50 protein-coding genes (2 of these 50 only partly in view) are annotated in these 57671 nt (G+C 69.7%); 21 read left to right on the top strand and 29 right to left on the bottom strand.

Annotation, left to right across the window (positions count from 1 at the left end):
• Both ACFWXQ_RS07960 and ACFWXQ_RS07955 read left to right on the top strand, forming a co-directional pair.
• On the top strand, window positions 1–852 hold the 3' portion of the coding sequence (locus tag ACFWXQ_RS07960; RefSeq protein WP_383955749.1) for an acetyl-CoA acetyltransferase. It extends 357 nt beyond the left edge of the window; 852 of the gene's 1209 nt are visible here — the last part of the coding sequence; its start codon lies off the left edge, out of view; it ends in the stop codon at window positions 850–852.
• A gap of 16 nt (window positions 853–868) precedes the next feature.
• Window positions 869–1663, top strand: a complete 795-nt coding sequence (locus ACFWXQ_RS07955) for an SDR family NAD(P)-dependent oxidoreductase (RefSeq protein WP_383955752.1) — start codon at window positions 869–871, stop codon at window positions 1661–1663.
• A 67-nt stretch (window positions 1664–1730) separates the two neighbouring features.
• Here the strand turns inward: ACFWXQ_RS07955 and ACFWXQ_RS07950 are convergent, their stop codons facing one another.
• Window positions 1731–4502 carry an ATP-binding cassette domain-containing protein gene (locus ACFWXQ_RS07950; RefSeq protein WP_383954588.1) on the bottom strand — a complete coding sequence of 924 codons (2772 nt, stop codon included), beginning with the start codon at window positions 4500–4502 and terminating at the stop codon, window positions 1731–1733.
• Between the two features lie 188 nt (window positions 4503–4690).
• Between ACFWXQ_RS07950 and ACFWXQ_RS07945 the strand changes: the two genes are divergently transcribed.
• Genes ACFWXQ_RS07945 through ACFWXQ_RS07930 form a run of 4 tightly spaced genes read left to right on the top strand, consistent with a single transcriptional unit; the run spans window position 4691 to window position 9439 of the window.
• Window positions 4691–5929, top strand: a complete 1239-nt coding sequence (locus ACFWXQ_RS07945; protein WP_383954586.1) for an ABC transporter substrate-binding protein — start codon at window positions 4691–4693, stop codon at window positions 5927–5929.
• A 45-nt stretch (window positions 5930–5974) separates the two neighbouring features.
• A complete protein-coding gene (locus tag ACFWXQ_RS07940) occupies window positions 5975–6688 on the top strand; it encodes an ABC transporter ATP-binding protein (protein ID WP_383954584.1) in 714 nt (237 codons plus the stop codon).
• Window positions 6689–6698: 10 nt separating this feature from the next.
• On the top strand, window positions 6699–8039 hold the full coding sequence (locus ACFWXQ_RS07935; protein WP_383954582.1) for a hypothetical protein: 1341 nt from the start codon (window positions 6699–6701) through the stop codon (window positions 8037–8039).
• The gene (locus ACFWXQ_RS07930) at window positions 8039–9439 is read left to right on the top strand and encodes an acyl-CoA reductase (protein ID WP_383954580.1); all 1401 of its coding nucleotides are present in this window, start codon (window positions 8039–8041) and stop codon (window positions 9437–9439) included. Before ACFWXQ_RS07935 ends, ACFWXQ_RS07930 begins: the two co-directional genes overlap by 1 nt.
• 94 nt (window positions 9440–9533) lie before the next feature.
• On the opposite strand, the gene ACFWXQ_RS07925 is transcribed toward ACFWXQ_RS07930, so the two are convergent.
• From ACFWXQ_RS07925 to ACFWXQ_RS07915, 3 genes are all read right to left on the bottom strand, one after another.
• On the bottom strand, window positions 9534–10058 hold the full coding sequence (locus tag ACFWXQ_RS07925; RefSeq protein WP_383954578.1) for a hypothetical protein: 525 nt from the start codon (window positions 10056–10058) through the stop codon (window positions 9534–9536).
• A gap of 238 nt (window positions 10059–10296) precedes the next feature.
• Complete coding sequence (locus ACFWXQ_RS07920; protein ID WP_383954576.1) at window positions 10297–11319, bottom strand: ArsR/SmtB family transcription factor; 1023 nt, start codon at window positions 11317–11319, stop codon at window positions 10297–10299.
• A gap of 92 nt (window positions 11320–11411) precedes the next feature.
• The gene (locus tag ACFWXQ_RS07915; RefSeq protein ID WP_386267782.1) at window positions 11412–12446 is read right to left on the bottom strand and encodes an alpha/beta hydrolase; all 1035 of its coding nucleotides are present in this window, start codon (window positions 12444–12446) and stop codon (window positions 11412–11414) included.
• Between the two features lie 179 nt (window positions 12447–12625).
• Between ACFWXQ_RS07915 and ACFWXQ_RS07910 the strand changes: the two genes are divergently transcribed.
• From ACFWXQ_RS07910 to ACFWXQ_RS07890, 5 genes are all read left to right on the top strand, one after another.
• Window positions 12626–13519, top strand: coding sequence for a helix-turn-helix transcriptional regulator (locus ACFWXQ_RS07910; RefSeq protein ID WP_386267781.1), 894 nt, complete (start codon window positions 12626–12628; stop codon window positions 13517–13519).
• A 224-nt stretch (window positions 13520–13743) separates the two neighbouring features.
• Window positions 13744–14016: a hypothetical protein gene (locus tag ACFWXQ_RS07905; protein ID WP_383938131.1), complete on the top strand. Its 273-nt coding sequence runs from the start codon at window positions 13744–13746 to the stop codon at window positions 14014–14016.
• 294 nt (window positions 14017–14310) lie between these two features.
• Window positions 14311–14679 carry a peptidoglycan-binding protein gene (locus ACFWXQ_RS07900; protein WP_383938133.1) on the top strand — a complete coding sequence of 123 codons (369 nt, stop codon included), beginning with the start codon at window positions 14311–14313 and terminating at the stop codon, window positions 14677–14679.
• 222 nt (window positions 14680–14901) lie between these two features.
• On the top strand, window positions 14902–17577 hold the full coding sequence (locus ACFWXQ_RS07895; protein ID WP_383938135.1) for a LuxR C-terminal-related transcriptional regulator: 2676 nt from the start codon (window positions 14902–14904) through the stop codon (window positions 17575–17577).
• A 148-nt stretch (window positions 17578–17725) separates the two neighbouring features.
• A complete protein-coding gene (locus tag ACFWXQ_RS07890) occupies window positions 17726–18637 on the top strand; it encodes a calcium-binding protein (RefSeq protein ID WP_383938137.1) in 912 nt (303 codons plus the stop codon).
• Between the two features lie 264 nt (window positions 18638–18901).
• Here the strand turns inward: ACFWXQ_RS07890 and ACFWXQ_RS07885 are convergent, their stop codons facing one another.
• Together ACFWXQ_RS07885 and ACFWXQ_RS07880 are read right to left on the bottom strand one after the other, a co-directional pair.
• The gene (locus ACFWXQ_RS07885) at window positions 18902–19960 is read right to left on the bottom strand and encodes a GAF domain-containing protein (protein WP_383938140.1); all 1059 of its coding nucleotides are present in this window, start codon (window positions 19958–19960) and stop codon (window positions 18902–18904) included.
• Between the two features lie 11 nt (window positions 19961–19971).
• A complete protein-coding gene (locus tag ACFWXQ_RS07880; RefSeq protein ID WP_383938143.1) occupies window positions 19972–20547 on the bottom strand; it encodes a hypothetical protein in 576 nt (191 codons plus the stop codon).
• 272 nt (window positions 20548–20819) lie between these two features.
• Between ACFWXQ_RS07880 and ACFWXQ_RS07875 the strand changes: the two genes are divergently transcribed.
• The 4 genes from ACFWXQ_RS07875 (at window position 20820) to ACFWXQ_RS07860 (ending at window position 24737) form a co-directional block, all read left to right on the top strand.
• Window positions 20820–21281: a hypothetical protein gene (locus tag ACFWXQ_RS07875; protein WP_383938146.1), complete on the top strand. Its 462-nt coding sequence runs from the start codon at window positions 20820–20822 to the stop codon at window positions 21279–21281.
• Between the two features lie 56 nt (window positions 21282–21337).
• Window positions 21338–23329, top strand: coding sequence for a sensor histidine kinase (locus tag ACFWXQ_RS07870; protein ID WP_383938149.1), 1992 nt, complete (start codon window positions 21338–21340; stop codon window positions 23327–23329).
• Window positions 23330–23591: 262 nt separating this feature from the next.
• Window positions 23592–23816, top strand: a complete 225-nt coding sequence (locus ACFWXQ_RS07865; RefSeq protein WP_383938152.1) for a hypothetical protein — start codon at window positions 23592–23594, stop codon at window positions 23814–23816.
• A gap of 252 nt (window positions 23817–24068) precedes the next feature.
• Window positions 24069–24737: a response regulator gene (locus ACFWXQ_RS07860; protein ID WP_383938154.1), complete on the top strand. Its 669-nt coding sequence runs from the start codon at window positions 24069–24071 to the stop codon at window positions 24735–24737.
• A 61-nt stretch (window positions 24738–24798) separates the two neighbouring features.
• Here the strand turns inward: ACFWXQ_RS07860 and ACFWXQ_RS07855 are convergent, their stop codons facing one another.
• Window positions 24799–25101, bottom strand: coding sequence for a hypothetical protein (locus ACFWXQ_RS07855; protein ID WP_383938157.1), 303 nt, complete (start codon window positions 25099–25101; stop codon window positions 24799–24801).
• Window positions 25102–25178: 77 nt separating this feature from the next.
• Here ACFWXQ_RS07855 and ACFWXQ_RS07850 point away from each other — a divergent pair, with 77 nt between their 5' ends.
• Both ACFWXQ_RS07850 and ACFWXQ_RS07845 read left to right on the top strand, forming a co-directional pair.
• Window positions 25179–25718 (top strand): TetR/AcrR family transcriptional regulator, encoded by a 540-nt coding sequence (locus ACFWXQ_RS07850; RefSeq protein ID WP_383938160.1) that lies wholly within the window; start codon window positions 25179–25181, stop codon window positions 25716–25718.
• Window positions 25719–25869: 151 nt separating this feature from the next.
• Window positions 25870–27207: an FAD-dependent oxidoreductase gene (locus ACFWXQ_RS07845; protein WP_383938163.1), complete on the top strand. Its 1338-nt coding sequence runs from the start codon at window positions 25870–25872 to the stop codon at window positions 27205–27207.
• A 78-nt stretch (window positions 27208–27285) separates the two neighbouring features.
• Here the strand turns inward: ACFWXQ_RS07845 and ACFWXQ_RS07840 are convergent, their stop codons facing one another.
• Complete coding sequence (locus tag ACFWXQ_RS07840) at window positions 27286–28734, bottom strand: aldehyde dehydrogenase (RefSeq protein WP_383938166.1); 1449 nt, start codon at window positions 28732–28734, stop codon at window positions 27286–27288.
• A 492-nt stretch (window positions 28735–29226) separates the two neighbouring features.
• Here ACFWXQ_RS07840 and ACFWXQ_RS07835 point away from each other — a divergent pair, with 492 nt between their 5' ends.
• Window positions 29227–29766, top strand: coding sequence for a TetR/AcrR family transcriptional regulator (locus tag ACFWXQ_RS07835; RefSeq protein WP_383938169.1), 540 nt, complete (start codon window positions 29227–29229; stop codon window positions 29764–29766).
• Between the two features lie 154 nt (window positions 29767–29920).
• On the opposite strand, the gene ACFWXQ_RS07830 is transcribed toward ACFWXQ_RS07835, so the two are convergent.
• From ACFWXQ_RS07830 to ACFWXQ_RS07815, 4 genes are all read right to left on the bottom strand, one after another.
• Window positions 29921–30829: a GlxA family transcriptional regulator gene (locus ACFWXQ_RS07830; protein ID WP_383938172.1), complete on the bottom strand. Its 909-nt coding sequence runs from the start codon at window positions 30827–30829 to the stop codon at window positions 29921–29923.
• Between the two features lie 10 nt (window positions 30830–30839).
• Entirely contained in the window at window positions 30840–31439 is a 600-nt protein-coding gene (locus tag ACFWXQ_RS07825; RefSeq protein WP_383938175.1) for an isochorismatase family protein, read from the bottom strand.
• Window positions 31440–31605: 166 nt separating this feature from the next.
• The gene (locus ACFWXQ_RS07820; RefSeq protein ID WP_383938178.1) at window positions 31606–31836 is read right to left on the bottom strand and encodes a hypothetical protein; all 231 of its coding nucleotides are present in this window, start codon (window positions 31834–31836) and stop codon (window positions 31606–31608) included.
• A gap of 177 nt (window positions 31837–32013) precedes the next feature.
• Window positions 32014–33345, bottom strand: coding sequence for a cytochrome P450 (locus tag ACFWXQ_RS07815; RefSeq protein WP_383938181.1), 1332 nt, complete (start codon window positions 33343–33345; stop codon window positions 32014–32016).
• Window positions 33346–33543: 198 nt separating this feature from the next.
• Here ACFWXQ_RS07815 and ACFWXQ_RS07810 point away from each other — a divergent pair, with 198 nt between their 5' ends.
• A complete protein-coding gene (locus tag ACFWXQ_RS07810; RefSeq protein ID WP_383938184.1) occupies window positions 33544–34011 on the top strand; it encodes an SRPBCC family protein in 468 nt (155 codons plus the stop codon).
• A gap of 88 nt (window positions 34012–34099) precedes the next feature.
• Here ACFWXQ_RS07810 and ACFWXQ_RS07805 read toward each other — a convergent pair whose 3' ends face one another.
• From ACFWXQ_RS07805 to ACFWXQ_RS07735, 15 genes are all read right to left on the bottom strand, one after another.
• Window positions 34100–34570, bottom strand: a complete 471-nt coding sequence (locus ACFWXQ_RS07805) for a hypothetical protein (RefSeq protein ID WP_383938187.1) — start codon at window positions 34568–34570, stop codon at window positions 34100–34102.
• A 111-nt stretch (window positions 34571–34681) separates the two neighbouring features.
• Complete coding sequence (locus ACFWXQ_RS07800) at window positions 34682–35584, bottom strand: TIGR03619 family F420-dependent LLM class oxidoreductase (RefSeq protein ID WP_383938190.1); 903 nt, start codon at window positions 35582–35584, stop codon at window positions 34682–34684.
• A 662-nt stretch (window positions 35585–36246) separates the two neighbouring features.
• Window positions 36247–37215, bottom strand: coding sequence for an ROK family protein (locus tag ACFWXQ_RS07795; protein ID WP_383938193.1), 969 nt, complete (start codon window positions 37213–37215; stop codon window positions 36247–36249).
• Complete coding sequence (locus tag ACFWXQ_RS07790) at window positions 37212–38909, bottom strand: class I mannose-6-phosphate isomerase (RefSeq protein WP_383938196.1); 1698 nt, start codon at window positions 38907–38909, stop codon at window positions 37212–37214. Before ACFWXQ_RS07790 ends, ACFWXQ_RS07795 begins: the two co-directional genes overlap by 4 nt.
• A 29-nt stretch (window positions 38910–38938) precedes the next feature.
• Window positions 38939–39853, bottom strand: coding sequence for a carbohydrate ABC transporter permease (locus tag ACFWXQ_RS07785; RefSeq protein WP_383938199.1), 915 nt, complete (start codon window positions 39851–39853; stop codon window positions 38939–38941).
• Window positions 39850–40782 (bottom strand): carbohydrate ABC transporter permease, encoded by a 933-nt coding sequence (locus tag ACFWXQ_RS07780; protein WP_383938202.1) that lies wholly within the window; start codon window positions 40780–40782, stop codon window positions 39850–39852. The genes ACFWXQ_RS07785 and ACFWXQ_RS07780 overlap by 4 nt, the downstream gene beginning before the upstream one ends.
• Window positions 40779–42164 (bottom strand): ABC transporter substrate-binding protein, encoded by a 1386-nt coding sequence (locus ACFWXQ_RS07775; RefSeq protein WP_383938205.1) that lies wholly within the window; start codon window positions 42162–42164, stop codon window positions 40779–40781. Before ACFWXQ_RS07775 ends, ACFWXQ_RS07780 begins: the two co-directional genes overlap by 4 nt.
• Before the next feature lie 27 nt (window positions 42165–42191).
• Entirely contained in the window at window positions 42192–43289 is a 1098-nt protein-coding gene (locus ACFWXQ_RS07770; protein WP_383938208.1) for an enolase C-terminal domain-like protein, read from the bottom strand.
• A 50-nt stretch (window positions 43290–43339) separates the two neighbouring features.
• Complete coding sequence (locus ACFWXQ_RS07765) at window positions 43340–46552, bottom strand: discoidin domain-containing protein (RefSeq protein ID WP_383938264.1); 3213 nt, start codon at window positions 46550–46552, stop codon at window positions 43340–43342.
• 280 nt (window positions 46553–46832) lie between these two features.
• Window positions 46833–47627 (bottom strand): FadR/GntR family transcriptional regulator, encoded by a 795-nt coding sequence (locus ACFWXQ_RS07760; protein ID WP_384089404.1) that lies wholly within the window; start codon window positions 47625–47627, stop codon window positions 46833–46835.
• Window positions 47628–47872: 245 nt separating this feature from the next.
• Window positions 47873–49228, bottom strand: coding sequence for a D-arabinono-1,4-lactone oxidase (locus ACFWXQ_RS07755; RefSeq protein WP_383938214.1), 1356 nt, complete (start codon window positions 49226–49228; stop codon window positions 47873–47875).
• A gap of 45 nt (window positions 49229–49273) precedes the next feature.
• On the bottom strand, window positions 49274–50563 hold the full coding sequence (locus ACFWXQ_RS07750) for an MFS transporter (protein ID WP_383938217.1): 1290 nt from the start codon (window positions 50561–50563) through the stop codon (window positions 49274–49276).
• Window positions 50564–50619: 56 nt separating this feature from the next.
• Entirely contained in the window at window positions 50620–51873 is a 1254-nt protein-coding gene (locus ACFWXQ_RS07745; RefSeq protein ID WP_383938220.1) for an amino acid deaminase/aldolase, read from the bottom strand.
• 81 nt (window positions 51874–51954) lie between these two features.
• Window positions 51955–52758 (bottom strand): SDR family NAD(P)-dependent oxidoreductase, encoded by an 804-nt coding sequence (locus ACFWXQ_RS07740; RefSeq protein ID WP_383938224.1) that lies wholly within the window; start codon window positions 52756–52758, stop codon window positions 51955–51957.
• A gap of 164 nt (window positions 52759–52922) precedes the next feature.
• Entirely contained in the window at window positions 52923–53906 is a 984-nt protein-coding gene (locus tag ACFWXQ_RS07735) for an SMP-30/gluconolactonase/LRE family protein (RefSeq protein WP_383938227.1), read from the bottom strand.
• A 130-nt stretch (window positions 53907–54036) separates the two neighbouring features.
• Between ACFWXQ_RS07735 and ACFWXQ_RS07730 the strand changes: the two genes are divergently transcribed.
• Both ACFWXQ_RS07730 and ACFWXQ_RS07725 read left to right on the top strand, forming a co-directional pair.
• Entirely contained in the window at window positions 54037–55566 is a 1530-nt protein-coding gene (locus ACFWXQ_RS07730) for an aldehyde dehydrogenase family protein (protein ID WP_386267771.1), read from the top strand.
• 70 nt (window positions 55567–55636) lie between these two features.
• A complete protein-coding gene (locus ACFWXQ_RS07725; RefSeq protein WP_383938267.1) occupies window positions 55637–56455 on the top strand; it encodes a class II aldolase/adducin family protein in 819 nt (272 codons plus the stop codon).
• Between the two features lie 28 nt (window positions 56456–56483).
• Here ACFWXQ_RS07725 and ACFWXQ_RS07720 read toward each other — a convergent pair whose 3' ends face one another.
• A complete protein-coding gene (locus tag ACFWXQ_RS07720) occupies window positions 56484–57113 on the bottom strand; it encodes a TetR/AcrR family transcriptional regulator (RefSeq protein ID WP_383938233.1) in 630 nt (209 codons plus the stop codon).
• 189 nt (window positions 57114–57302) lie between these two features.
• Window positions 57303–57671: the 3' end of a GTP-binding protein gene (locus ACFWXQ_RS07715; RefSeq protein ID WP_383938236.1), read on the bottom strand. Its footprint extends 804 nt past the window's final position; the window shows 369 of its 1173 coding nt (coding positions 805–1173); the start codon falls outside the window, past its right edge — the gene reads right to left on this strand; the stop codon is at window positions 57303–57305.

Here is a 57671-nt window from a genome sequence, read left to right as displayed (position 1 = left end):
ATGTCCGGGCTCTCGGGCACCACCATGCCGGGCGCGGGCGACGACAGCCGCGGAGAGATCACCGCCCCCGCGAACTTCTCCCTCCTCGCCCCCGCCTACGCCGCCAAGTACGGCCTGTCGGAAGAGGAGTTGAAGGACGTCATCACCCGCATCGCCTGGAAGAACCACGTCAACGGCGCCCGCAACTCCCGCGCCCAGTACCGCAAGGAGGTGCCGCTGGAGCGCATCAGGTCGGCGCCGATCGTCGCGGGCATGCTCGGGGTGTTCGACTGCTCGGGGGTGTCCGACGGCTCGGCCGCCGCGATCGTCGTACGGGCCGAGGACGCCTACAAGTACACCGACAAGCCCGTCTTCGTGAAGGCGCTGTCCTTCGTCGCCGGTCCGGCGGACGGGCTGCTCGATCCGGAGTACGACTTCACCACCTTCCCCGAGGTCGTCGCGTCCGCCCAGGAGGCGTACCGGCAGGCCGGAGTCACCGATCCACGCGCCGAGATCGCGCTCGCCGAGGTCCACGACTGCTTCACGCCCACCGAACTGGTGCTGATGGAGGACCTGGGCTTCGCCGAGCGCGGCCAGGCATGGAAGGACGTCACCAGCGGGGCGTTCGACCTGGACGGCTCACTGCCGGTCAACCCGGACGGGGGACTCAAGGCCTTCGGCCACCCCATCGGCGCGTCGGGCCTGCGCATGATGTTCGAGGCCTGGCTCCAGCTGCGGGGCGAGACCCCGCCGGAGCGGGCGGTCCGCACGTTGGCGGAGGGGCGTTCGCTCGCCCTCACGCACAACCTGGGCGGCGGACCGGGCGAATGCGTCTCCTTCGTGTCGGTGGTCGGAAACCAACTCACCGATTGAGAAAGGCGGTTCGGTCATGGGACGACTGGACGACAAGATCGCGATTGTCACGGGAGCCGCGTCCGGCATCGGCGCCGCCACCGCCCGTCGCGTGGCGGCCGAGGGCGCGCACACGCTCGTGGCCGACCTGAACCTCGACGGCGCCAAGGCGGTCACGGAGGAGATCCGTGCCGCCGGAGGTTCCGCGACCGCGGTCCCGGTCGACCTCGGCGACATCGAGAGCGTACGGGCCATGGTGGACGCGGCGATTCGGACGTACGGCGGACTCGACGTCCTGCACAACAACGCGGCGGCCACCCACCTGGCCGCACGCAAGGACCTCGCCGTCGTGGAGGCCGACCCCGCGGTCTGGGACGAGACGATGCGCATCAACCTCCGCGGGACCATGGTCGCCATCCAGACCGCGGTCCCGCACATGGTCGCGCGCGGCGGCGGCTCGATCATCAACACCTCGTCCGGAGCCGGGCTCGCGGGCGACCTGCGCAATCCCGCGTACGGTGCCTCGAAGGCTGCGCTCATCAACCTCACGCAGTACGTCGCCACCCAGTACGGCAAGCAGGGGGTGCGCTGCAACGCCATCGCGCCGGGGTTCATCGTCACGCCGGCCAGTTCCGGCTCGGCGCACGGTGCGATCCGTGAGGCGATGCTCCGTCATCACCTCACGCCGCGTCTTGGCGAGCCGGAGGATGTCGCTTCCGCGGTCGTTTTCCTTGCCTCCGAGGAGTCCGCCTTCATCACCGGGCACACCCTGCGCGTGGACGGCGGGCTGCTGGCCCACCAGCCGTACGTTGCGGACCTGCGGGACGCGTAGCTCCGCTTGGGGTGCGGTTCGTTGTCTGCGGGCCGGTGGGGGCTTGTCGCGCAGTTCCCCGCGCCCCTCAAGGGGCGACCTCCTCCGGTGATAGGTCGCCCAAGTACGCCGCCCGGACCGCCGGGTCGCCGCGGACCTCCTCCGGTGTGCCGACGCAGATTCGGCGGCCGAAGTCGAGGACGACGACCTCGTCGCAGACGCTCATGACCATGTCGACGTCGTGCTCCACGAGCAGCACGCCCATGCCCCAGTCCTCGGCGAGCCGCCGGACCAGATGGGCCAGCTCCCGGGACTCGTCGTCCGACAGTCCTGCGGCCGGTTCGTCGAGCAGCAGGACGGACGGCGAGGTCGCCACCGCGCGGGCGATGGCCAGCAGCCGCCGCTCGCCGTACGACAGATCGCCCACCGGCCGGTCCAGGGCGGCCTCCAGCCCGAACTCCCTTATGGCGACGAGTACATGGGCGGGCAGCGGGCGGCTGCCGGGGCGCACCAGGTCCTTGAGGTACGCCCACGGTCCGGGGCGGTCGCAAGCGGCGTAGAGGTTGTCCACGACGCTCATGTCCTCGAACAGTTCCAGCGACTGGAAGGACCGGCTCAGCCCGGATCCGGCCCGTCGGTGCACCGGCAGGCGGGTCACGTCCTGGTCTCCGAGGCGGACGCTTCCGGACGCCGCCCGGGTGAAGCCGGTGACGGCGTCGATGGCGGAGGTCTTGCCCGCTCCGTTGGGGCCGATGAGACCCACGACCCGGCCCGGCTCGATGTCGAAGGACAGGCCGTCCACGGCGACGACCCCGCCGTACCGGACGGTCAGGTCTCGCACACGCAGGGGCAGTCCGGGCGTGCGGTGCGAGGCCTGCGAGGGGGCTGCGGGGCGTGCGTCCGGTGCGGCCGACTCGTCGTCCTGTGTCGTTCCCTCTGCTGCTCCCGCTCCCGCGTCCTGTGCGGCGCCGGCGTGCTTAGGGCCTCGCTTCGAGAGCAGTCGGCGTTCGGCTGCCGCCGTCTGCTTGCCGACCTCCCGGCCGATGCCGTCCTGGTTGCCCACCAGGGTCAGCACCAGGATGATCCCGCCGATCAGTGGCATCCACTCGCTGAGCCCGGGCAGGACCAGGTCTCCGAAGCGGGCGCCGACCGTGCCCGCGGCGAAGGTGGCCGCGAAGAGCGGTCCGACGAGGAAGCCGACGCCGCCGATGACCGCGAGCCCGAGTGCGGTGATGGAGTCGAAGCTCGCGAAGTCGGCGAAGACCACCGAGGTCGAGCGGAAGCCGGTGAGCACTCCGGCGAGCGCGGCGATGGCCGCGGACAGCCCGAAGGCGTAGAGCTTGGCCGCGCGGACGTCGATGCCGAGGGCCGCGGCGGCCCGCTCGTTCGCCCGTACCGCGATGAGCCGACGGCCGGTTCTGCTGCGCCGGACGTTGGCGACCACGAGGGTGGCGCCCACGAACATCACCAGGACGACGACCGCGTACCGCTGTGGGTGGTCGACGCCGGAGATGTCGATCCCGAAGAGCGTCTGCTTGCCCACCGCGATGCCGTCGCTGCCCGGTGTCGTGGACAGGTCGGTGTTCTGGAAGACCATCGTCTCCAGCGTGGTGCCGAGCCCGAGCGTGATGATCGCGAGGTTGACCCCGCGGGTGCGGACGGCAGGAAGAGCGAAGAGCAGACCGATCGGCACGGTGCCCAACACGCCTGCGAGCAGGGCGAGTTCGAAGGGCCAGCCCCAGTCGGCCGCCGCGTGCCCGGCGATGAAGGCGCCGGTCCCGGCCAGGGCGTACGCCGCGAGGGAGACCTGTCCCGCGTACCCGGTGACCACGATGATCGACAGGATGATCAGCGAGAGCACCAGGGTGTTGGTGATCGCGTCGGCCCACAGCGGCGAGGACAGCCCGATCAGCAGGAGTCCGGTCACGAAGGCGAGCGCCAGCGGCACCGGGCGTACCCTTCCGTTGCCCAGGGCCGGCAGCCGCTCAAGGAACGTGCCGCGCAGCGGCAGGGCCCGGCCGCGGGCGACCAGCATCAGGGCGATGACGAGGAAGGGCACCGACGCGGCGAGCCCTGTGACGTCGGATCCGAAGCGGGTCAGTTCGGACTGCACGACCCCGATGACCAGGCCGCCCGCCAGAGTGACGGGGAACGACGAGAACCTGCCGACCAGTGCGGCGGCCAGCGCGCTCAGCAACAGGGTGGTCAGGCCGGTCACCGACAGGCCGATGACCGGCACGATCAGGATGCCCGTCAGGCCCGCGAGGGCCGAGCCGAGTCCCCAGTTGGCGGCGGCGATCAGGTCCGCGGACCAGCCGAGCGAGGCGGCCGCGCCCTGGTTCTCCGCGACCGCGGTCGTGCCCAGGCCGAACAGGGTGCGCTTGTAGAGGGCGTGCAGGGCGGCGGTGACGACGACGGCGATGCCGAGCAGCCAGATCCGGTCCTCGGAGACCGTCGCGCCGGCGATCTCCACGAGCCCGGACGGCAGCTTGGCCGGCACCAACTGCACACTGTCGCCGTAGCGCTTGACCGCGACGGCGGTGAGCACGATGAACACCGCCAGGGTGCCGACCAGGCGTGCCAGCGAGGACGCCCTGCGCAGCGGCCGGATCACCAGCAGATGGGTGAGCACGCCCAGCACGGTGGACCCGAGCACCCCGCAGGCGACGGCGGGCCAGTACGGCACGCCGTGGTTGACGGCCAGCTCCCACTGCACATAGGCGCCGGCCATCCCGATCGCGCCGTGCGCGAAGTTCAGGACGCCGGAGCCCCGGTAGACCAGCACGATGCCGTGCGCGGTGAGCGCGTAGAGCGCACCGAGCCCCAGGCCGAGCAGTGCGAAACGCAGGATGTCGTCCACGTGAAGAACCTCCCAGGGCCTTACTTCTCAGAGCTCCATGAGTAGCGAACGCCGGTTCGCCCGACAAGACCAGACAGCGTATTTATTTAAATAATTGTGCCGAGAGTACTTCACTAAACAAACGCCACCCTCCATGCTGTCGGCATCTCGACGTCGCCCATGACGGGCGCGAGCCCCGCGGAGGGACCATGAACGACTCACGACGACGCAGAAGTGCCACAGCGAGCTGTCTCGCCGTGACCGGAGCCCTACTGGCCGCCGGATGTGGGGGAGAGGCCTCCAGCAGCTCGTCCGACACGTCCTCGCTCAAGGGCGCCACGGTCAAGGTGATGGTCTGGGCACCGGAGAACACCCAGGGCAGCGCCCAGCCCGGTGTCCGGCAGACGGCCCAGGCGTACGAGAAGTGGATCAACGACAACGGCGGGATCAAGGGGGGCCCGCTGAAGGTCCTCACCTGCAACGAGAAGAACGACGCCGACGAGGCCGAGAACTGCGCCCAGAAGGCCGTCGCCGAGAAGGTGGTCGCGGTCGTCGGCTCGTACAGCCTCGCCGGAGACCGCTACATGCCGATCCTGGAGAAGGCCGGCATCCCCTACCTCGGCGGGACGGGCGTCTCGGCCGCCGAGTTCTCCAGCCCGATGTCCTTCCCGGTCAACGGCGGCACCCCCGTGGTGTTCGCCGCACACGGCAAGCAACTGGTGGACGAGGGCTGCAAGAAGATCTCCGGCGTCCGGTACGACGTCGCCGCCGCCGACACCGTCTCGAAGTTCCTCGCGCTCGGCGTGACCGCGGCCGGAGGAGCGCCGCCCAAGGACCTCAAGGTGCCGCTCACCGCCACGGACCTCGCCCCGCAGGTCGCCGCGGCGACCAAGGGCACCGACTGCGTGAGCGTCATCCTGGGCACGCACTCGGACCTGTTCGTGAAGTCGTACGTGCAGTCCGGCGCCAAGACCGAGCTGGGCAGCGTCGTCGGCAACCTCACCCCGGAACTCGCCGAGAGCACCGGTGGCGCGGGCAGCCCGCTGAACGGCGCCGCGATCACCGGCTACTACCCGCCGACCTCCGACCCGGCCTGGAAGGACTTCGTCGAAGCCACCAAGGGTGACGGACTCGACACGTCCAACGGCGCCAACGCGACGGCCTGGGTGGCGTTCAAGGTCTTCACCGAAGCCGCCAAGAAGCTGCCGACGATCTCGTCCAAGGCCCTGGTGGAGGAGCTCAACACCACGAAGGGCATCGACACCGGCGGCCTGACCCCACCGCTGACCTGGGCGGAGTCGACCGCCCTGCCGATCAAGGGCCTGAACCGCATCCACAACACCACCGCCACCGAACTGACCATGCGCGACGGGAAGATCGAGTGGGCCAAGTCCGGGTCGACCTTCATCGACGTCCGGAAGGTGCTGACGGGCGGCTCGGCCGGCTGACCTCCGGCGTACGAGAGCCCTGGAGCCCGAGGAAGGAGAACGTCCGTGCACGACACGGGACAGCCCCTGATCGAAGCCCGCGCACTGTCCGCCGGCTACGGCACCGTGCCCGTACTGCGCGACCTCGACCTTGAGGTCCGCCCCGGTGAGGTCGTCGCCCTGTTCGGGCCCAACGGCGCGGGCAAGAGCACGACCCTCCGGGTGCTGTCGGGCGAACTGGCCCCGATGAGCGGCGAGGTGCGCTGGCTGGGCGGCACCGGCCAGGCACCACTGCACCGCCGCGCCCGCGAGGGGCTGGCCTACGTCGGTGAGCGGGCGGTCTTCACCCGTCTCGACACCGCCGACAACCTGCGCGTGGGCCGGGTGACGACGGACCAGGCCCTCGCGCTCTTCCCTGAGCTAGAGAAGCGGCTCAGGACCGGTGCCGGAATGCTGTCGGGCGGCGAGCAGCAGATGCTGTCGCTCGCACGGGCCCTGTGCCGCACGCCCAAGCTGCTCCTCGCCGACGAACTCTCCCTCGGTCTCGCCCCGCTCGTGGTCGACCGCCTCCTGCGCGCCGTGCGCGAGGCGGCCGACCGCGGGCTCGGCGCACTTCTGGTCGAACAGCACGTACGCAAGGTGCTGGACATCGCCGACCGCGTGTACGTGCTGCGCCGCGGCCGGATCGTCATGACCGGGACACCGAAGGAACTGCGCGCGAACCTGGACGAGATCGAGTCGTCCTACCTCGCGCACCAGGCAACTGTGACAACCGATTGAGGCAGGTGCTGTGGCAAGCGCACGCGAGCAGATCCGATCCCTGGTCAGGTCCGGAGACACCTTCGACCAACCCGCCGAAGACATGGCGGGACTGCAACTGGAGGCCGCGCGGGAGGCCTTCGCCGCCCACCGCGAGCGCATCCCGCTGCTGCGCACCCGGGCGGCGGAGACCGGCGTACGCGAAGTCACCGGTCTCGACGACCTCGTACCCCTCCTCTTCTCGCACACCAGCTACAAGTCGTACCCCGTTTCCTTCATCACCGCCGGCCGCTGGGACCGGCTGCTGCGCTGGTACTCGACCGTGTCGGTGGTCGAACCGGACGAGGTCGACGTCGACGGCGTACGCGACATCGACGAGTGGACCGAACGCATCACCGCCGCCGGCCACCGCCCCTACATCACCAGCGGGACGTCCGGGAAGGTCTCCTTCCTCAACTGCGACGGCACCGACCTCCGGTTCCTGCACGACATCCTGGAGAACCTCACCTGCTGGCCCGACCCCCTGCCACCGGATCCCGTCCGCCGCGGCTACCTGCTCGCTCCGGCGAGCGGACCGATGCGGTCCATCGACGGCTTCCGCTGGCACGCGGACGTCTTCGCGCTGCCCGGCGAGACCCGGCTGCTGACCGAGGACCCGATGCGGGTGTCCGAGCTGATGAGCAGCGCGCTGCTGCGCCGGCGGATGGCGGAGGGTGTCGCGACCCCGCAGGAGATCAGCTCCTTCGAGTCCGCCTCCGGCTCACGGGAGGAGGAACTGGGCGCGGCCATGACCCGGATCGTCGACGACATCGCCGCCCACCGCGACGAGCCGTTGCTGATCGCCGGCATGAACAACCAGCAGTTCACCCTGATCCAGGCCCTGCGCGCCCGAGGCGTACCCGACGGCGGACTCCACCCGGACACGCTGGTGCTCAGCGGCGGCGGCAACAAGGGCCGTGCGCTGCCCGACGACTACCAGCAGCAGTTCGCCGCCTTCTACCAGGGCGTACGGCGGGTACGCAGCTACGGCATGACGGAGCTTCAGGGCTCCTGCCTCGCCTGCGAGAAGGGCAACTACCACGTGCCCCCTTGGGTGATCCCGCTGGTGCTCGACCAGGCCGGCGAAAAGTTGCTGAACCCTGAACTCGGCGTCGTGGAAGGGCGGTTCGCCTTCCTGGACGTCTCCCTGGAAGGCCGCTGGGGCGGACTGATCAGCGGCGACCGGGTCTTCGTGGACTTCTCACCGTGCGCCTGCGGCCGGTCCGGCCCGGCCGTCCTGCCGGACATCCAGCGCTACGGAGACCTTGGCGGCGACGACAAGATCACCTGCGCGGCGACACTCGACTCCTATGTGAGGGGAATGATCCACTGATGAGCGGTACGACGCTGCAGGACGAGCCCTCGGTCCGGACGGAGGTGGTGCACGTCGTACGGGGCGAGGTGGACCAGGCCCCGCCCGTCGGTCACGGTCGCGGAGACTCCGCCTTCACGGCACCAGCACTGGACCTGGACCGCCTCGTGTGGCCCCGCACCGAATCCGGACCCGCCTTCGACGTGCCCAGCGCGGAGATCGTCGACCTGCTGGTGGAGACCGGCGAAGCACTGAAGGCCGACCGGGAGGGCCTGCTCGCCGAAGCGCTGGACCGTATGGTCCGGATCAGCCCGCTCCCCGCCGAGGTGCTCGAACGCGCCTACGCCGTGCTGTGGCGCAGCTTCCAGCGGGCCGGCCTGCACGCCCAGATCGACCACGAACTCGGCGGAGCGGACGTGCTCGACGGCTGGCGCGAGGTGCGGCTGCCCGAGGGCCGGATCGCCGCCACGCGCGCCTTCCCGCCGCGCCTGGTGCACATCATCGCGGGCAACGCGCCCGGCGTGGCGGCCATGTCCGTCGTACGCGGCGCCCTCACCAAGGGCGTCAACCTCCTGAAGCTGCCCTCGAACGACCTGTTCACCGCGACCGCGATCCTGCGCACGATGGCCGCGGTGGCACCCGGTCACCCCGTGGTGCGCTCGTTCTCCGCGGTGTACTGGAGGGGCGGCGACGAGACGGCCGAGAGCGTGCTGTTCCGCCCGCAGTTCTTCGACAAACTGGTCGCCTGGGGCGGTGAGTCCACGATCCGCGGAGCCCTGAAGTATGTCGGCCCCGGCTTCGAACTCGTCTCCTTCGATCCCAAGACCTCCATCTCGGTGATCGGCCGCGAGGCCTTCGCCTCCGAGGAGACTCTGCGACAGGCAGCGGAGGCGGCCGCCTCGGACGCCACGTTCTTCAACCAGCAGGCGTGCGTGGCCAGTCGCTTCCAGTTCGTCGAGGGCTCCGAGCAGGACGCCGACCGCTACGCCGAGCTGCTGTGCGAACGCCTCGGCGTCGCCCGGGAGTTCAGCTCGGCCGACGGCCCACGGGTCGCCGGGGAACTCCGCGAGGAGATCGACGTACTGCGGTCCCTCGCACCGGAGTACCGCGTGTGGGGCGCGTACGACGGCCGAGGCCTCGTCATCCGCTCACCGGAACCGGTCGACTTCCACCCGGACGGAAAGATCGTCAACGTCGTCCCGGTCGCCGCGCTCACCGACGCCGTCACGCACGCCGGAGTCGCCACCCAGACGGTCGGTGTGTACCCCGACACCCGCAAGCCGGAACTGCGCGATGCCCTCGCCTGCGCGGGTGTGCAGCGCGTGGTGTCGCTCGGGAAGGCGGGCCGTATGCCACCCGGTCTCTCCCACGACGGCTTCTATCCGCTGCAGCGGCTCATGCGTTGGGTGAACGACGAGTAGCTGGTCGGCGGAAGGTTCCGGTTCCGATACGTCCGCCCCGGCGCGGCACTCTCCTGAGTGCGGTGCCGGGGCGGACGTCATCGCGTATCCGTGCTCAGCAGTTGCGGATGCTCCAGACTGGGGTCCAGGTGTAGGTGTGCAGGGCCGAGTCGGGCCTGAAGGAGTGGAGGACGTTGCCGCTCTGGCCGTAGAGGTACGAGGTGACGCCTCCGGTCTGGAAGTCGTAGTAGTAGCCGACGCCGTTCCAGTACGACGTGTAGTAGCGGTTGCAGGTGTAGAGGAAGAAGATCTCCCAGCTGTTCGTGGTGGGATCCCAGACCTCGGTGCAGAGGTTTCCGCTGGGGCAGGTGAACGTGGTGCCGGGTGCCATGTGGATGGACCTGGCGGACGGCGAGACACTCGGAGAGTCCGCGGCCGCTGACCGGGTCGACGCCGACTGTGCGTCCTGCGGTGCCGGCGGCGCGGTCAGGACCCGGCCGGCCGCACCGTCGTCCGAGGCGACGGCTGCCTGGGCCGGGCCGGCGGTGAAGACAGCGGCCAGCATCAGAGCCAAGGCACCGATGAGGCCGAGGATGGAGCGCCTGCCACGCACTCCGTGCACGCTACGGGTTCTGCGCATTCGGTTGATCCCCCTGTTCGGGACGCGACATACGAGGCACCCGGTGGCGGTGTGACCCCGTTCGTGGAGCCAGGCTGTCTCCGGCCGCCGTGTCGCCGCCACACGTTGAAGCGGTGGCTTAAACGGAAGCCGCCACTCAGGGGCCAGGGGCCAGGGGCCGGGGGCCGGGGGCCGGGGGCCGGGGGCCAGGTGTCAGGTGTCAGGGGGAGGGGCCAGGCGTCTGGCTCATGGGGCGGGGTCAGTAGTCGAATGGCGGGTTCGGCGCACCGTCGAGGAGGACGAGCCCCGCGGGAGTGATCGTGTGCAGCACATGTTTGCTGCGGCGCACGCTCAGCAGCAGTCCGGCCTGCCGCAGCACGGCCGTGTGCTGACTCACCGCAGCACCGGAAATGCCGAGCCGCTCCGCGAGTTCACCGGTCGTACGCCCGGTCACGACGTCCTGCAGGATGGCGGCCCGGGTACGGCCCAGCAGCGCGCCAAGTCCCGCGCCCGGTCCCGTGCCACGGCCTGTGCCGCCGGGCGTCAGGGCCCAGCCGAGCGTGTGCTGGATCGGGTAGACCAGGACCGGCGTGCGGTCGGGGAGTGGTACGGCGAGAGTGACGGGGCGTCGGGAGCAGAAGAAGGACGGTTGCAGCAGTAACCCCCTTCCATCGAGCCGCAGTTCGTGGTCGACGGGATAGTCGGCCTCCAGCACGGGGGGCTGCCAGCGCAGTACGGGCCTGAGGCTCGCCAGGAGCCCGTCGGTCCCGCCTCCCAGCACCGCCCGGGCGCGTACGGCACGGTCGGCGTCCACCTGCGCCCGGATGTGCGGCCAGAAGGCGGCGAGCGCCCGCCGGTGGTACCCGTGCAGCGCGGCGCCCAGCCGCTGCAGGGCCTCAAGGGTGCCCTCGGCGAGGGCACGGGCCTCGGCCGGCAGCGTTCTCGGCCGGGCCGGGGAGGCGACGAGTCTGGCCAGATCGCCACGCAGGCCGGCCCGGGGCGTGCCGAGCACGGTGTCGACAGCGTCCTCCAGCCCGAGGGAGCCGCCCAGGTCGGGAGTGAGGAAGTCAGGGAAGTACCCGTGGGGCGGCAGCAGCGCGGCGAGCAGCCCGTCCGTCGGACCCAGCCGTGGCCGTACGATCCGCCGCCAATCGCCGAACGCCAGGGCGTTCTCCTCCCTGATCAGCGCCTGGAAGCTGTTCACGATCTCCCACAGGGGGTCGGGGGCGGCGGCGACACGTACGCGTGCGATGTCGTCGGGCGTGAAGTGCACCCGCAGCATGGGGATCTCCGACGGTGGGCGGTCATCAGGTGAACGGCAGTGCGCAACGACAGTGATGGAGCCCAACTGTCCGGGCAAGGGGGCACATTCGGTCACCTGGGTCCTGCCGGCCCGGTCGGCCGTGTGCGGTCCCCGGAACGGGCGCCGCTCCGGGGCGTCGGGGCCAGCCGGGTGTGGAAGAAGCCGGCCAGCTCGGTGATGGCGGGCGTGACGTACTCGTCCTTGTCGTACAGGTCGACGTGGCTCGCGCCGTCGATCCAGTGGAGTTGCTTCGGGCCGCGGGCCTTCTGGAACGCCTCGACGCTCATCCAGGAGGTCACCGCTTCACGTCCGACGATCATCAGCAGGGGGCGCGGCGAGATCAGGCCGACGAAGCCGAAGGCATCGAAGGTGACCATCCGGTCGACGCTGGACCAGGTCAGGAACTTCGCCGAGCGCGGGTGCTGGGCGCGGTCCGTGCAGTAGTACTCGAAGCCCTCGGCGGCATGCCGGCCGCCGAGGGCGAGGGCCTGCTCGGCGGTGTCGGGGAAGAGCTGGAAGCTCTGGACGCCCTCACCGAGAGCTTCGCCGGTACGCGCGGCCGAGGCCGCGTCGAGCATGCCCTGGATGACGGCGGGATCCTGCGTGCCGTCGGCACCCAGCCGGAACTGGCGGGCGATGTCGACGGCACTGACCGTGCCGACCGCCTTGACGCGGTGGTCGGAGGCGGCGGCGGACAGCACATACCCGCCGGAGGCGCAGATACCCAGAGCCCCGATTCGGTCGGCGTCGACCTCCTCGCGAGTGGCCAGGTACGACACCGCGGCCTTGATGTCCTCGACCCGGTGGGCCGGGTCCTCCAGGCCACGCGGGGTGCCCTCGCTCTCACCCTGAAAGGCGGCGTCGTACGCGAGGGTGACGAAGCCCTGCTCGGCGAGGCGCCGCGCGTACAGTCCGGCGGCCTGCTCCTTCACACCGCTGCCGGGATGTCCCACGACGATCGCGGGGCGCGGCGCGGAGGCCTCGCCCGAGGGCGTGTCTGCGGGGATGTCTCCGGGGGTGTAGAGGTGGCCGGCGAGCGTCAGGCCGGCGCTGAGGAAGGTGACGTCTGTCCTCGTGACGTCTGTCCTTGTGATGTCTGTCGTCATGATCGTTGTCTCCAGCTGTACAGGGGCGGGCTCGCATCGGTGGCGGGCTCCGGCGGCCGCCCAGAATCCGTCGGCCGCGTCCACCACCGTCACGCCGCCCGGCAGCAGGTGCCAGGGACGGTGCTGCCTATGCAGACCAGTACCAGGCACGCGGCCGCAATCTTGCGGACACTGGAGTCATGGAAGACCCAGGGAACCCTTCCGACGCCAACGAGCTGGGCGGTTTTCTGCGCGCCCGCCGGGCGGCCCTCGACCCGCACAGCATCGGCCTCCCGGACGACGGGCGGCTGCGCCGCGTCCCGGGGCTGCGCCGGGAGGAGCTGGCCCAGCTCGCTCACGTGAGCGTGGACTACGTCGTCCGGCTGGAACAGGGCCGGACCCGCCGGGTCTCCCGTCCGGTCCTGGACGCGCTCGCCGACGCGCTGCAGCTCGCACCGGACGAACGTTCCTACCTGTTCACCCTGGCCGATGTGAGCCCCGGCGCCCGCCCGCGGCCGTCGGGTCGCCCGGAGGTCGCCCCACGGCTGCGGAGCCTGCTGGAGGGCATGCACGACGTTCCCGCGATGGTGCTGCACCGGCGCATGGACGTGCTGGCCTGGAACCGGGGAGCGGTCGCCCTGCTGACCGATTTCGGCACGCTGCCGCCGGCCGAGCGCAACCTGATCCGGCTGACCTTCCTCGACCACGCCTTCCGGTCCTTGTACGCGGACTGGCCACGCGCCGCACGCGAGTGCGTCGCCGTCCTCCGGATGGAGGCGGGCCGCCGCCCCGACGACCTGGCCCTGACCGCCCTGGTCGGTGAACTCAGCGTCAACGACGCGGACTTCCGCACCTGGTGGGCCGGCCACCAGGTGCGCGGACCGAGGCAGCTCACCAAGACCTACCACCACCCCGTCGCGGGCACCGTGACCCTCGACGTCCAGCAGTTCTCCGTCGACACCCACCCCGACCAGCTGCTGGTGGCCTACACCGCAACCGACTCCACGTCCCAGGAAGCACTGCGCTTCCTCCTGCAATGGACACCGACGGACCCGCCGTCCGTACCGCCACGGAGGACGACCACGCCGCGGTGACCTTGAGTACGGGAACTCATGTGTGCGGTCACACGCCGCGGCAGACTGTGGTGTCCATGACGAATCAAGTAGGAGCGAACATGAGACGGACGAGGAAAGCGCTGGCTGCGACGGCGCTGGCGGCGTTATGGCTTACCGGTGTGGTGGCGGGGCCTGCTGCTGCGTCGGCCGATGTCTTGTTGCCCCACCCCGGCCCGGAGGGCTTGGTGTGGGTGGAGGAACGCGTGGGAGACGGTGGCGTCGTGTCGGGCGGCGCATGGGAGGAGCTGCCGACCGTCCTCACCGTGGCCTGCGAGGGCGGCGGCAGCGTGCGGGTGACGATGGAGTCGCAGCAGGTGGGGGTTGCCGCGTTCTCGGTTGACTGTCCGGCAGGGACTGCCGGGGTGGGCTCGGTGACCATGGAGGCCGGCGTGGTTCGTCCGGGATCCTTCTCCGTGGCCGTCGACGCTTCCACGGAGTCCCTTCGGTGGGCGCTGACCGTGACACAGCCGGAGTAGTTGGCTGCTGTCCAGTGGTCACCTGCCCGAGGGCGGGTGACCACACGTCGGTGATCGCCAGGCATGGTCAGATCCGAGGCGTTCTTCCCGGGCCGCTCCCGCCTGACGACGCCTATGGCCGAGCGTAGTACTCTCCATCGCTCGAAGTCGCAAAGCCCCCTGGGACAAGGGGAGTTGGGCGTTTCGGGAGTACTGGTCAATTGCCCTGCACCTCCGCCGCCGCAGCCGCAGTGGCGGACGAGCAACGGAGGACACACACCTATGATCCACGCCCGGCGAATTGCCGCATCGTGCATGACGGCCGCACTGGCCGCAGCCTCGCTCCTCGTCGCCGCTCCGGCCGAGGCCTCTCCCGGCACGTGTTACATCACGAGCTACGACAATCCACTCATCCCCGGGAGCGGTCACTACCTGGTGCCCGAGTACAACCTCTCGCCCGGCATGACCGACTTCTGCGTGACGTCGTGGCAGAGGCAGATCAACAGGCGCTACGGCCAGGTGCTCACCGTCGACGGCATCTACGGTCCCCGTACCAGGGACTGGACCACACGGATCCAGGGCTCCCAGCAGTACTCCTGGTGTGCGGGAGGTGCGGACGGAATAGCGGGGCCCAAGACGATCAGCTGCTTCGAGCATGTGAACGGCTATACCGAATGGGGTTAGGGGGACATGGGTCCCCTCGTGGACAAGGCAACCACGTCGACCACGTAGACCAACTCGAAGAAGTGCCGGAGAGCCGGTTGGCCCGCTCCGCCGGGCGTTCCTAGACTCACTTGGCGTCATGCGGATCGTGCACGTGCTGAGTGGGTGGAGCGCGTCCGGGGGTGCCCGTCGGGGGTGTTCGCGTGCTGTGCCCTGCCAGGGGGAGCCGTGGTGCGGGGTTGGGTGGGTCGTTGGCCGTTGGTGGGCCGCGAGGGGGAGTTGGACTCCTTCGCCGCGGCGCTGGTGGACCGGGAGTGCCGGGGGTTCGTGGTGGGAGGGCCGGCCGGGGTGGGCAAGTCCCGGCTGGCCGAGGAGTGTCTGGGCCGGGCCTCGGCGGCGGGTTTCCGGGTGGGCCGGGCCACGGCGAGCGCCGCCGCAGGTGCGGTGCCGCTGGGAGCGATCGCGCACCTGCTGCCCGCGGGGGTGGATCTGTCGGACCCGGTGGCCGGGTTCGCCGCGGTGGCCGAGCGGCTGGCCGCCGGGCAGGGACGGCGAAGATGGGCGCTGCTGGTCGACGACATGCATCTGCTGGACTCGGCCTCGGCGGTGCTGCTGCGGCAACTGATGGACACCGGCGTGCTCCTGCTGATCGGCACCGTCCGCAGCGGCGAACCGTACGGGAAGGCCATCACGGCGCTGCGGGGCGGAGACGCGGTGCACCGGGTCGACCTGACCGTGCTGAACCCGGGGCAGATCGAGGAGTTGCTCCAGGCCGCGCTCGGCGGAGCCGTCGCCCGGCGCAGCCTGCACGAGCTGTCGGCTGCCAGCGGCGGCAACGTGCTGTACTTACGCGAACTCGTCCTGGGCGCCCTGACTGCCGGGGATCTGACCGAGGACGGGGAGATCTGGCATCTGGCCGAGGGCAGACTGCCGGCCACCGCGCGGCTGACCGAGGTGATCGGCAGCCGGCTGGCCACCGCCGACTCCGCCGGACGCCCCGTACTCGAACTGCTGGCACTGTGCGAGCCACTGTCCCTGGCCGATGCCGAAGTCCTGGCCCCGCCGCAGGTGATGGCCGCCCTGGAACAGGCCGGACTGGTCCGCGTCACCCAGGACCGGCGGCGCACCGCCGTGTCCCTGGCCCATCCGCTGTACGGCGAGGTACTGCGGGCCGGTCTCCCGGTCCTGCGACGCCGGGCCCTGCTCCTCGACCAGGCCGCACGCGTCGAGGCCCGCGGTGCCCGCCGCCGCGGCGACCTGCTGCACATCGCCACCTGGCGGCTGGCCGCCACCGGCACCGCCGACCCCACCCTTCTCACGCAGGCCGCCGTACTGTCCCGCCACGCGCACGACTACCCCCAGACCGTCGCTCTCCTGGAAGCCCTGCCCGAGAAGCACCGCACCACAGCCACCGGCCTGATGCTCGGCCACGCCTTCTTCGAGATGGGCCGCTGGGATCAGGCCGAGGCGGCGATCGCCCAGGCCGACGCCGTGGCCGTCGGTGAGCAGGACAAACTGGCGGTCGTGCTGGTCCGGACGATGAACCTGCTGTGGAGCAATGCCCCCCTCACCGCGGCACTTGCGGTCAACGACGCCGCCCTGGACCGGATCACCAGCCCCGAGGGCCGCCGCAAGCTGAGGATCAACGAGGGCTTCATGCGGACAGCCGCCGGCCTGCCGGCCCAGGGGCTGGCCCTGCTGGACGACGTGGAGACCGACGTCGTTGACGCCCCAGACGTCGACGTCTGGCTGCGAGGCGCCTGGATGAAGCCCTTCGCGCTGGCACTGGTGGGCCGCACCGGCGAGGCCGCGACCTGGGCGGAGCGCGCCCACGCAGGCCACCGGAAGGTCGACGAACACGCCCTCGTCTCCCATCCCGCCGTCCAGCGCATCCCGCTCGTCCTCGCTCTCACCGAAGCCGGCCGCCCCGCCGAGGCCCGCCGCGAGGGCGAGCGCACCTACGCCGAACTGGTCGCCGCCGACTCCGTCGTACGGGTCTGGCTGGCGGTCTTCCTCGGCCGTACGGAGTGGCTGGCCGGCCGCCCGGCGACCGCCCGCCGCTGGTGGGCCGAGGCCGCCGCCCTGGCCCGTTCCTTCGACCACACCATGGCCCTGCGCCCGGTGCTCGGCGGCCTCACCGCCTGTGCGGCCGTGCTGGGAGACCTGGACGCGGCCGAAGCGTCGCTGGCCGAACACCGCACCCTGCCGCCGCTGGCACCGGGCCTGCTGTCCGTAGGGGAGGAACGCCTGGGTGAGGCCTGGCTGTTGGCCGCCCGCGGACACCTGGGCCGGGCACGGTCCGTGCTCACCGCCGCCGCCCTTGTCGCCCGCTCGACCGGCCACGTCACCGGCGAGGCACTGCTGTTGACCGATGTGGCCCGTCTCGGCGGAGCGAAGGACGTCACGGACAGGCTGACCGCACTCGCGCAGAGCTGCGACGGGGCACTCGCCCCCGCCCGGGCCCAGCTGGCGGCCGCACTGGCAGCCGACGACCCCGACCAGCTACTCCAGGCCGCCGACGCCTGCCAGGCCGTCGGCGCGGAGTTGCTCGCCGCCGAGGCGGCCACCGCAGCCGCTGCCGCCTGGCGCCGGGCACACCAGGCCCGCCGTGCCTCGGCGGCCGCCCACCGGGCCGCCGCGGCCCCCGCCCGCTGCGAAGGCGCCTGCACACCCCTGCTGACCACCGCCCAGTCCACCGCTCCGCTCACCGACCGCGAACGCGAGATAGCCCTGCTCGCCGCGCTCGGCAACGCCAGCAAGGACATCGCCGACGCCCTCGCCCTGTCGGTGCGCACCGTCGACAACCACCTCCACCACGCCTACGCCAAACTCGGCGTCACCACCCGGCGCGAACTGGCCCAGACCCTGAGGACACCAACACCCGTCCCACGTCCCGATCACCAGCACGGCCGGTCGTAGACCGCGACCGGCGGTTGAGTACCGACTACTCACGCCATCCCACCGCGGCACCGGCACGCTCAGTCATGGAAAGGCCGGCCATGGGCTCAGGAGAGTGCCGGCCCGCAACCGCACGGCGGTCGCGGAAAACACAACGGAGGGGCAGTCGATGGGCAGAAACGCGCTGTTACGGGTCATGGTGGTCGCCGCGATGGCAGGTTCCGCGGTAACCCTGACCGGAGGATCGGCGAACGCGGCCACCGGAGTCTTCAGGAGCGGGGACAACGTGGTCGTGAACGCGGCGTCGGGCCGCGCGAACAACATCACCGTCAGTTTGTCGGGGAGCTTCGTCGTCATCCAGGACACCGCCGACACTCTGACGGCAGGCACCGGTTGCGCGGTCCAGATCAACGGCTCGGTGGCCTGCACGATCGATCTCATACGTGCCTCGGTCGTGGTCAACGCGGGGGACGGCAACGACACCATCACCAAGACCGCCGCCGTCCGTGGGGAACTGAACGGGGATGCGGGCGGCGACACCATCAACGGCGGCTCCACCCAGGGCAACACCAACGTCCTCAACGGTGGGGCAGGCAACGACACCGTGAACGGCGGCCCCGTGAGCGACCTCCTCGTCGGCGGGCCCGGCGCCGACACGCTCCGCGGCGGGGGCGGGTTCGACATCGTCACCTACCTGGAGAGCACCGCGGGCGTCGTCGTCGATTTCGACAACGCCGCCGACGACGGAGTCGGCGGGGAGGGCGACAACGTCCTCACCGATGTGGAGGCCATCTACGGCAGCCAGTTCGGTGACACGATCACCGGGAGCGCGTTGAACGACAGCATGCTCGGCTTCGGGGGCAGCGACCGGCTGGTCGGCGGCGCGGGGAACGACACGCTCCACGGCGACCTCGTCCAGACCGGCGGCAGCGTCGGCGCCGACACCCTCATCGGCGGCCCCGGGAACGACAACCTCAACGGCGTGGACAACATCTTCGGCAACGACTCCCTCGACGGGGGCGCCGACACGGACACCTGCACCGCCGACGTCGGCGACCCCAAGAGCTTCTGCGAAGCGTGAGCCCGGGCAGGCCCCACTCCTGCTCTGCTGGCGCGATCCAGAGCCACTTCTCGCAGCTGGAGGATGATCCAGTGGCTGCGAACATGATCCATACGGGAAGAAAGACAGTCGGCTGTGTCGCCCTCGCCACGGCATTCGGCCCGAGCATGGTCGTGCTTTCGGGCATCGGCGCCGGTGCGGCCCGGCTGACTCGGTGTCGCGACCGCTGCCTGTAGCGACTACCCGCTTCACCGGTGATGCCATCGGCGCCCGACGCCGATGGCATCACGCATGCCGGGAACACACACGCAGGCTGTCGATGATGCGCCGTATCTCACCTACCGCGGCGGTGACTTCGTCGAGGGTGCGGGTCAGCAGGGGGCCGACGGCCTCGGTGTCGCCCCGGGCCAGGCCGTCGAGCGCGGCCTGCAGTCCGAGTCCCATGTCGGCGAGGGACGGGCCGAGTCCGTTCCGGAGGTCTTCGCGTATCCGATCGCGTTCGGTCCGGGTGGCATCGACGAGGTGGTCACGTTGCGCCGCGACGATGGCGGTGAGTTCGTGGGCCCGTACGACAACGGCGACTTGCTGGGCAAGCGCTCCCAGCAGACGCATGTCGTCGCGATCGTACGGTTCGCCAGGGGTTCGGTCGGCGACCGTCATGGTGCCCAGGGTGCGTCCGGCCAGGCGTAGTTCCACCGGACACCCCGGGCTCCCGACGGGTCCCAGAGCAGCGAGGACCGTACCGTCGGACGCGGTCACGCGGATCGCGGGAGCGTGGAGTGTTCGCATCACGGCGTCGAGCGCGGCGGGCAGGAGACCGTGTTCGTCCGCGTCGTCGGCCCCGTCCGCGTCGGCCGATCGGTCGCCGAGGCCGGAGAGCGCGCGCAGCGGATCGTGGCTGGAGCCGAGAATCCACCGGTCCACGGTCCGCCGCAGGCGTTCGCGGGCCGGGGCGAGTCCGATGGCCACCACAGCGGCGGCAAGGACTCCGGGTAGCCAACTCGGGCCCGGGACCGCACCGATCGTGTTGGCCGCCACCGGATGGATGGCGATCACCAGGGCCGTCAACGATCCGAACACGAGCCCGCGGCGCATCAGGGCCGTAATGCCGGGCAGCCGGTAGCGCAACACCCCAACCGTCACCACCACAGGCACCAGACAGAGGCTCACGGCGACGACGGGCGCGGGCGCGCCGAGGCAGAGGATGGCCAACAGCGGCCCTGCGGCGCAGACGAACCAGGCGAGTTGCTGGCGCTCGGGCGAAGTGGCACGCACCAGTCGCCTGAGAACACCCACCCAGATCGCGATCGCCGACAGAGCCGTCAACGGCAGGCACACACCCATCAGGAGCACGGTCAGTACGTGCGGAGGAAGGGCGATGGGCAGCGCCTGGGGAGGGGGGCGGCCAGGGGAGGGGAGACGGGAGGAGCATGACCCGGGGCGATCTCGTCCCACGCGTCCGGAGCGAAGGGCATTGCGAGGATCATCAGCGTGATCGCCGTTCCCGCCGCAGCGACCGGCCGGCGCCATGAGCGGCTCACCAGGCGTCCGTTCGGGTAGAAGGCCGGCACCACGGTCGATGTGGCGAACACCGCCGGAACGAACTGCACGCTGCCCGCCGCCGCGGCCAGGTCGGCCCCCGGCCACGAAGGCCGCGCCACGACAACTCCGTACCCACCGTAGGCGGCGAGCCCGACCTGCCACGCCGCGAACGTCCCCAGGGCCAGGAGCAGCCACCCCAGCACGTTGCGCGGGCGCAGTGTGATGAGTACTGCCCCCATCAGTACCCATGCCAGGCTCCCGCCCCCGGCGGCGGCCACGTGAACCGGGCCCGCCGACGCCCGTTCGGCATCGGGCTGGGCCGCGATCCAGCCGGCGAGTGTCACCGCCCCGATGGCGGACAGCGCGATCGGCCATACGACTGCGCGCACAGGGCACCTCATTCGCCGTCCCTCCGGCGTCTTCTGCCGGCGGGCGGAGCACCGAGCCCACCCCCGATGGGGCTCGGTGTTCCGCCGTGAGAACGAGGATGCGCCGTCCGGCGGAAGTCGCGTAGGGGCAGATGTCCCAACGATTCCGGGAGGTTGGCCCGAGGTGGTCGGGACGGGTGCATCAGGTGCCCGGACGGCCCGGCGCCGCACAGTTTCCGGTGCCACGGGACGAGTCCGGGGCGATCGACCCTCTGCAATCACCGGGAGCCACTGTGTTCGCGAAAGCCCAACCACTCGCCGTCGCCGTCGCGGCATCGCTGCTGATCTTCCTCGTCTCCTCCTGCGGTGAGAGCGGTGAGGGCGCCGACGACCCGCTGCCGCTGCCGGACATCGTCTACTGCTCCAGCACGACGGACTGCCAGGAGCCGAACATCGAGGCGCCGGAGGAGGACGAGCAGGAGGACGAAGCGCCAGTGGATGAAGCACCAGTAGACGAAGGACCGGGCACCGAGGTACCGGCCGGTGAGGACCCAGTTGGCGAGGAGCCGGTTGGTGAGGAGTCGGTCGGTGAGGAGCCGGGCGGCGGCTACACCGAGGTCCCGGATCCGCCGGACGTCCCGGAGGCCGACGTCTGGACCGATCCGCCGGCGAACGGCTGCGCCTACTGGGGTGAGATCGGCTGCCCGGACACTCCCATCCTGATCCCGCCTCCGGACCTTTCCCCCTGGTCATGAACGTCGGGTCAGCACGGCAGGCTGACAGACGGCACACGCTCCCGGACACTGGGGCCGTGCCCTCTCGACCGCGCCCCTCCGACGCCGTACTGCGTCGCACAGGATGTGCACTGGCCGGCGCCGCCCTGGCAGCCGCCGCGCTGACGGTCCACCTCGGGCGCGGGCTGCGGTTCCCGGCGGAAGCGGGCGAACAGCCGGTACCGTACGCCCAGTTGGTGGGTGTCACACTGGCGATCCCGGCGAGTGTCGTACTGATCACCGCGCGGCCTCGCAATCCGATCGGCTGGCTGCTGCTCGCGGTGCCGGTGTTCGGAACGGCCCAGGACGCCGCATCCGTCTACGCGGTGCGCGCGCAGGCGAGACCCGAGGAGCATCTTCCGCTGGGCGGTCTGGCCTACTCGCTGGGCGACTCCCTGTGGGTGCCGGCGCTCTCCCTGCTGGTCGTCCTGGTGGTCTTCTATCCGGAGGGGCGGCTACCGGCCGCCGGATGGCGCTGGGTGAACCGGGTCATCGCCATCGGCGCACTGTCGGCCGGCCTGGGCATGGCCACGGCGGCTCAGCCCTCCGCGGAGTACTACAGGGGTGCGGGACCCGCGGTCGAACTGCCGGGACCCTGGACGACCGGGCTGACACTCGGCGGTGCGCTGCTGGTGGCCGGTGCGACAGTCCTGGTGCTCGGCGGCGCCTGCCTGCGTGTGAGACGCGGGCAGGCACCGGAGCGTCAGCAACTGCTGTGGCTTCTCGTCGCGTTGGGGCTGCTGCTCGCGGTGTCCTTCGTACCGGCGTGGGGCTGGCTCCTTCCCTTTGCGCTGGGCCTGGTCTCGTTCGCGGTGACGGTGGGCGTGCTGTGGTACCGGCTGCTGGGCATCGAACTCATCCTGCGGCGAACGCTGTTGTACGGCGGCCTCACCGCTGTTGTCCTGTGCACGTACGCCGCGGTCACCGCCGTGGTGACCGTCGCGGTGCCGACAGGTCCGACGCCCGCGGTCCTGGCGGCGGCCACGGTGGCCGCGCTGCTCACCCCCGTACGGGATCGCCTTCAGAAGGGTGTCGACCGGCTCGTCTACGGGGCGCGGAACGATCCGTTACGCCCCTTCCAACGGCTGGGCAGCCATGTTTCCGCCGACCTGGCCAACGTCCTGCCGACCGTGGTGACGGCGGTCGCCTCCGCGGTGCGAGCCCCCTACGCCGCACTCATCGCGACCGACGGCACCCTCCTGGCCGAGACCGGAACGAGGTCTGCGCCGCCGGTGGTACGGCCGCTCACCGTGGCCGGCGCGCACGTCGGCGACCTCGCGCTGTGCCCCGCCGATCCGGGCGGCTTCCTGCCCGCCGATGCCCGGATCGTCGATGCTCTGACGGCTCCGGTGGCGCTGATCGTCCACGCGGACCGTCTCAACCAGGAGTTGCGGGCCGCCCGACAGCAGGCCGTGGACGCCTCCGCGGCGGAGCGGGCGCGCATCCGCAACGACCTGCACGACGGCCTGGGCCCCTCGTTGTCCGGTGTCGCACTGGGGCTGGAAGCGGTGCAGGCATCCGTCACCGGCCACTCGGCGACTTTGGAGGAGCTGGTTGGCCGGCTGCGTTCCGAGGTGGGACGCGCGGTCGAGGAGGTACGGCGCGTCATCGACGCCCTGCGGCCGTCGGCCCTCGACCTGCACAGCCTGGTGCCCGCGCTGCGCGAGCGGGCGCTGGCCCTGACGCTGGCGGCGGGCGGGCGTCTGCAGATCGAGGTGGAAGCGCCCGACGACCTTCCCGCACTCCCGGAACCGGTCGAAACGGCGGCCTTCCGGATCGCGGACGAGGCCCTCACCAACGTGGTCAAGCACGCCGGTGCCACACACTGTCTGGTCCGGCTGTCCTACGGCACGGTCCTCACCCTCGAAGTGCACGACGACGGGCGAGGCCTGCACCCGGACCGGGAGAGTGACGGCAGGGTCGGGCTGGTCTCCATGCGCCGCCGCGCCGAGGAACTCAACGGCAGTTTCCGTATCGTCAGCCGTCGCCGGGGCAACACGGTGCGCGTCGAACTTCCGCTGGACGCCTGAGCCGTCCCTCAGCCTTGAGAACCGGCACGCTAGGCGCGGCTGCGAGCGCGCACGCGGAGGCGTGCGGCCTCCATGGCCAGCCCAGGCTGCCGATCCCCATCCATGTGGTCAGCAGTTCGGTCAGCCAGAACACGGCAGCGGCCAGTACGACACACAGCGCCACGGTCGTGGACGACGGAACGACATCGGTACGCCGGACCGCGGAGGACGTGTTCCTGTCCGGGGACCATGCCGCGGAGCCTGCGGTGGCGCGTTCCCCTTCATGTCGCGTGGCCTGCTGGAGAAACGGAAGGCCGACGAGGATGGTGGCCGCGGCGGCGGCGACCTCGGCGAACTCGCCCGCGCCGAACTACCCTTCGGGATCGTGCTGTTGCCGGCCGGTGGCCGGGACCCCCGCCGCGCTCCCGCGACCGGCAGCGGGCGGACCCGCAAGGCGTGGGATGAGGTCGTCAACGACCCTGCACCGCCCAGGTGTTGCTCCGCCTGAGGCCCTGGTCCCGGACCGGGCGGGCGGACTTCCCACGACGGCCGGGACACTGCGTATACCGGACGGGCCGCCAGGCACAGCACACTTGGTGCATGGCCGCGCGAACGGTTGCCTGGACAGTGGTGCTGTGCAGCACCGCGGCGCTGGGGTGCGCTGTCTGGATCGTGCCCCTTCCCCGCTTCGAGCGGCTGGAGGACTTCGCCAACTGACGAGCGGTACCGTTCTCGCCGCCACCCTTCCGCTGGAGGCACTGTGACCGTCCCCTCCGCAGTCCGAGTGGTCCTCGCCGACGACCACCCCATGTTCCGTTACGGTCTCAAGGCCGCTCTCACCGCCGGCGACGAGGTCGAGGTCGTGGGTGAGGCGGCGAGGGGCGACGAACTGCTCGCCGTCGTCGACCGGACCACTCCCGATGTCGTCCTCACGGACCTGGCCATGCCCGGCCTGGACGGCGCGGCCGCCACCCGGGCCCTGCTGGCCCGCCATCCCCGGGTGGGCGTCCTCGTTCTGACGATGCACGAGGACGACGAGGCCCTCTTCGGCGCACTGCGCGCCGGAGCCCGCGGCTATCTCCTCAAGGGCGCCGACCGTACGGAGATCGTCCGGGCCGTCCTGTCGGTGGCCGCCGGCGACGCCGTGTACGGGGAAGCCGTCGCCCGCAGGATCGTGGCCTTCTTCACCGGCGCCCACCGCCACTACGCGGCCCAGATCTTCCCTGAACTCACCGACCGGGAACGGCAGATCCTGGAACACATCGCAACCGGCTGCGGCAACTACGAGATAGCGCGGCGGCTCGTCCTGTCGGAGAAGACCGTCCGCAACTACGTCTCAGCCATCCTGCTCAAACTCGGCGTCCCGCACCGCGCCGCCGCAGTCGCCAAGGCCCGCGACGCAGGCCTTGGCTCACCCAGCACGGACTGACCGGAGGCGCGTGGCGGATGCCCCATGTGCGGACGGGCGTACGGGCTTGCCGACCCCATCGTCAGCGCCAGTCCTCGGGGATGTTGCGCAACTGCTTGAGGAGATCCCAGTCCTTGGGCCGTGCCCCACGGGAGGACCACTCGGCGCCCTGCCCGGTCCAGTAGCCGCGATACTCCCGGGTGGCTGAAAGGTCGAGCGCCGGCGTGCCCGACTCCCATCCGCAGCAGTCGCAGATGATGTGCGTCGGCCAGGTGTTCTCGAAGAAGAGGTAACCGTCCGTGTAACCGCAGACGCGACAGACATCCTCGTTGCGGGTGGAGTGGTCCAGCTCCAGACGGTGGAAGCCGAAGCCACGCCGCTCCATGGGGGTCGCACTACCTGCTGATGCATTTTTGCGTCACGTGATGCATGATTGCGTCTGAAGTGAGAGGTGGTGTGCCGGTGCGTACGGACATGGATGCGGTGCTGGAGCGGGCGATCCGGGTGATCGCGCAGGATCGGGGGGCGTCGATGGGGGACATCGCCGCGCGGGTGGGGGTGTCGCGGGCGACGCTGACGCGATTGTTCTCGACCCGCGAGGGGATGATCGACGCGATGGGCCGCAGGATCCTCGCCCACTGCGAAGAGGCACTCGAAGAGGCCGGCCTGGACGAGGCACCTGTCGATGAGGCCCTGGCCGCGTTGGTGCGGAACTACGACGTGCTCGCGCAGCTGTGGAACGTGGTCTATGTGGAGGCGGACGTGCTCGGCGTGGCCGAGCTGAGTGATGCCGCGGACGCGGTCATGCAACGCATCATCGCCTTCGTCGCCCGCGGTCAGGGCGAGGGCCTGTTCCGCACCGACATGCCCGCGACCTGGCTTGCCTCCACCTTGTGCTCCCTGGCCGAGTGCGCCTGGGAACTCGTCGGTGAGGGCGGCATGGGCGAACGCCAGGCCCCGGACTACCTCACCAAGCTGCTCCTCGACGGCGCACGCCCCTGACCTGACCACCGGTCAGCCGGCCAAGCCCGTCGGTCCGGGCCGCCGCCTGCGGCGTACGCCGTCACCAACAGCCGTATTCCCTCACCGGCAGGCGTACTCCATCACCTACAACCGACCCCCCGCCGGGCGCATCGCCCAAGGAGTGCAGGACATGACCGCAATGACCAGGCGCTGGTTCCTGACCGTCACCGGGGCGGCCGTGTCCGCCGGCGCCACCTCTGCCTGCGGCCCAACCCCCACCGGTGGTGGCGGGGCACAGCCCCACGCGAGCTCTCCGCCCGAGCCGGTCGCGTTCCTGCGTACGTCCTGGTCGACCGACCCGTTCGCGCTGGGGTCCTATTCCTACCTCGCCCCCAGCCCGCTCGGTGTGTCCGTACGTGAGAAACTCGCCGCCCCCGTCGGGCGCCTGCACTTCGCTGGCGAGGCAACCTCCGGCGAGGCACCGGCCACTCAGACCGGAGCCCTGCTCAGCGGCCGGAGGGCTGCCGCCGAGATCATCAAGGCGGCGCGCCCCGGCGAACGCGTGACCGTGGTCGGCTCCGGGTTCTCCGGTCTCGGCTGCGCACGCGACCTGACCGACGCCGGTCTGCGCGTCACCGTCCTGGAGGGCCGCGACCGTATCGGCGGCCGGACCTGGACCGAGCACCTCGACGGCATCCCGGCCGAGATGGGCGCCTCCTGGATCCACGGGCACAAGGGAAACCCCATGACCAAGCTCCTGCGTGAAACCGGTGGACTCTCCTACCCGTTCGACTACGACAACGCCGTCGGCCAGGACAAGAAGGCGCTGGCGGAACTCGAGACATACCTGGCCAAGGCGGAGGATGTGGAAGACCCCGATACCACCCCCTTCTCCGCCCTCCTGCCGCGCAAGATGTCACCCGCGCTGCGCTATGCGGTCAGCTCCGTCCTGGTGCAGGAGTACGGCGCCGACCCCGAGCAACTCGCCGTCTCCGCCGAGGAAGAAGGCACCGGCGGCCGAGGCGGCGACCTCCTCCTGCCCGACGGCTATGACAGCCTTCTCGCCCATGTCCGGGGCGGCATCCCCGTACGGACCGGCGCCATCGTCACCCGCATCGCCCGCAGCACCGGCGGCGTGACACTCACCCTCACGGGCGATGAGACACTGCGCGCGGACCGGTGCGTCGTCACCGTCCCCATCGGTGTCCTCAAGGCCCGGAAGATCGCCTTTCAACCCGAACTGCCCGCCCAGAAGCGCGAGGCCATCGACGCCCTCGGATCCGGTCTCCTCGACAAGCTCTGGCTCCAATTCCCGTCCGTCTTCTGGGACAAGGACGCCGACCTCATCGAATGGTTCGACCCCGACGACCCCGGCCGTTGGTCCTTGTGGGTCAACGGACACCGGGCCTTCGGCAAGCCGATCCTCCTCGGTTTCAACGCCGGCCGCCCCGCCCACGACCACGCCCGCCTCACCGACCGCCAAGTCGTCGAAAGTGCCATGGACGCCCTGCGCCGCATGCACGCCTGACCTACTCCTCGTCAGGTCCGGGAAAATCGATCGACCGGCTGACGGCGGCCCACTTCTCCGCCTCCGAGTTGATCACCTTCAGGCCGGGACCGTGATCGTTTTGTGCTCGACGTACTCGGCCAGGCCTACGGCTCCGTACTCGCGCCCGGTGCCGCTGGCCCGGTAGCCGCCGAACGGGCCGTCGAAGCCGATGGGCGCCCTGTTGACGGTGACAGTGCCGGTGCGGATCCGGCGGGCGATCTCCAGGCCGTGCTCGACGTCCGCCGTCCACACGCCGCCGCTCAGGCCGTACTCGGAGTCGTTGGCGATGCGCACGGCGTCGTCCTCGTCCTCGAAGGGGATCACCACCAGGACCGGGCCGAATATCTCCTCACGCGCGATCCGCATGCTGTTGTCGACGTCGGCGAACAGGGTCGGCTTGACGTAGTTGCCCTGCTCCAGCCCCATTGGCGACTCGGGGCCTCCGGTGACCAGCCGGGCTCCCTCCTCGATGCCGAGCCGGATGTAGGACCGTACGCGTTCCTGCTGTTCGGCGCGGACCAGCGGACCGATGAAGGTGTCTTCCTCGGACGGATCGCCGACCTTCAGCCCGTCGAGCAGGTCCTTGAGGGCGGTCACCACCTCGTCGTACCGGCTGAGCGGCGCCAGCACCCGGGTCTGGGCGATGCACGCCTCGCCGTTGTTCCCCAGCGAGGAGAACCGCAACGCGGGCACCGCCTCGTCCAGGTCCGCGTCGGGCAGGATGATTGCCGCCGACTTGCCGCCCAACTCCAGGCTGACCCGCTTGAGTTGCCGGCCCGCGACAGCCGCGATGGAACGGCCCGCGCCGGTCGAGCCGGTGAAGGCCACCTTGTCGACGTCGGGATGCGCGACCAGGTACTCGCTGGTCTCCTTGCCGGCCGGCAGGATGCTGACCACGCCCTTGGGCAGCCCCAGTTCGTCGAAGAGGTCGGCCAGCAGCATCATGCTCAGGGAGTTCTCCGGCGAGGTCTTCAGAACCACGGTGTTGCCCGCGAGCAGCGCCGGGATCATCTTCGCCAGCGCCGCCGAGAACGGTGAGTTCCACGGAATGACGGCGGCCACCACTCCGATGGCCTCGCGGCGTACGACGCTGCGGAAGGCGGCGTCGGGGACGGAGGAGTCGAGCGTCTCCTCCCAGCCGAACTCGCGGGCGCCCTTGAGGTAGCCGAGCGCCTGCCGCGTCAGTCCGCCCTGGCCCGCCCTGTTGAACCAGAGCGGATTGCCGCGCTCGCTGGTGATGAGCCGCGCGATCTCCTCGGCACGCGCCTCGCGCAACTCGTTGAGGCGCACGATGAGGTCCTGGCGCTGCTCCGGAGTCGTCTGCCGCCAGGGTCCCTCGTCGAAAGCCGTCCGTGCCGCCGCGACCGCGCCGTCGACGTCGGCCGGCAGGGCCTGGACGGACCGGCCGACCAGCGACTGGTCGTGGGGGGAACGGATGTCGAGCGGGGTGTTGTCGCTGGGTTCGGCCCAAAGACCGCCTATGTAGAGCTTGTCGCGCACGATCATGGTGCTGTCTTCTCTCTGCTGTGTTGTGTATTCGCCGTCTGTGGGAGGGCTCCAGCCGGTTCTGTGGAAGGGCTGTCGCCGGTCAGAGCGGGGCAGGGCCGGTCGGGGCGGACCATGCGGACGACCTTCGTACCGGTGAAGTCGCGCAATCCCTCGCAGTCCTTGGACGGACTCGGGTCGCGCCAGGCGTCGTCCTCAGCCGCTCGCGCCGCCACCATCTGCGGTGTCGGACACACCTCGTCCGAGCCGAGCGGCAGTCGGACCGGCGGGGTGAGTTCGGCCTTCGGGCGCAGGACGACCGCGACGAATTTTGAACCAAGTTCTCCTCCGCCACAAACGCTACGTCGATGTGACACTTAATGCAACAAGCGTGATGGTAGTGTGGCGCTACAGTAGGCGGCCGACCCGCTGCCGCTTCTCCCCCTGGACGTCCTGGACGGCGCATCCAAGAAGCCCTGGAACACACTGGAACGACGGAAGGTGCCCGCCGCGATGAGAGCCGACGCAGCCCGCAACCTGGACGCCGTCCTGCTGACGGGAGCACGGCTGCTCGCTCAGGACCCGGGAACGACCATGGCCGCGATCGCCGCGGAGGCCGGCGTGGACCGGCGCACGGTCTACCGCCGGTTCGCGAACCGGGAAGCGCTTCTGTCAGCCGTCTACACGGCGAAACTCGACGCCTCCGAGGCGGTCCTGGACGCGGCACGCCTGACGGAGGCCCCGGTCGCGATCGCACTGCACGGATACGTCGAGTCGATCATCCCGGTCAGCCGGCGCTGGCCGTTGGGCATCCGGCGGATGATGAAGGAAGATCCCGAGGCCGACCAGCGGGCCGAAGCGCAGCGTGAGCGGTTGGAGGCGTTTCTCCGGCGAGCGGCTCGCGAGGGGCTGATCCGCCAGGATCTGCCCCCCGGGTGGGCGAGGGCCCTGCTGGGCAGCATGATCGACAACATGGCCCATGTGTTCGTCGACATCGAACCAGGTCCGGCGGCCGACCTCGTGGTGGCCTCCTTCCTCCACGGCGTCGGATAGAAGGAGCGGCGTCCGGCGTGTGTGCCGCGAACCTTGCAGGACGGTTCCCCCACGCCCAGGTGATGCCAACCTGCAGTGACAGAGTCCGGAACTTGCGCCGGGCCGCCAAGGGCTCCGGGAACTCGGCCGCGCCGAAGGATCTGCGTTGGCGTGGTCAAGCCGTGCGGGCGCGGAGGCGGCGCAGCATGCGGGGGTCCTCGAAGCCGACGGAGCGGGCCGCGGCGTCGGCTGTCGCGCCGTGGCTGATGAGGTGTTGGGCGCGTTCGAGGCGCAGGGCCTGCTGGTATCGCAGGGGGGTGAGTCCCGTGGCGCGGCTGAAGAGGCGGGTGAGGGTCCGTTCGCTCACGCCGACGGCCGCGGCCAGGGCGGGGAGGGGGAGCGGCTGGTCGAAACGGGCGTCGATGAGGTCCTGGGCCCGGTGCACGGTGTCGTCGAGGTGGGACCGGTGCCGGAGCATCTCGCTCGACTGCGGCTCATGGCCGTTGCGCCGGGCGTAGACGACCATGTCGCGGGCCACCTGGGCGGCGACGGCCGGGCCGCGCTGGGTGGCCACCAGGTGCAGGGCCAGGTCGATACCGCTGGCGATGCCGGCCGAGGTGATCACCCGGTCGTCGGTGGTGAACAGGACGTCGCGGACGACCAACGCCCGGGGATGGCGCTGGGCCAGTTCGTCCTGCACGTCGTGGTGGGTGGTGCAGCGGCGGCCGTCCAGCAGGCCGGCCCGGCCGAGCGCCTCGGCCCCGGCACACACGCTGGCCACCGTCCCACCTCTGGCGTGGTGGTCCTGCAGGACCTGGAGGGACGCGGCACCGATGGCGGGGGTGTCGGCCAGGGTTGCCGCCCGCCAGCCGGGCACCACGATCAGGTCCTCGGGCCCGAGTTCGGGCCAGTCGAGCCCGGCCACCAGCGGCAGCCCCTGCGCGGTGGAGACCTGCGGCCTCTCGGCGACGTAGGACAGCGTGTACGGGTGCCCGAAGTCGGCGGCCGTCGAGAAAACCTGCGCGGGTCCTGCCAGGTCCAGCAGATGGACTCCGGGCACCAGGAAGAAGACGATGTGGCTCACGATTCGGTCATCATGCCCTACGCTCTGCCGCCGCCTCCAGCTGGTCGACCGTCGCGATGGTGGCGAAGCGTCCGGCGAGGGCGTACTCGGTGCGCCTGATGACTTCTTCGGCAGGCAGCGTGAGCGGGTCGGCCAGCAGCTCGGCGACGCTCTGGTCGGCGGGGGCGTCGCGGTGGGGGATGGGATTGGTCGCGGTCGCGTCGGTGACGAAGGTGACCTGGTAGCCGAGGTCGCTCGCGACGCGGGTGGTGGTCTCCACGCACTGCTCGGTACGGATGCCGCAGACGGTGAGTTCGCGGACACCGCGCTCAGTGAGCAGCTGCTGCAGGTTGGTGGTGGTGAAGGCGTTGTGCGAGGTCTTGTGGATCAGTGGTTCCCCGTCCGCCCGCTCCAGTTCCTCCATGAGCCGGACATGGCCGAGGGCGGGGTCGAAGACATCCCCGCTGCCGGGCTCGGAGTGCAGCACCCATACGACCAGGTCCCCGGCCTGACGGGACAGCCGGACCAGGCGGTTCACCTGGTCGGCGATCTTCAGGTCGGAGGTGGTCTCCCACAGCGGACGGGCCCGGAAGGACTCCTGGACATCAATGACGATCAGTGCTCGGGTCATGCCCCAAGCCTGGACCGCAAGAGAGGGCCAGGACCAGGCCGGATCGGGTCCGGGGGCGGACCGATCCGGTCATGGGCGGGGGCGTGATGTCATGGACGGGGAGGTGACGCCATTGCAGTCGTCGCTATCCCTGTCTCCCCGAGTCGTTTCGAGTCCCTACGAGTCCCTACGAGAGGGAGTCGCGATCCCGCAGAGCGCTGAAGCCGCCGGCATCGTTGAAATGCTGCTGGGCATGAGCCTGGCGGCGCGCCTCGCGCACGCCTCTCGTGGCCGCCCCCTCGATTCGCCGCGACTCCGGACCGGATTCCATCCGGCGCCTCTGACGGCCCACCAGCACGGTCACGGCGGCCGTAACGATGGACACGACCGCTGTCACAGCCAGGACCAGGTAGACCATCCCCACCCCGTTCTCGTCTCGGACCGTTCACCACCATCACGCCCCGTCGCAGACCGCTCAGGGCCACCCAGGCCACCGTATCCAGCGGGCGGCCACAGACGAACAGCCGCTTCCGGCACCGATGACCGGCAGAACTCTGCTGCCCTCCGGCAACTTCATGGTGCGCGATGGCCCGTGTCAGGTAAGTGGCGGTGTCAAGGTCGCCGGGGTGGGGCCATCAGGGCGGACGGTGATGCCATGTACTGCCTTTGTGGGGGTGGAGGAGAAGGTCGGGGTGTGGGGCGGTAGCAGGTGCTCGAGTAGGACTGTTGATTCGCGGAGTGCGAACTGCAGGCCGAGGCAGGCGCGGGGGCCGATGCCGAAGGGGAAGTAGGCGCCCGGGTGGGTTGGTCGGGCGCCCGGCGTGGTGAAGCGCTGGGGGTCGAAGCGGTCCGGGTCCGGCCAGAGTTCGGGATCGCGGTGCGTGAGGTACGGGCAGACCAGGAGGTCGGTGCCCGCCTCGACGGCGTACCCGGCGAGGGTGTCGTCCTCGGTGGCGTGGCGGGGCAGGATCCATGCGGACGGGTAGAGCCGGAGCGTTTCGTGGATCAGGGCCTGGATGGCCTGGCGGCGTTCCGGGGACCCTTCGCCGCCGGCGGCCAGCGCTTGTTCACGGGCGGCGGGGTTCCGGTCGAGGAGCAGGTAGAGCCAGGTCAGGGTGGTGGCGGTGGTCTCGTGCCCGGCCGCGAGCAGCGTGACCAGTTCGTCGCGGATCAGCCGGTCGGTGTACTCGGGGTGCTCGGCGGCGGCGTCGAGCAGGACGTGCAGCAGGCCCGGGCCGTCGGGTCCGGCCGCTCCGCCGCGGGCGGCCTCGATCGCGTGCCGCGCGACCGCGTCGATCCGGGCGAGATCGGCGGCAACGGCTTCCTGGGCGTCGTTGATATCGGCGGGCAGGGTCGGAAGGGCGGCCCCCACGCTTTCCACGGCGGCCAGTTCGCGCTCGGTCTCGTCATCGAGGGCATGCCCGGTGAGGGAGCGCCAGATGGAGTCCAGGGCGAAGCGGCGCATCTCCTGCCCGACATCGAAGGGCTGTCCGGTACGGGCGTACCCGTCCCAGCGTCCGGCGGTGGTCCGGGCGGCCCCGGTGATCCGCTGTTCGTAGCGGCGCATCCCGGTACCGGTGAACTGGGCCTGCAGCAAACGGCGTTGCTGCTTCCACGCCGCCCCGGTGGCGGCCAGGACACCGTCGCCGATCAGCACACGGGCACGGTGCGAGCGCTTGACGTACCGCTCCGGATGCCGCGCGAGTACGTGCTGGACCGCTTGCGGGTCGGTGACGAGAACGGTCGGTGCCGGCCCGAGGCGGAACGCGGCGACACCGCCTAACCGCTCGCGCACCTGGGACAGCAGCTCAACCAGTTCACCTCCGCCCGAATGCCACCGCTGCACGAGTGCGGGCTCGGCCTCGGGGACCGGCCGTCCCGTTCCGGGGACGTACGAAGGGGAGCCGGGACCGGCTTCAGTGTCCATGTTTCCTCTCCTGGTCAACCGCCGGGCTCGGCCGCAACGGAGGAGCGCCGGCACCAAGGCGGACTGTACGGGAGCGGACACATCAGGTGACAGTTCACTTGGTACGGCGTCCGTCCCGGCACGGCCACGACGACACCGCCGCCCCGCGCCGCTCAGGGAACCGGCTCGCCGGCGCGGCCTTCGCCCTAGACTCGGGCCATGGACAGGACCGACCGCGCCAGCCGCGTGATCGCGGCACCACCAACGACTGTCTACGACGCCCTCCTCGACCGGGAGTCCCTGGAGACCTGGTTGCCGCCGGACGGCATGCGCGGGCGGGTCGAGTGGTGGGATCCCCGGCCCGGTGGCGGATTCCGGATGGTCCTCACCTACCTCGACCCCACCGACAGCCCCGGCAAGACCTCGGACGCGACGGATGTCGTCGACGTAAGGTTCGCCGAACTGGTGCCGCCGGAGCGTGTGGTGCAGCGGGCGGTGTTCGAGGCCGACGACCCGTCGTTCGCGGGCACCATGACGATGACCTGGCATCTCGCCGCCGCCGGTGACGGAACCGAGGTGACCGTCACCGCCACGGATGTGCCACCCGGCATCGACCGGACGGACCACGAAACCGGGATCGCCTCCTCGCTGGCCAACCTGGCGTCGTACCTGGAAGGGACCGACTGACTCAGGGCGGCTGCGACCTGGCCCGGCCACGTCGAGAGCAGGTGGTATTCCCGCTACCGCCCTGGGCTCAGCCCGCCCTGGACCCGTACTACTCGGACGGGCGCAGGTTGTCCTGGAGGTCGCCCGCGCCCGTGATGATCGAGGTGTAGAGCCCGGAGCAGGTATTGAACTTCTGGGTGGTGGCGGCATCGACCGTGGTCTCGGGCACGGTGGCGCACAACTGGGTGAAGTACTGGTCGTATTGCTCGTCGATGGCGGTGGTGCCGTCAAGTGTCGCCTGGTAGCGGTCCTTGTCGGGACGAGCCTCCACCTCCTTGTGTAGCCGCTCGGTGATCGCGTGCACGGCCGCCGCATGGGTCTCGCAGGCACTGCCCACGCCGGCCGTGCAGCCGTCGGGCTTCGCGTTCACCGCCTCGCTGATCCTGTCGTGCCATTTCGACTCCAACTCCAGGGACTCGCCGCCCTGTTCGTCGGTGGAACCTCCACAGCCCGCGGTCGCGGCCAGCACCCCGCAGACCAGCAGCGGTATCAGCGACCGAAGCCCCGTAGCGGCTCGCATCGCGCCCCCTGTCGTCGTGTCCCGCCCGGCCGGCCCGGGCGGAGCGCCGAGAGCGTAGCGCGCAACCGCGCCGAACCGGTCGGGAATCGAGAAGCACGTTGCGCGGCGCCGTCAGCCCTTCTGGACCAGGGCGATCAGTTCGGTGGCGAGGGCCAGGGACTCGTCGACGCTGTGGACTGCGTACATGGAGTCGACCATGAAGTGGTCGATGCCGGTGCGCTCGTGGACAGTCCTGATGGTGTCGGCGACCTGCTGGGTCGTGGTGCCCGCGTCGATGTTGACCCGCAGGACGGCATCGATCGCGGACGGGTCCCGGCCGGCCTCCCGGGCCAGCTCGTCGATGGCAGTCCGCTGGTACACCAGCCCGTCGATGTCCACGTAACTGGGCACCACGAGCAGCGGCAGCCAGCCGTCACCGCGCTCCGCGACCCGCCGCAGGGCGCGCTCGGACATGGCGCCGAGGTAGAACGGCGGACGGGGGCGCCGGGCGGGCTTGAGGGGGGAGTGGTGCAGGGGCACCGAAATCAGCTCACCGCTGTACTGGGCCGGGTCGGTGGTCCAGATGGCGTCGAGGGCGTCGAGCAGTTCGTTCATCCGGGCGCCGCGCCGCGTGAAGTCCGAACCCGCGGCCTCGTACTCCTCCGGTGACCAGCCGATGCCGAAGCCGGGCAGCAGACGGCCGTCGCTGATCACGTCGATGCTGGTGAGCGACCTGGCCAGTTGGACGGGCGGATACAGCGGGGCTATGAGGACATGCGTTCCGAGCAGTACGCGTTCGGTGGCGCTCGCGGCGATGGCGAGGAGTACGAACGGGTCGGCGGCCGTGTTGAGTTCGGCCGGAATCGAGTCACCCTGCCCGCCGTAGCCGACCTTGGGGTTGACGGCAGCCAGATTGCGGTCGCCCACCCAGAGGCTCGCGGCGCCCGCGTTCTCCGCCTCGCGCGCGAACTCCGCGGTCCGGGCTATGCCTAAGGCCTGCTTGTGGAACTGCGGGAGCGCAAAACCGATCTTCATGGCTGTTCCTTGCTGAGTAGTCGTGGCAACCGTCGGCCGTCCCCTCGGGCGACCAGCGCATACCGGTTCCCTGTAAGGGAGTTGGCAGGGCGGGACGGTCGTCCACGGCCGTCATGCGCACCGAGAGTACAGAAGTTGATGGCGCAACTACTTCGAACTGGCCACTGACGGCGTGTCGCGCCCCGCCTCAGTCACCTCCGCCGAAGCCGCTGCCGTGGTCCACATCCAAGTCCGGTGCGTAGTTGGGGAGTTCGGCGGGGTCCCCGCGCCCCGTGCGGTCGGTGGATTCCTCCCGGGGGCGACGGACGCTCGCACCGGCTGCGGACGCCCGCGAGGTGGGCGGAGGGAACGCCCTTCTGGAGACGCTGAATCCGCTCTCCGGGCTCTCGCCGGCCAGCGTCAGCGCGGGGACGTGGTATGCGCCGAAGCACCGGCGCAGGGGAGCACGGCGTGCTTCCAGGGCTGCGCGGAACGGTGCGAAGCGGGGCTCGGTGAGGAGTTCGTGGACGGTGACGCCGTCGTCGGGGCGCAGGCCGGCCGCGAGGGTCGCGAGGGCTGGATCCTCGGGAGCGCTGTGCTGCCCCGGCGCCGCGCTGATCCGACCGTTCCCGTCGACCTGGGCCTGGCCGGTCAGGACGGGCAGTGCCGCCCCTTCGTCGGTCTTACGCCACAGCCGCGCAAGCCGCGCCCACCAGTGCGGCGTCTCCGGCTGGGTCGGCGGGCTTCATCTCACGAGTACGCCGTGGGCCGGTCGCCGAGGCGTGATCCGGACCAGGGGGCGCGTCTCCCGCGGGGCGCTCCGGGGCTCCGGGAGGCAGGGAAGCCGCGTCGGCACATGGGTCGTCCGGCGTCCAGCCCCCGGTCACGAGACCGGTGGACAGTGCGGGGGCGACGCGGTCCCAGGAGCGGGCCATGGAGCCTCCGACGACCAGGGCGGTCGCGCCGAAGTCCACCAGGCGGGGGCCCAGCGCGACGCCCAGTGCGGTGAAGACGTTGTCCAGCACCCGCTGGGCCCGTTCCTCGCCCGCTCTGGCCCGCCGGGCGATGTCGTGTACATCGGCTGCGGGGTCGGCGTAGCGGGCGAGGATCGCCCGGCGTGAGACGGCGTCCTCCAGCGGTCGTCCGTCGATCTCGGTGAGGTCCATCCGCCCCTCCAGTGGCACGCCGGGACCGCTGTCGCAGATGCGGCCGTCGGCGAGAAACGCCGAGCCGACACCGGTGCCGAGCGTGATGCCCACGGCGCGGCGGTGCCCGCGGACGGTACCCGCGGACCACTCGCCGGTCAGAAAGGCGTGGGCGTCGTTGAGGAACACGACGTCACTGGGACGCTGCCGCAGCCCGTCGAGGAAGGCTGCTCGCACGTCCATCCCGTACAGGGAGTCGAACTTGCCCACGCCCCTGAAGAGGGCAATCCCCCTCGCGTAGTCGAACGGCCCGGGCACCGCCACGCCCCACCGCGCGCCGGAACGTACCGGCAGCCCGTCGGCGCAGTGTCGGACGACCGCGAGGATGTCGTCGGCATCGGAGTCCGCGTCGAGCGGCTCGCGCGTACGGCTGGTGACACGCCCGTCGTGCAGGTCGACGAGCGCCGCGGTGACATGGGTGCCGCCGATCTCCAGGACAGGGATCAACGGACCAGCGCCTTCACGACACACACCGGGCCACCGCCGGCCGCCGCTCGCAGGGTGTAGCGGCCGACCGCGGCCGGCACGGTCAGCGTTTCCGCGAAGGCCAGTTCGTGCCGGTCTCCGGCCGTGGTGTGCACCGTGACGCCTTCCCCCTCCACCACGTTCAGGATGTGGAACCGTCCCTGCGTGTCGTCGGCGGCCTCGGCCCCGGCGTCGAGCACGAACCTCCTGACCTCGTAGAACATCTCGGCCAGCCCGCCGATGACCTCCTCCCGCCAACCGGTGCCCTCGCGCAGGGTCCGCGGCTTCTGCACCAGGTCACGGGCGACGGCCTCACCGCGTCGTCCGGTCTCCAGGTTGGCGAACCCGTGCTCGTAGGGCAGGGGGCGCGGGTTGCCGTCGGCACCGGGCCGCAGCCAGTCGTAGAACCTCAGGCTGTACAGGTAGGGGGTGGCGCTGATCTCCAGTACGAGGTTGCCCGCGCCGCTGGCGTGCGGGGTGCCCGCCGGAATCATGAACAACTGGCCCTGCTCGGCGGGGAAGGCCAGGACATGGTCCTGGGGGTCCATGGGCACTCCGTCGGTGATGGCCCGCTCCACATCCTTGCGGAAGCCGTCGGCGTCGGCGTCCTCGCGCAGGCCGAGGAACACCTTGGTGTCGGTGCTGCCGAGGGTCAGGTAGTACGTCTCGTGCTGGGTGTAGTCCCAGCCGAAACGCTCGCGCATGTACGACTTCTTCGGGTGGCAGTGCACGGAGAGGCTGCCGCCGCCGACGGTGTCCAGGTAGTCGAAGCGGATCGGGAAGGACGTGCCGAAGTGGGCGTGCACCTCTGCCCCGAGCACGCTCAACGGTTCCAGCACGCACATGAGTTGGAACGGCACCTCGGCCTGCGCCTCCGGTCCGGTGCCGATGAGGATGCCGGCCTCGGGGGCGATCAGTTCGTAACCGAGCGCGGTGTTGGGGGAGTTGGGGTTGAAGCCCAGCTCGCGCTGTGCCCAATGGCCGCCCCAGGGAGTGGAGTTGAAGTACGGACGGGTGCGGACGGGCCCCCGGGACAGAGCGGCGTACGTGGCGCGCAGGCCTGCTCCGTCGATCCACACCGGGTGGTCGGGGCGTTGCATGTCGAGCCAGGCGTCGAGGCGGGGTGCGAGCGAGTCGCGGTGCTGGTCGATCATCGGCCAGTCGATGTAGAACAGCCGCCTGAAGTCGGGCTTCTCGTCCGGCAGGCCGAGGTTGACGCCCACTTCACCTGCTCCGACCGCCGCTTCCGCGGACCGCTTGGGCACATCGGCGTACCAGAGCAGGTCGTGGTCCACGAGGGCGGCACCGGGGCCGTAGACGAGGAGCAGTCCTTCCTGAGGTGCACTGGCTACGGGGAGGGTCTCGAAGAGGTCGTCCAGGGGATTGTCGGCGAGCTTGCGGAAGTAGGGGTCGTCGGCGTCCGCCGGGCGTTCGGTACGGCTTCTGACGTGCGCCGGCCGTGCGTAGTGGCTGCGTATGTCGAGCAGCGTGACGGGGATGCCGCGGTCGGTCAGCTCGTGTTCGAGGCGATCACCGAGGAGGGACCAGTCGACGGACGGGGGCCCCTCGATGGCCACCACCGCGGGGCCGTCGGGGAGTTGGGCGGCCACTGCCTGCCATCCCGTGTGGAGGATGGCCTGCGGGGCGGGGGCGTAGCGCGGATCGAGCCGGTACACACGGTCTCCTTCACAGACAGGGGGAGAGCTCATTCCTTGCTCGATCCGGCGAGCATCCCGGACACCAGCGTGCGCTGCGAGAAGACGAAGAGCACCAGCACGGGCACGATGGCGATGATGATGGCCAGGGCGAGTTCGGGGATGGTGACGTTCAATCCGGCGCCCGCGACGGGATTGAAGGACGGCGTCGAGGTCAGCAGTTGGTTCAGGCCCACCTGGACGGGGAACTGCTCGCTGTTCGGCAGGACGAGATACGGCAGGAAGAAGTTGTTCCAGTTGCCCACGAAGCTGAAGAACGCGACCAGTCCGACCACCGGTTTGGCGAGCGGGAGCGCGATGCGTGAGAAGAGCTGCCACTCCGTGCAGCCGTCGATCCGCGCGGCGGACAGCAGGTCTCTGGGGAGGCTGCTCCCGAAGTAGATGTAGACCAGATACACGCCGAACGGAAAGAAGGAGAAGGGGAGTATCACCGACCAGATGGTGCCGATCAGATGGAGGCGGTTGAGTTCCAGGAAGATCGGCAGCACCAGGGTGGCCTGCGGCATGATCATGGTGACCAGGGTGATCACGAGGAGCGTCCTGCGTCCCCTGAACTTCGTCAGCGCGAGCGCGTAGCCGGCCGGAACGCTGACGGCCAGCGTCAGGATGAGTGAACCGCCCGAGTAGACGGCCGAGTTGCGCAGCCACCTCGTCATGGCGCCGTCCTGGAAGGCGAACAGGTGCTGCCAGGCCGTACCGATCTGATGGAACGAGCCGAAGGAGAGCGGGTTGTCCCGCACCACTTCGCCGGCGGTCTTCGACGGTGCCAGCAGCAGCCAGATCACCGGCAGCACGAAGAACACCAGCAGCAGGGCCAGAAGGAGTCCCACGACCAGGAAGGGGAGGGTCCTCGACGGATGGACACGCCGCCTGACGGCCGTCAGGAAGAGAGTGGTCTGCGTCATTTCTCATCCAACTTGAACAGGTTCGAGCGAGCGACCAGCAGCCCGGCGGCGAGGAGGCCCACGGCAAGGAGGACGACGGAGATGGCGGCGGCGCCGTTGAAGTCGCCCTGCTGAAAGGCGTAGACGTAGGCGAGCTGGTTCGGCGACCAGGTGGGACTCACCCTGCCGAGGCTGGCGGTCTGGAGAAGCTGGGGCTCCACGAACAGCTGGGTGCCCGTCGCGAAAGCCATGATCGTCATGTAGACGATCCACTGCCGGATCATCGGGATCTGGATGTGCCAGGCGGTGCGCCAGGGGCCCGCGCCGTCCATGCGGGCCGCTTCCAGCACCTCGTCGGGGATGTTGTTCAAGGCCCCGTACATCACGACCATCCAGCCTCCGGCGCCGGTCCAGAAGGCGATCAGCATGAGGATCAGCGGCAGGTTGCCGGGTGCCAGGACGGCGGCGAACGTCTTCAGCCCCATGGCGGTGAGCAGCCAGGACACCGGGCTGACGTCGGGGTCCAGCATGAACAGCCAGACCAGGACGCTCGCCACTCCGGCGAGGGCGCCGGGGATGTAGTACAGGAAGCGGAAGAGCGCCGACGTGCCCGGACGCACGCGGCTGCGCAGGATCACAGCGGTGAGGACGACCAGGACGACGAGCGTCACCAGCCACATGACCAGATAGATCAGCATGTGGGTGAAGGCCGGGGCGAAGCGGTAGTCCTGGACGACCTTCACGAACTGGTTGAACCCGGTGAACTGGCCCCGGTCATTGGTGAACGCGAGGAAGAACGCGTACCCGGTGGGGAAGACGCCGAACGCGAGCAGCAGCAGCGCGTAGCCGGCGACGAAGTAGTAGCCCGCGCGGCTGCGGCCCTTGCGCCGCGGCGTGGTGCCGTGGCGCAAGGGGGAGACGGCGACGCGCTCGGTCTCCAGCAAGGTCACTGATCGACCACCTTGTAGCCCTGGGTCTTGGCCTCGTCGGCTATCTCCTGCTGCCAGGCCGGCAGGGTGTCGGTGAGGCTCTTTCCGGAGGTCAGTGCCGGGAGGACGACGCTGGACCAGGCGGTGGAGTCCGAGAACCTGGTGTTCGACCAGCCGGTCCACACCTCGTTCGCGGCCTGCTCGAAGGGCTGGCTCACATCATTGGCGAAGTAGTCCCTGTTGGCAGGGTTGGCCAGCCAGGCCTTCGCGGCCTGGGCGTAGGCCGGATAGGTGGGCGCGGAGGCCTGGTTCTCGTCGGAGGTGGTGAGCCAGGTGACCAGGTCGGTGGAGGCCTTGAGGTTGGTGCTGTGCGAGGACACCATCCACACGCCACCGCCGACGTTGCCCGTGGCAGTCGTGCTCTCTCCCTTCCAGGTCAGAGGGGGTGCCGCGGCTATCTGCTTGGCCGGGGTCTTGAAGCCGGCCTTGAAGAGGTACTGGCCGTACCAGGAAGGGCCGTACGCCATCAGGACCTTGCCGCCGCTGTTCTTGGCGAATCCCTGGCTGAAGAAGCCCTGCGTGGCGACGGCCTTGGCGCTGATCAGGTTGTCAAGGAGCTTCGCCATCCGGGTGCACTTCGGGTCCTGGAGGTCGGTGCGCAGAGTGTCGGGCTTCACCAGGCTGAACGCGGGGCACTGGCCCGACCAGAAGTACGACTCATGGGAGTTGGTGTCGCCGACCGAGCCGACGAGGTAGCCGGGGTGTTCCTTCGCGACCTTCGTGCCGAGGGCCTCGTACTCCTGCCACGTGGTCGGAACCTTGTAGCCCCACTTGTCCATGAGGGGCTTGTTGTACCAGAGGAGGACCTGCGCGATGTCATTGCGCATGCAGTAGGTGTGGCCGTTGAACTGACAGGGCGTCAGCGAACCCTTGGCGAAGCCGTCCAGGGTGCTCCGCGGTACGAGCTTCTCGTCCAGGGGAGCGGCGAACGGCTGCGCTCCGGGCTTGGTGGCCTCCGAGGCCCAGGTCACGTCGGTCGGCGTGCTGAACACCACGTCCGGCCAACCGCTGCCGGTCCTGTCGAACAGCTGGACCTTCGACTTCAGATACGTCGATCCGTCGGCTCCGCCGTCGTACGTGACGATCTTCATCTTCACGTCGGGGTGGGACTTCTGGTACGCCTCGACCGACGGCAGTCTGGTCGAGTCGGCCCACACCGTTATCTGCGAGCCTGCCTTCTGCGTGACCGGCTTGAACGCCGACTGCCCGGAGGAGGAATCGGTGTTGGTGTCGGCGCTGGCGCAGCCTGCCAGGGCGGTCGCGGTGGCCAGGGACAGTGTGACTGCCACCGTGCGGAGCAGTGGGTGACTCCGGCCGGTTCTCGGAGATCGGGAAGACCCCATTGTCTTGCCTTTCTGTTCTTGCGCCGGTCAGCGCGGCTGCTCGACGAACGGCAGGAGCTCGTTGCCGTAGCCGAAATCGAGGGGAAGGGCTATGCCGGGCCCCATGGGGGCGTGCACCAGGCCCTGGTCGTCCACATGGCGCTCTCGGACGACGTTCACCGAGGTCACCAGGGACTCGTAGTAGGTGGTGTTGGAGATGGCCATGCACAGGTGGTGGTTGGGAATGTCCGAACCGTGCACCTCGGCCCGCAGCCGGTAGGCGTCGGCGAGATGCGCGGTGCGCATGGCGCCGGTGATACCGCCCCGGAGTGTGGTGCCGGCCCGGACTCCGAAGGTGGCGGCACCGGCCCGGATGAAGTCCGCCGCGTTCATGTGCGCCCCGTCGGAGGTCTCGGCCACCAGAAGCGGTACGTCCACGGTCTCGGCGAGCCGCTGATAGGCCGAGATGCTGAACTCGCGGATCGGCTCCTCGTACCAGAGGTAGTCGGCCTCGGAGAGCGCCCGCCCCAGCCGGATCGCGTCGGGCAGGTCGAAGCCCGCCGACCCGTCGTACATGAGAGGGACGCTCGGACCGACGTGCTCGCGCAGGGCCAGGCACAGTTCCGCGTCACGGCGGGCGTCCCCCCAGGCATGCAGTTTGATGCCGCGATAGCCCAGGGCCAGGCACTGGTCCGCCACGTCGAGGAACTCCGCGGTACTGGAGAACGTCGAGGTGGACGCGTAGGCGGGGATGGCATCTCTGAAGCCGCCGAGCAGACGCCAGACCGGCTCGCCGTGGTAACGGCCGGCCAGGTCCCACAAGGCGATGTCGATGAGGCCCAGGGTGGGAAGCGGGAGTTCGTGGATACGGTCCAGCTCCCACACCCGGTGCCACAGCCATTCCCGCTGGAACGGGTCGGCTCCGACCAACTCCTCACGGAAGACCCGGTCCACCAGGTCCTGGAGGATGAAGTAGGCGCCCGGGCGAGCGAACACCGACACTCCCTCAGCACCCTCGTCCGTCCCGATGTGCAGGACCGCGCCGTCGCCCACCGGAGCGCTTCCGCTCAGCCCGTCGCGCCAGCGGAAGGGCGGACTGGCTGCCGGAACATCGATCCGGTGTACTTCGACATGGGTGATCTTCATCCTGGCTTTCGTCTTCTGTAGGGAAACGTTTTGTCTGGGAAGCCGGGTGCTCAGAAGCCGCCGTACGCCTGGAGCCCGTAGACGCTGCCGCCGTTCCCGCTGGAATCGGTGACGGTCAGGCGCAGGTGGCGTGCGGTGACGGGTTCGTCGGCGAAGGAGTAGACGGCCGACGACGAGGTGGCGTGGGAGGTGTGGTCCTCGAACACGGACCAGGTCGTGCCGTCGGTGGAGTACTCCAGGCGGTACTTGTAGCCGGCGGCCTTCTCGAAGGTCGTGACCACACTGGAGACCCTGGTGTCCTTGCCCAGGTCGACCTGGATCCAGGACGGATCGGGCAGGCCCGAGCCCTGCGCCCAGCGGGTGGAGAGATCCCCATCCACCGCCTTCTCGGGGGCGTGGTCGTTGGAGTACGACGACGAGGCGGTGACCGGCTTGTCCAGGGCCAGGTCGTGGTCGGCCGGAGTGGTGACAACAGCCGCCTTGCTCGGGTCGGAGGCGTTCAGCGCCTCGTCACGTGCCACGACGGTGAACGAGTACTCCGTGTCGGCGGTCAGGCCGGAGACCCGCAGTGTCGTTGCGTCGGTGACGCCGATCCGCTTGCCGTCCTTGTAGACGACGTAGCTGGTCACACCCTTGTCATCGGTGGCCGCGGACCAGCTGACATCCACCAGGCCGGGCAGCAACGGCTTGACCGTGGGCTGCCCGGGTGCCGTGGGGGCCGTATGGTCCGTGACGGTCCTAGGAGCGCCGTAGACCTGGAAGTCGTAGATGCTGCCGCCGTTCCAGCTGGAGCCGGTGACGGTCAGTCGTACGAAACGGCCCGCGACCGGATCGTCCGTGTGGGCGTAGTCGGTCGCCGCCGTGGTGTTCGCGGCGGTGCGGTCCACGAGTGTCTTCCAGTGGACCTCGTCGGGTGACACCTCGATGCGGTACTTGTACCCGCTCGCCTTTTCGAAGGTCGTGATCGCGCCGTTCACGTCGTACGACGCACCGAGGTCGACCTGGATCCAGGACGGGTCGGGCAGGCCCAGGCCCTGGGCCCAGCGGGTGGACAGGTCTCCGTCCACCGCCTTCTGAGGGGTGTTGGCCTCCGAGTACGACGAGGCGGTGACGGTCTTCTTGAGGGCGAGGTCCGTGCCCGAGGGCATGGTGACGTGCAGGGTCGGGCTGGGACGGGACTCGTTGCCGGCGGCGTCACGGGCGGTGATCTTGAAGGCGTACGTCTTTCCGGCGGTCAGGCCCGGAAGACGTACCGAGGTCTTGCCGGTGGCGCTGATCAGCTTGCCGTCGCGGTAGACGGAGTAGCCGGTGACCGCGGTGTTGTCGGTGGATGCCGTCCAGGTGAGGTCTGCCACCGTCGGGAAGTCGGTGACGGCGCTCGGAGTGCCGGGCTTGCTGGGCGCCTTGTGGTCCGTGGTGTCGGGGCCCGGGTCGAGGTGGCGGTAACTCGGTTGCAGGCCCGCATTGTTGATGATGGACGCCGGTAGTTGGGTGCAGGAGTCCACGGTGGTGTTGCCGCTGGTGGTGCTGCCCGTGCTGTTGGCCTGGGCGGAGTAGGCGGGCTGGGAGGTGAAGTTGCCCGTGGCGTTGATGTCCATGCCGTGGTTGAGGAACAGCCACTGGTAGGCGACGTCGCACAGGGCGTTACCCGTGTTCGTCCAGTACCGGCTGCCTTCGTCGTGGTAGATCGCGCCGTAGGCGGGCGACGGGATGCCGTGGATGTAGTTGCCGGACACCAGGCCGCCGGGGTTGGAGCTCAGCGTGTAGATGGCACCGCCGTCGGCCTGCGACTTCATGATGTCGTAGATCTCGTTGTCCGTGACCTTGGTGTCGCGGCTGGTCGTGGGGGTGTCCCAGATCGGTACGCTCAGGTTCCCCGGGGCGTAGTTGCTGTTGCCGCCCTGGTCGGTGAGGCCCCAGCCCCAGCCGACGGAGATGCCGGTGTAGGGCAGGTCGTAGACCTTGTTGTGGGTGATGGTGGTGCGGTCGGTGTAGCCGGCCAGGATGCCGACGGAACCGTTGTACTGGTCGGCGACCTTGGTGACCACGTTGTTGGCCACCATGGTGTTCTTGGTGATGTCCCGCGGGTCGTCGGGGTGGGCGTCGATCACCACAACTCCGCCGATCTGGATGCCGGTTGCGGCGATCTGGCGGAAGACGTTGCCCGTGATGTCGGTGCCCTGGGTGCCGGTGTTCAGGTTGAGTCCGACCGCGCCGAGATGGGTGAAGGTGTTGCCCTCGAAGGCGATGTCGTGGCCGTAGTTGACATTGACGGCACCCGGCGTCTTCTGCCACTTCAGGCGGGTCGTGTCGAAGTCGGGGTCGTTGCCGACCATCCGGAAACCGGCCTGGCCCTCGATGAGGCCCTCGGAGGAACTGGGCGCGAGCCAGGTGGAGTAGGAGAAGGTGATGCCCCGGAAGGAGACGTTGCTGACCGGGGCGGTCCTGGTGCCGTTGAGGTCCACCAGGTCCTGCACCAGCGGCACGGTGACGGTCGCGGTGGACAGGTTCTGGCCGGCCTTGGGCATGTAGTAGATCTCGCCCTTGCCCTTGTCCAGGTACCACTCACCGGGTGTGTCGAGGAGTTCGCGGGCGTTCTCCAGCCAGGTCGGGTTCTGGATCTCCTGACCCTGCTGGAGATGGGCGTTGTTCCAGCAGGGCTGCCGCATGGTCATCTTGTTGTCGGCGATCGACTGCACGGAACAGCGCATCAGCTTCCAGCCCCAGGAGCTGACGACCTCCAGGTCCGCGGGACGCTTGTAGGCGTTGAGACTGGAGTCGGTGAAGGTGTAGCCGGTGGACGTCTTGCTGAAGCCGGAGGGGTTCTTGCCGCTGCGTGCCCGGGTCGCCAACTCGCCGTTCACATAGAGCTGGCGGGTGTCGATGTCGCCCACCTTGGCCTTGTAGACCCCTCCTGCTCCGTCGGCCGGAACCCAGCCGGTGATCCGCTTGCCTCCGCTGATCACCGGGTGTGCGCCGGGGGCGGCCTCGTAGACGATTTTGTGTCCGTCGCGGCCGGAGTCCCGGCCGGTCAGCGCGAAGGTGCGGCTGAGCTGGTACGTACCGGACATGAGCCGGACACGGATGTCGCCTTTGGCCTTTTGCTTGACGTCGCGTACGTGGTCCCGCGCATGGTCGAGGGTCCTGAAGGGGTGTGCGGCGGTGCCGGAGCCCGCGTCCCGGCCGGTGGGAGAGACATAGACATAGAGGTCCGGCGACGGGGGAGCCGCCTGGGCCGGCGCGGCGGTCAGCAGGGCTGCCATCGCGGCCACCGAGAAGGCGGCCGTGAGACTTCTTCGCAGCGGCGCGAAGACGCGCCTGCGCGCAGACGGATGAGACACACGTATCCAATCGCCTGAGGGAGGTTGATACCTGGGAGTCCCGGTCGTCCACCGGGACTGTCAGGGCGTTGGGCGGCCCGATCGCCGTGCTGCGGCACATGCGGGGTCGGCCGGGTTACGGGGCTGCGGCCTTCGGGGTCGGCCGGTTTACGGGGCCGTGGCCTTCGGGGTCGGCTGGTGGAGCTTCGGTGCTGCCGCTCCGCTAGGGCCCCGGAGGTTCCTCAACGGCCGCGTGAGCGTCGGAACTGAACAGCCGGTCGCGAATCTTCTTCTCGAACTGGCTCTGTGTGGTGGCGATGTGTTCCACCATCAGCCGCTCGGCGAGATCGGCCGCCCCCGCGGCGACCGCCTCCGCTATGGCCACATGCTGGTGTGCGGCGACTTCCAGCGATCCGGGCACGTCACCGTGGAAGAGCAGCACGTCGGACTGGGATGCCAGGCGCCGCACGCCGGCGACGCTCGCCCTCAGAAACACGTTGTGCGAGGCGGCGCCCACCGAGTCGTGGAAGGCGGCGTCGGCCTTGGCGAAGGTGTCCACGTCGTTCATCGTGGCCGCTGTCAGGGAGCTCTCCGCGCTCTCCCGGATGGCCCGGACCTCGATCGGGGTGGCGTGGGAGGCGGCACGGCGTGCTGTCTCCGACTCGATCACCTTGCGGTAGTCCAGGAGCATGCGGACGTCTTCCATGCTGGTCGGCCGGAAGTGCGAGAGCTCGTCGTCCAGCAGCCCGCCGACCGAGGCGGCGACGAAGATACCGGCGCCTCGCCGCACATTGAGCCGACCGATGGCGGCCAGGACCTTCACGGCCTCCCGGGTCACGTTGCGGGATGCTCCCAGGATCTGAGCCAGGCCCTGTTCGGTGGGGAGGCGGTCGCCGGGCCGCAGGTTCTGCTCGGCGATGTAGTTCAGCAGTTGTTCCGCAACCAGTTCGTACCCCGGACGGTAGGGACGTGACGTCGCGTCATCTGCCGTGCCGGAAGCCTGTGTTGAGTCGCCCAAGGCGAGCCCCCTCTTGCACCACGGTCTTGCACCACGGATTAATCTGATTCATTGACGGTGGCCAATATGGCACTGCCGCCGCATGTTGGGAAGAGGTCGGACAGATTTCAGGCAGGAGTCCTGAAGAGACCCCATCAAAACGCAATGAACTACGCACTCCTGTCAGGGTGTTACGCCGAATGGATCCCATCCTTGAGGCCCTGCCTGCCAGATGAAGCAGATCCTTCCCGGAGGTGCCGGGTGGGTCAGTCGCCCAGCACTCTGCGCAGATAGGCGTTGGTGAAGCGCCGGTCGGGGTCGAGCCGGTCGCGCAGTGCCGTGAACTCGTCGAAGCCGGGGTAGGCGTCCGCGAAGTAAGCGGCGTCCCGGGTATGGAGCTTGCCCCAGTGCGGGCGTCCCTCGTGGGCGACGAAGATGCGCTCCGCTTCCGCGAAGTACCGCCGGTACGGCATGCCCCGGTAGACGTGTACGGCGATATAGGCGCTGTCACGTCCGGATGCGGTGGAGAGGGTGATGTCGTCGGCCGGCGTGGTGCGGACCTCGACCGGGAAGCTGATGCGCAGATCGGAGCGCTCGATCATGGCCTTGAGTTCGCGGAGGGTGTTGAGGACGGCCTCGCGCGGGACTGCGTACTCCATCTCGATCATCCGGACGCGGCGCGGGCTGGTGAAGACCTTGTACGGGATGTCCGTGTAGGACCTGGCCGACAGGCCCCGGCTGGTGATCCGCGCGATCGCCGGGACGGTGGCGGGGATGGTGCGGCAGACGGAATTGAGTGCCTGGAAGACGTTGTTGGCGAGGAACTCGTCCTCGAACCATGTCTTGAGCCGGCCCAGCGGGGCGTGGGGGCCGACGGTTCGATTGTTGCGCAGGGTGGTGCAGTTGTCCGTGTGCGGGAACCAGTAGAACTCGAAGTGGTCGTTGTGCGCGTGGAGTTCGTCGAAAGCTGCCGTCACCGTGTCGAACGTCATCGGTTCCTCGTGAGAGGCGAGGAGGAAGAGCGGCTCGACGGCGAAGGTGAGGGCGCTGACGACACCCAGAGCGCCGAGTCCGACGCGCGCCGCGGCGAACACCTCCGGGTTCTGCGTCGCGGAGCATGTCAGCAGCGAGCCGTCCGCCGTCACCAGTTCCAGGCCATGGATCTGCGCCGCGATCGCACCCGACGCGCGGCCCGTGCCGTGGGTTCCCGTGCTGGTGGCTCCGGCCACGGTCTGTTCCATGATGTCGCCCATGTTCGTGAGCGACAGGCCCTGTTGGGCCAGGGCCATGTTCAACGTCTTGAGCTGAGTACCCGCCTCGACGGTGACGGTGCCGGCCTTCGGGTCGATCGCACGGATGCCGCCGAGTCGGTCGGGGCGAATCAGTACGCCGTCCGTTGCGGCGGCGGTGGAGAAGGAGTGGCCGCTGCCCACCGCTTTCACGGGCAGACCGTCCTCGGCCGCCTGGCGAACGACGGCGCGGAGCTCCTCCACCGAGGCGGGGGAGACGACTCTGGCCGGGCGGGCGGTGACGTTCCCGGCCCAGTTCCGCCAGGTGTCCGGCTTCGGGTCCGGCTTCGGATTCGCTCTGTGCCGGGGCGCGTTGGAGGGGAGCGTGTCCACGGCTTTCCTTCCTTCCAGTGGATCCAACTGACCGATCTAGCGGATCTATTTGACGGACCGGACGCGGTACACGAGCAGAACTCCCACGGTCGCGGCCACGCCAACGCAGGAGAACAGGAGCGGATAGCCGCGGTCGGAGGTGATGATGAAACTGGCGATCAGAGGAGCCAGCGAGGGCGGGACGACCGCGGCGATGTTCATGATGCCGAGGTCCTGGGCCCGGCTCTCGGCGTCGGGCAGGACCTGGGTGATCAGCGCCTGGTCGACGGCCATGTACGCACCGAAACCCGCGCCCATGACGGCTGACGCCACAAGCGTGACGCCCAGGTTGGGAAAGCTCGCCAGGAGGAAACCCGAGGTCGCCTGGAGCAGCGCCGCCAGCGCGACGAAGATCCGCCGTCTGCCGAGGCGGTCGGACAGCACTCCGGCGACGGAGCTGGCCAGGACGCCGGCCACGAGGTAGAGGGCCGTACAGGCGAGCAGGCTGCCGGCCGGATCGGGGACCTTCAGGTCGTCGGTCAGGAAGTAGAGGGTGTAGCAGACGCCCAGGGAGTTCGCCAGGTTGACCAGGAGCCGCCCGCCGAACGCCCAGGCGAAGTCGCGGTTCCTGAGCGAGCGGCCCATGGAGATGAGCAGCGTACGCAGATTCAGCGCGGGCTCGGCGTCGTACGAGGTGTCACGGAAGCGCGCGAGGAACGGCACGGTACAGACGATCAGCAGGGCCGCGATGACGAGGTAGCCGCTCGCGGGGGACAGCGCGAATACGGAGACGAGGGCGATGCCGGTCACCACGCCGAGGGCCTGGGGGCCGTAGATCGCGCTGGACACCAGCCCGCGCTGGCCGACGGGGACGCGGTCGGCGATCATGGCGGTCAGCCCGGCGGTGGCGGCGCTGAGACCGAGCATGCTCGCCGACCACGCGAGGGTCATGCCCGTCACCGTCGTCTGTTCCCCGGTGATCGCGAGCCCCGCCGCGAACCACAGCGCGCCGCCCGCGAGCCAGAGCCTTCTGCGTCCGAAGCGGCTTCGGGAGCGGTCGCAGAGTGCCCCGCACACCGGTAGGGCGAGCAACGAGACCAGTCCGGCGAGGGCGTTGACGACGGCGAAACTGTGGACCTTGGACGTCGGATCGATGATCTCCAGCTGCTGGGGCAGCAGCAGTTGAAGGGGTACGAGACTCGCCATCCAGAACCCGAACCAGACCAGGCCGAACAAGGTGATCCAGGCACGGGAGACCTGCTCGGTCGGCGCATGGCCGGCGTCTGACGGGATGGCCTTTGCCGCGGCGGCTGCCGGCACCGGCACCGGGGCCTGAGCGTGGAACTCGGTGGACATACGGCCTCCGGGGGCGGAAACGGGCCTGTTCAGGAACGGGTTGCAGGAAGCACGGGTTACAGGAAGGCGTGTCCCTCGCCCCGGTAGGTCGCGACCTCGTCGATGATCTCCGTGCCCGACACCAGGTGAAGTGTGTTGACGCGTTCGCACAGTTCGCCGGCCTTGGCGTGCCGGAACCACACGTGGTCGCCGAGCCGCATCCCGTGCGCGGCGGCGCCCAGGACCGGAGTCTGGACCTCGCCGGCCCCTTCCCGTGGATTCGTACGCAGCCCGCGCGGCCAGGCCAGAGTGGGCTGGCGGTCGAGGCCGGTCGGGCCGGAGGCGATCCAGCCGCCGCCGAGCACGGTGGCGATCCTGGCGTCCGGGCGGCGTACGACGGACATGACGAAGAAGGCCGCGGGCAGGGGGCGGAAGCGCCGGTAGAAGTCGAAGAGTCCGGGCCCGTAGAGCCCCGATCCGGCGCCGATCTCGGTGATGACGTGTTCGGCGGAGGTCTGCTCGATGGAGCCCGTACCGCCGCCGTTGACGAATTCCAGCGGGGCCACCGCTTCGACGGCGGCTACGACCGCCGCGCGCCGGTCGGCCAGTTCGGCGGCGGAGAGGCGCTGCATGGCGCGGATGGCGGCCCGCCTGAGCAGCGAACCGGGCTGGTTGTCGCCCAGTCCGGCGATCTGGCCCTCGTAGGACATGAGCCCGGCCAGCCGGAATCCGCGTCGGTCCTGGATGGCACGGGTGAGTCCGGCGGCCTGCCGGGGGGAGTGCACCGGCGAGCGGTACGGGCCCAGGTGGAGACGGCCTCCGGCCAGTTCCAGTGAGGCGTCCAGGTCGATGCAGACGCGGATGTCGGGGCGGGAGGCGCCCACCACCTCGTCGACGAAGTCCAGCTGGCCGATCGAGTCGATCATGAGGGTGATGCGGGACGCCGCGCGCTCGTCCGAGGCGAGCCGCTTCAGCGCGGTGCGGTCCGTCGTCGGATACCCGATCACCACGTCCTCGTGATCCTCGGCCAGCCACAGGGCCTCGGGCAGGGTGAAGGCGAGGATTCCCCGATACCCCTCACGCCGGGCGGCACGACCGATCAGCTCGCGGCTGCGGACCGACTTGCTGGCCAGACGGATGGTCGCCCGGCCCGCCGCCCGGTGTGCCAGTTCCGCGGCGTTGGCGTCGAAGGCGTCCAGGTCCACGACGGCGAACGGCGGGTCCAGGTGCTCGGTCGCCCTGTTCAGCTGGATCATCCGGGCCTCGTTCGGCCCGGCGGCAGCGGATATGGCCCTCTTCGCGTCCGGGTTTCTCGCGTCCGCGTTTCTCATGTCCGGTCGGGACGTCGTGTGCGTATTCATATCCGCACCCTTTCTGGGAGGTCTTTGCGGAAGCGGGTAGGGGAAGCCCTCTCAGTTCCCGGAGGCCGGGACTCCCTGAGCAGAGCGCAGTTTGTCCCGTCGGCGTCGGCCTTGGGCCTCGACGATGGGAATGGCGCGGCGCATCAGCCGGGGGAAGACTCCGACGATCCGCTGGAAGCGTCCGGCGAGCGGCGGGAACACCACTTCGACCGGCTTGGCGGTCATGGCGTCGACGACCGCCTTGGCGATCTGCTCCGGGGCGTAGGACTTCTCCGCGAAGGCGATGGCGGCGGAGGGGTCGGCCATCTCCTGGTCGAGCATGCCGGTGCGGGTGGATGGCGGATGCACGATCGTGAAGTCCAGCGGTCGGTCGCGTTCCTCGATCGCGACGCTGTGGTGAAAGGCCCGAAGGCCGTGCTTCGTGGCGCCGTAGGTGGCGTAGCCGGGCAGCGGCAGGAACGACGTCATGCTGCAGACGGTGATGATGTGACCGTGGCCTTGCGCTGTCATGCGCTCCAGCGCCGTACAGACCCCCGTGATTGTGCCCAGCAGGTTGATCTCGACGATGTCGCGGTGCTGCTGGGGACGGAGATCGCGGGCGAGTCCGGTGTGGGTGATGCCGGCGTTGTTGACCAGTACGTCGACGACCCCGAATCGCGCCTGAGCCGCGTCGAAGGCCCTGCTCCAGTCCGCGGGACTGCGAATGTCCAGGGTGTGTGCGGCGGCCCGCTCGCCCAGGGAGTGGGCTCGGGCCAGGACGGCCTCTTCGTCCACGTCGGTCAGCAGGACGCGATGGCCGCGCGTGATCGCCAGCTCCGCGATGGCGGCTCCGATGCCGCCTCCGGCGCCGGTCACGAGAAGGACCTTGCCTTCTTCGGAGGGTCTGGCGGGCTTGGAGGGCCTGGATGGTTCGGATGGTTGAGACATGGCCTCAGATTCTCCTGGTCATCTGTCCAAGTCAATTGTTCAAGTGGAGTTCTCCTGGATTGTTACCCAGGGGCGGAGGTAGGGGCAGAGGCTTACAGCTGCACCATCTCGATGCGGCCGCCGTTGAGCTCGGCGGCGCGGACGGGGTCGTCCGTCGGGACGGTGGCGGCGAAGAGGGTGCGCCCGTCGTGTCCGGCCATCAGGCAGCTCAAGGTGTTCTGGCTCGTGGCGACCCGGTCCAGGACCCGGCCACCGTGGGCGACGCGCACACACTCACCTCGAAGAGCGTTCGCGACCCAGATGGACGTGCCGTCGGCGTCCCACGCGATGCCGTCCGGTGCGATCGGGGACGAGGAGCGCTTCGAGACGGCCGGGTGGTCGAGCAGTGCCGAGATCCTGCGCGTGATGCGGCCGACCGTCCTCGGGTGGTTCACCAGACGCCACAGGAGCGGCGAGATCAGGGGCGCCCACGGCTCTGGGCGCGTCAGGGAGCCGTCGGGGTTCCTGGAGAAGGCGGTAAGCCGCATGGCCAGGGTCTCGGCCACGATCACGCTCCTGCCGTCGGCGGAGAGCAGGGTCCCGTTCGGGAAGAGCAGGGGATCCGTCAGCCCGAGCAGGCTCCCGTTCGGCGCCAGGCAGGCGATCGGGGCCCTCGGGGGGCCGGGCGGCGCGTAGAGCATGGAGTTCGGGTGCTCGCGGGAGTGGGCGTGGTAGTCGAAGCCGAAGTTGCCCACATAGGCGCGCCCCTCGGGGTCGACGAGCATGTCGTTGACCGGGCCGCCGACGATGTGGCGCAGATCGGCGTGTTCGACCAGTTCGCCCCCGGCCTCCAGGCGGTGGACGCGGCCCCCGTCCATGGATACGACGAGCAGGCGGCCGTCGGGAAGCCAGCCGAGCCCGCCGGCCCGGCCGGGGACCTCGATCACTGTCTCCGGCTCCGCGGTGCCGTCCCATCTGTGCACTGTCCCGTGTGCGAGATCCGAGAACCACAGGGCTCCCTGGTGCCAGCGCAGGGACTCGGGAACGCCCAGGCCGCTCAGTGCGACCGATGCCGTCCTCTTCGTCCGACCGTTCATCCGACCGCTCCTTCGCGTCTACTTGGACGCTCGTACAAGACGCTTGACTTGTACGACTGACCGTCTCATTCTGAGTGAAGAGAAGTCAACGTTCCGGTGGGGAGTTTCCGTGGCTCAGAATCAAGCGCTCATGACAGGCGGCCCCCCGACGGCCGCACGCATCGCGGTGGACAACCCCGCCACCGGAGCGGTGGTCGGCGAGGTGTCCGACACGTCCGCGGAAGAGGTGGCGCAGGCGGTGGAGCGCGCCCGGCGGGCGCAGAAGGGCTGGGCCGGGCTGGACACCCGTGCCCGCGCCGAGTTCTTCGCGCGGGGCCGCCGCTGGCTCCTGGCCCACCGGGAAGAGATCGCCGACCTCATCGTCGAGGAGAACGGCAAGGCGGAGGAGGACGCGATCGTCGAGATCGTCTACTGCGCCAGTGCCTTCGCCTACTGGGCGAAGCATGCCCGCGGCCTGCTCGCCACCACGAAAGTCCGCTCCCTCTCGCCGTTCGTCCTCGGCCGCGGCATGTACACGCGGCGGGTGCCGCGAGGTGTCGTCGGAGTCATCGGCCCGTGGAACAACCCGTTGCTCAACTCCTTCGGAGATGCCATCCCCGCCCTCGCCGCGGGCAACGCGGTCGTCCTGAAGCCCTCCGAACAGACGCCCCTGACCGCGCTGTTGATGGAGCGCATGGCCCGTGAGTGCGGCTGGCCCGAGGACGTCTTCCAGGTCGTCACCGGCGCGGGGGCCACCGGCAGCGCGGTCGTGGACACCGTCGACTTCGTGATGTTCACCGGCTCGACCAGGACCGGCCGCCTGGTCGCGGCCCGTGCGGGCGAGCGTCTCATCCCCTGCTCACTGGAGCTGGGCGGCAAGGACGCCCTGGTCGTCCTCGCCGACGCCTCCCTGGAGCGGGCCGTCAGCGTCACGATCCAGGGGGCTCTGTCCAACGGGGGCCAGATGTGCACCTCGGTGGAGCGGGTCTACGTCGAGGAGCCGGTGTACGACGCGTACATCGCCCTGCTGCATGAACGGTTCGAGCAGGTCACCTCGGGCAGGCCGGCCGGGCTCGGCAGCGTCGACGTCGGTGCCGTCACCTTCCCTCCCCAGCTGGCGGTCATCAAGGACCATGTCGGCGACGCGGTGAGCAAGGGCGCCCGCGTACTCGTCGGAGGGCAGGCCTCCGACGGACCCGGCCGGTTCTTCGCACCCACGCTGCTCGTCGACGTCGACCACAGCATGAAGTGCATGCGCGAGGAGACCTTCGGCCCCACTCTGCCCGTGATGAAGGTCGCCGACGCCGAGGAGGCACTCCGGCTGGTCAATGACAGCCAGTACGGGCTGCAGGCCTCGATCATCGGGTCGGACATGAAGCGCGCCCGCCGCCTCGCCGAACGGTTCGAGGCCGGCTGCGTCACCATCAACGACGCCCAGACCAACTACATGGCCCTCGGTCTGCCCATGGGCGGCTGGAAGGAATCGGGCCTCGGCGTCCGCCATGGGGCCGAGGGATTCCTCAAGTACACGAGGCTCCAGGCCATCAGCGCGAACCGGTTCCCGATGCGCCGCGACATGCACATGATCCCGTACGAGCCCTCGGCGTACCGGTTCATCCTCCGCCTGGTGGACGTCATGTACGGCGCCGGCGTGCGCGGTCTGCGCGGCCGTGCCAAGTAGCGGTTCGCGTCCCGCTGTTCACCCACCTGCCAGACCTTCGAGAGGCCAGACCATGACCACGACACCCGAGATGTCCACGATTCCCGAGGCGCCCGCGACGCCCGCGCACGCCTCCGTCGCCACCCTGCCCGAAGGCGTCTCCCTGCCGCTGCCCCAGCAGAACCTGAGCTTCGAGCAGGAGCGCGAGGTGCGCAAGCAGGAACTCGCCGCCGCCTTCCGGCTGTTCGCCCGCTTCGGCTTCTCCGAGGGCGTGGCCGGACACATCACGGCCCGTGACCCCGAGAACCCGTCGGCCTTCTGGGTCAACCCCTTCGGCATGTCGTTCAGCCAGATCAGCGTCTCCGACCTGATCCTCGTCGACCACGACGGCACGCTCCTGGAAGGCAGGCGCCCGGTGAACAACGCCGCGTTCTGCATCCACTCCGAGGTGCACCGGGCCAGGCCGGACGTGGTCGCGGCGGCGCACACCCACTCCGTGCACGGCAAGGCGTTCTCCAGCCTCGGCGTCCCGCTGCAGCCGATCACCCAGGACGCCTGCGCCTTCTACGAGGACCACGGCATCTACTCGGACTACCGGGGCGTGGTGAACGACACCGAGGAGGGCCGGCGCATCGGCGTGGCCCTGGGCGACGGCAAGGCGGTCGTCTTGCGGAACCACGGACTGCTCACGGTCGGGTCGTCCGTCGCCGAGGCGGCCTGGTACTTCATCACGATGGAGCGTTCCTGCCAGGCCCAGCTGCTGGCCATGGCCGCCAGAGAGCCGCATCTCATCGATGGCGAGACGGCACGGATGGTCCGCGACCAGATCTCCGGTGCGCTGCCGGGCTGGTTTCAGTTCCGCCCGCTCTGGGATCAGATCACCGCGGAAGAGCCCGATCTGTTCCAGTAGGCGAGTCCAGCGGTGACCGCGACGGCGACTACGACGCCGGGCTCCGCTCTGCTGCCGGCCGCGGTCGCTCGCGGGCCAGCGTCAAGAGGTGGTCGCCCGTCAGCCGCAGGACCTCGCGACTGTGCTCGCTGTCCCGGTCGACCAGCCAGTTCAGGGTGACGCCGTCAAGTACCGCGTTGAGGTAGCGGGCCAGTACCGGAACGGGCACGGCCCACTCGATGTCCGCGCCCTTGGCGGCCTCCTCCAGGAGTTCCTGGTGGACTTCCCGGTAGTGCTGGTACTGACGTCGGGCCAGGTCCTCGAACCCGGCCTGGCGCAGGGCGTAGTGCGTCAGTTCATAGCTGACCTGGTGTTCTCCCGGACTGAGCTCGACCGTGCCCCAGAAGGCGCTCAGGCTCTTGGTGATACGCGATTCGAGGTCGCCCTCTCCCTCGAACGTCTTCCGGGCTGCGGCCACCGTGCTGTCGGTGAAGCGGGTGAGGACTTCCTGAAGCAGTTCTTCGCGCGACTTGAAGCAGTAGTGGAAGACGCCCAGCGGCATTTTGGCCTCGTTGACGATCGCGCGCGTGGTCGCCTTCGTGACTCCGTCGCGGATCATCACCCGAAACCCCGCCGCGATCAGCTCCTCGCGCCGGTCCTTCGCTGCCATACGAGACATCTGGCTCGCTTCCTGCTTCGAGAACGGAATGGGTGTCCCTCTCAGCTTATCGCAGCGTCTTGGACGGTCGACCAACATCTGGCGGCAACGGCAACGGCAACGGCAACGGCAACGGCAACGGCAACGGGTCCGGCATCCGTTCCGGGTCGGGCAGTGCCGTGGCTGCGTCCACTGCCCGACCCGGGGTTCTCAGGCCCCGGCCACGAGTTCGGGGTGCTCGTGCTCGCAGGTGTCGTCGATGCCGTAGGTGTCCCAGGCGGGGAACGGGTCGCCGGTCGGCAGGCGCTCGCCGTCGGCGAGGAGGCAGTCGGTCAGCGCGGAGTGGAGAGCATCGGCGTGCAGATGCGTGCCGATGAAGACGAGTTCCTGGCCGCTCGGTCCGTCGGTGTCGCGGGCGGCGGAGGGCTCGAAGCGGGCGACGGAGCCGGCCTGCGACCACAGGCCCGTCACATGCGGGCGGCTCGCGAGGGTGAAGAAGCCTTTGGAGCGCAGGATCTGCCCGAAGGCACCACTGTCGAGTTCTCCGGTGACGAACGACCACAACCGGCCCGGGTGGAA

This window comes from Streptomyces sp. NPDC058697, from assembly GCF_042715345.1.
GTDB classification, from domain to species: Bacteria; Actinomycetota; Actinomycetes; order Streptomycetales; family Streptomycetaceae; genus Streptomyces; species Streptomyces liliifuscus.
Note: the sequence above shows the minus strand (reverse complement) of the source record. Positions and strands in the feature narration are given on the sequence as shown.

Excerpts from the sequence above, each read along its gene's own strand:
- ACFWXQ_RS07955 (WP_383955752.1), top strand. The coding sequence starts at position 869 with ATGGGACGACTGGACGACAAGATCGCGATTGTCACGGGAGCCGCGTCC.
- ACFWXQ_RS07945 (WP_383954586.1), top strand. The coding sequence starts at position 4,691 with ATGAACGACTCACGACGACGCAGAAGTGCCACAGCGAGCTGTCTCGCC.
- ACFWXQ_RS07930 (WP_383954580.1), top strand. The coding sequence starts at position 8,039 with ATGAGCGGTACGACGCTGCAGGACGAGCCCTCGGTCCGGACGGAGGTG.
- ACFWXQ_RS07925 (WP_383954578.1), bottom strand. The coding sequence starts at position 10,058 with ATGCGCAGAACCCGTAGCGTGCACGGAGTGCGTGGCAGGCGCTCCATC.
- ACFWXQ_RS07920 (WP_383954576.1), bottom strand. The coding sequence starts at position 11,319 with ATGCTGCGGGTGCACTTCACGCCCGACGACATCGCACGCGTACGTGTC.
- ACFWXQ_RS07915 (WP_386267782.1), bottom strand. The coding sequence starts at position 12,446 with ATGACGACAGACATCACAAGGACAGACGTCACGAGGACAGACGTCACC.
- ACFWXQ_RS07910 (WP_386267781.1), top strand. The coding sequence starts at position 12,626 with ATGGAAGACCCAGGGAACCCTTCCGACGCCAACGAGCTGGGCGGTTTT.
- ACFWXQ_RS07900 (WP_383938133.1), top strand. The coding sequence starts at position 14,311 with ATGACGGCCGCACTGGCCGCAGCCTCGCTCCTCGTCGCCGCTCCGGCC.
- ACFWXQ_RS07890 (WP_383938137.1), top strand. The coding sequence starts at position 17,726 with ATGGGCAGAAACGCGCTGTTACGGGTCATGGTGGTCGCCGCGATGGCA.
- ACFWXQ_RS07885 (WP_383938140.1), bottom strand. The coding sequence starts at position 19,960 with ATGGGTGTGTGCCTGCCGTTGACGGCTCTGTCGGCGATCGCGATCTGG.
- ACFWXQ_RS07865 (WP_383938152.1), top strand. The coding sequence starts at position 23,592 with ATGTCGCGTGGCCTGCTGGAGAAACGGAAGGCCGACGAGGATGGTGGC.
- ACFWXQ_RS07855 (WP_383938157.1), bottom strand. The coding sequence starts at position 25,101 with ATGGAGCGGCGTGGCTTCGGCTTCCACCGTCTGGAGCTGGACCACTCC.
- ACFWXQ_RS07845 (WP_383938163.1), top strand. The coding sequence starts at position 25,870 with ATGACCGCAATGACCAGGCGCTGGTTCCTGACCGTCACCGGGGCGGCC.
- ACFWXQ_RS07840 (WP_383938166.1), bottom strand. The coding sequence starts at position 28,734 with ATGATCGTGCGCGACAAGCTCTACATAGGCGGTCTTTGGGCCGAACCC.
- ACFWXQ_RS07835 (WP_383938169.1), top strand. The coding sequence starts at position 29,227 with ATGAGAGCCGACGCAGCCCGCAACCTGGACGCCGTCCTGCTGACGGGA.
- ACFWXQ_RS07825 (WP_383938175.1), bottom strand. The coding sequence starts at position 31,439 with ATGACCCGAGCACTGATCGTCATTGATGTCCAGGAGTCCTTCCGGGCC.
- ACFWXQ_RS07820 (WP_383938178.1), bottom strand. The coding sequence starts at position 31,836 with ATGGTCTACCTGGTCCTGGCTGTGACAGCGGTCGTGTCCATCGTTACG.
- ACFWXQ_RS07815 (WP_383938181.1), bottom strand. The coding sequence starts at position 33,345 with ATGGACACTGAAGCCGGTCCCGGCTCCCCTTCGTACGTCCCCGGAACG.
- ACFWXQ_RS07810 (WP_383938184.1), top strand. The coding sequence starts at position 33,544 with ATGGACAGGACCGACCGCGCCAGCCGCGTGATCGCGGCACCACCAACG.
- ACFWXQ_RS07805 (WP_383938187.1), bottom strand. The coding sequence starts at position 34,570 with ATGCGAGCCGCTACGGGGCTTCGGTCGCTGATACCGCTGCTGGTCTGC.
- ACFWXQ_RS07800 (WP_383938190.1), bottom strand. The coding sequence starts at position 35,584 with ATGAAGATCGGTTTTGCGCTCCCGCAGTTCCACAAGCAGGCCTTAGGC.
- ACFWXQ_RS07785 (WP_383938199.1), bottom strand. The coding sequence starts at position 39,853 with ATGACGCAGACCACTCTCTTCCTGACGGCCGTCAGGCGGCGTGTCCAT.
- ACFWXQ_RS07775 (WP_383938205.1), bottom strand. The coding sequence starts at position 42,164 with ATGGGGTCTTCCCGATCTCCGAGAACCGGCCGGAGTCACCCACTGCTC.
- ACFWXQ_RS07770 (WP_383938208.1), bottom strand. The coding sequence starts at position 43,289 with ATGAAGATCACCCATGTCGAAGTACACCGGATCGATGTTCCGGCAGCC.
- ACFWXQ_RS07765 (WP_383938264.1), bottom strand. The coding sequence starts at position 46,552 with ATGGCAGCCCTGCTGACCGCCGCGCCGGCCCAGGCGGCTCCCCCGTCG.
- ACFWXQ_RS07750 (WP_383938217.1), bottom strand. The coding sequence starts at position 50,563 with ATGTCCACCGAGTTCCACGCTCAGGCCCCGGTGCCGGTGCCGGCAGCC.
- ACFWXQ_RS07745 (WP_383938220.1), bottom strand. The coding sequence starts at position 51,873 with ATGAGAAACGCGGACGCGAGAAACCCGGACGCGAAGAGGGCCATATCC.
- ACFWXQ_RS07735 (WP_383938227.1), bottom strand. The coding sequence starts at position 53,906 with ATGAACGGTCGGACGAAGAGGACGGCATCGGTCGCACTGAGCGGCCTG.
- ACFWXQ_RS07730 (WP_386267771.1), top strand. The coding sequence starts at position 54,037 with ATGACAGGCGGCCCCCCGACGGCCGCACGCATCGCGGTGGACAACCCC.
- ACFWXQ_RS07725 (WP_383938267.1), top strand. The coding sequence starts at position 55,637 with ATGTCCACGATTCCCGAGGCGCCCGCGACGCCCGCGCACGCCTCCGTC.
- ACFWXQ_RS07720 (WP_383938233.1), bottom strand. The coding sequence starts at position 57,113 with ATGTCTCGTATGGCAGCGAAGGACCGGCGCGAGGAGCTGATCGCGGCG.